51 protein-coding genes and 1 pseudogene (2 of these 52 running past the window's edge) are annotated in these 57671 nt (G+C 60.2%); 25 read left to right on the top strand and 27 right to left on the bottom strand.

The genetic code is table 11. From position 1 onward, the window contains the following. The 3 genes from RHIBUN_RS0109275 to RHIBUN_RS0109265 form a co-directional block, all read left to right on the top strand. Positions 1-621 carry the 3' portion of a pyrophosphate--fructose-6-phosphate 1-phosphotransferase gene (locus tag RHIBUN_RS0109275; protein ID WP_025659366.1) on the top strand. 591 nt of this gene lie to the left of the window's left edge, so only the last 621 of its 1212 coding nucleotides appear in the window; its start codon lies beyond the left edge, outside the window; its stop codon occupies positions 619-621. Positions 622-678: 57 nt separating this feature from the next. Continuing rightward, positions 679-1314, top strand: coding sequence for a LysE family translocator (locus tag RHIBUN_RS0109270; protein WP_025659365.1), 636 nt, complete (start codon positions 679-681; stop codon positions 1312-1314). 113 nt (positions 1315-1427) lie between these two features. Then, positions 1428-2363 (top strand): lytic transglycosylase domain-containing protein, encoded by a 936-nt coding sequence (locus RHIBUN_RS0109265; protein ID WP_025659364.1) that lies wholly within the window; start codon positions 1428-1430, stop codon positions 2361-2363. Here the strand turns inward: RHIBUN_RS0109265 and RHIBUN_RS0109260 are convergent. Further along, positions 2357-3742 carry a serine hydrolase gene (locus RHIBUN_RS0109260; protein WP_025659363.1) on the bottom strand — a complete coding sequence of 462 codons (1386 nt, stop codon included), beginning with the start codon at positions 3740-3742 and terminating at the stop codon, positions 2357-2359. The two genes, RHIBUN_RS0109265 and RHIBUN_RS0109260, sit on opposite strands and share 7 nt — an antisense overlap. Before the next feature lie 172 nt (positions 3743-3914). Here RHIBUN_RS0109260 and RHIBUN_RS0109255 point away from each other — a divergent pair, with 172 nt between their 5' ends. From RHIBUN_RS0109255 to RHIBUN_RS0109240, 4 genes are all read left to right on the top strand, one after another. Next, positions 3915-5159, top strand: coding sequence for a DUF3419 family protein (locus RHIBUN_RS0109255; RefSeq protein ID WP_025659362.1), 1245 nt, complete (start codon positions 3915-3917; stop codon positions 5157-5159). Between the two features lie 50 nt (positions 5160-5209). Continuing rightward, a complete protein-coding gene (locus tag RHIBUN_RS0109250) occupies positions 5210-5827 on the top strand; it encodes a class I SAM-dependent methyltransferase (RefSeq protein ID WP_156932685.1) in 618 nt (205 codons plus the stop codon). 130 nt (positions 5828-5957) lie between these two features. After that, positions 5958-6755, top strand: coding sequence for a GH25 family lysozyme (locus tag RHIBUN_RS0109245; RefSeq protein WP_025659360.1), 798 nt, complete (start codon positions 5958-5960; stop codon positions 6753-6755). Between the two features lie 83 nt (positions 6756-6838). Continuing rightward, the gene (locus tag RHIBUN_RS0109240) at positions 6839-8071 is read left to right on the top strand and encodes a lytic murein transglycosylase (protein WP_025659359.1); all 1233 of its coding nucleotides are present in this window, start codon (positions 6839-6841) and stop codon (positions 8069-8071) included. A gap of 511 nt (positions 8072-8582) precedes the next feature. Here the strand turns inward: RHIBUN_RS0109240 and metF are convergent. The 4 genes from metF to RHIBUN_RS0109220 all read right to left on the bottom strand — a co-directional run bounded on the left by metF (position 8583) and on the right by RHIBUN_RS0109220 (position 13278). Next, complete coding sequence (gene metF / locus RHIBUN_RS0109235) at positions 8583-9482, bottom strand: methylenetetrahydrofolate reductase [NAD(P)H] (protein ID WP_025659358.1); 900 nt, start codon at positions 9480-9482, stop codon at positions 8583-8585. A gap of 4 nt (positions 9483-9486) precedes the next feature. Continuing rightward, positions 9487-10509, bottom strand: a complete 1023-nt coding sequence (locus RHIBUN_RS0109230) for a metalloregulator ArsR/SmtB family transcription factor (protein ID WP_025659357.1) — start codon at positions 10507-10509, stop codon at positions 9487-9489. A 166-nt stretch (positions 10510-10675) separates the two neighbouring features. Then, a complete protein-coding gene (gene ettA / locus RHIBUN_RS0109225; RefSeq protein WP_025659356.1) occupies positions 10676-12325 on the bottom strand; it encodes an energy-dependent translational throttle protein EttA in 1650 nt (549 codons plus the stop codon). A gap of 218 nt (positions 12326-12543) precedes the next feature. Beyond that, positions 12544-13278, bottom strand: a complete 735-nt coding sequence (locus RHIBUN_RS0109220) for a ribonuclease (RefSeq protein WP_025659355.1) — start codon at positions 13276-13278, stop codon at positions 12544-12546. Between the two features lie 158 nt (positions 13279-13436). Here RHIBUN_RS0109220 and RHIBUN_RS0109215 point away from each other — a divergent pair, with 158 nt between their 5' ends. From RHIBUN_RS0109215 to RHIBUN_RS0109200, 4 genes are read left to right on the top strand one after another with little or no spacing between them, the layout of a single operon-like run. Further along, a complete protein-coding gene (locus RHIBUN_RS0109215; protein WP_025659354.1) occupies positions 13437-14366 on the top strand; it encodes an alpha/beta hydrolase in 930 nt (309 codons plus the stop codon). Positions 14367-14382: 16 nt separating this feature from the next. Then, positions 14383-15339: a DMT family transporter gene (locus tag RHIBUN_RS0109210; RefSeq protein WP_025659353.1), complete on the top strand. Its 957-nt coding sequence runs from the start codon at positions 14383-14385 to the stop codon at positions 15337-15339. Positions 15340-15357: 18 nt separating this feature from the next. After that, on the top strand, positions 15358-16560 hold the full coding sequence (locus RHIBUN_RS0109205) for a CaiB/BaiF CoA-transferase family protein (RefSeq protein ID WP_025659352.1): 1203 nt from the start codon (positions 15358-15360) through the stop codon (positions 16558-16560). Continuing rightward, on the top strand, positions 16557-18215 hold the full coding sequence (locus RHIBUN_RS0109200; RefSeq protein WP_025659351.1) for a thiamine pyrophosphate-binding protein: 1659 nt from the start codon (positions 16557-16559) through the stop codon (positions 18213-18215). The genes RHIBUN_RS0109205 and RHIBUN_RS0109200 overlap by 4 nt, the downstream gene beginning before the upstream one ends. A 41-nt stretch (positions 18216-18256) precedes the next feature. Here RHIBUN_RS0109200 and RHIBUN_RS0109195 read toward each other — a convergent pair whose 3' ends face one another. The 3 genes from RHIBUN_RS0109195 to RHIBUN_RS0109185 form a co-directional block, all read right to left on the bottom strand. Further along, the gene (locus RHIBUN_RS0109195; protein ID WP_025659350.1) at positions 18257-18601 is read right to left on the bottom strand and encodes a RidA family protein; all 345 of its coding nucleotides are present in this window, start codon (positions 18599-18601) and stop codon (positions 18257-18259) included. A 72-nt stretch (positions 18602-18673) separates the two neighbouring features. After that, positions 18674-19012 carry a TIGR01244 family sulfur transferase gene (locus tag RHIBUN_RS0109190; protein ID WP_018858292.1) on the bottom strand — a complete coding sequence of 113 codons (339 nt, stop codon included), beginning with the start codon at positions 19010-19012 and terminating at the stop codon, positions 18674-18676. Positions 19013-19081: 69 nt separating this feature from the next. Continuing rightward, positions 19082-19921 carry a DUF4432 family protein gene (locus RHIBUN_RS0109185; protein ID WP_025659349.1) on the bottom strand — a complete coding sequence of 280 codons (840 nt, stop codon included), beginning with the start codon at positions 19919-19921 and terminating at the stop codon, positions 19082-19084. 232 nt (positions 19922-20153) lie between these two features. Here RHIBUN_RS0109185 and RHIBUN_RS0109180 point away from each other — a divergent pair, with 232 nt between their 5' ends. Then, positions 20154-21506, top strand: a complete 1353-nt coding sequence (locus RHIBUN_RS0109180; protein WP_025659348.1) for a L,D-transpeptidase — start codon at positions 20154-20156, stop codon at positions 21504-21506. 72 nt (positions 21507-21578) lie between these two features. On the opposite strand, the gene RHIBUN_RS0109175 is transcribed toward RHIBUN_RS0109180, so the two are convergent. The 6 genes from RHIBUN_RS0109175 to RHIBUN_RS0109150 all read right to left on the bottom strand — a co-directional run bounded on the left by RHIBUN_RS0109175 (position 21579) and on the right by RHIBUN_RS0109150 (position 29123). Continuing rightward, positions 21579-22292 (bottom strand): ParA family protein, encoded by a 714-nt coding sequence (locus tag RHIBUN_RS0109175; RefSeq protein ID WP_018858289.1) that lies wholly within the window; start codon positions 22290-22292, stop codon positions 21579-21581. Between the two features lie 230 nt (positions 22293-22522). Then, positions 22523-23674, bottom strand: coding sequence for an iron-containing alcohol dehydrogenase (locus RHIBUN_RS0109170; protein ID WP_025659347.1), 1152 nt, complete (start codon positions 23672-23674; stop codon positions 22523-22525). Continuing rightward, on the bottom strand, positions 23671-25056 hold the full coding sequence (locus tag RHIBUN_RS0109165; protein WP_025659346.1) for an aldehyde dehydrogenase family protein: 1386 nt from the start codon (positions 25054-25056) through the stop codon (positions 23671-23673). The genes RHIBUN_RS0109170 and RHIBUN_RS0109165 overlap by 4 nt, the downstream gene beginning before the upstream one ends. Before the next feature lie 104 nt (positions 25057-25160). After that, positions 25161-26528, bottom strand: a complete 1368-nt coding sequence (locus tag RHIBUN_RS0109160; protein ID WP_025659345.1) for a glutamine synthetase family protein — start codon at positions 26526-26528, stop codon at positions 25161-25163. Between the two features lie 148 nt (positions 26529-26676). Further along, positions 26677-28224 carry an amino acid permease gene (locus RHIBUN_RS0109155; RefSeq protein ID WP_025659344.1) on the bottom strand — a complete coding sequence of 516 codons (1548 nt, stop codon included), beginning with the start codon at positions 28222-28224 and terminating at the stop codon, positions 26677-26679. A gap of 125 nt (positions 28225-28349) precedes the next feature. After that, a complete protein-coding gene (locus RHIBUN_RS0109150) occupies positions 28350-29123 on the bottom strand; it encodes an N-formylglutamate amidohydrolase (RefSeq protein ID WP_025659343.1) in 774 nt (257 codons plus the stop codon). A 175-nt stretch (positions 29124-29298) separates the two neighbouring features. Here RHIBUN_RS0109150 and RHIBUN_RS0109145 point away from each other — a divergent pair, with 175 nt between their 5' ends. The 7 genes from RHIBUN_RS0109145 to RHIBUN_RS0109115 all read left to right on the top strand — a co-directional run bounded on the left by RHIBUN_RS0109145 (position 29299) and on the right by RHIBUN_RS0109115 (position 36127). Beyond that, positions 29299-30171, top strand: coding sequence for a MurR/RpiR family transcriptional regulator (locus RHIBUN_RS0109145; RefSeq protein ID WP_025659342.1), 873 nt, complete (start codon positions 29299-29301; stop codon positions 30169-30171). A 181-nt stretch (positions 30172-30352) separates the two neighbouring features. Next, positions 30353-31456: an ABC transporter substrate-binding protein gene (locus RHIBUN_RS0109140; protein WP_025659341.1), complete on the top strand. Its 1104-nt coding sequence runs from the start codon at positions 30353-30355 to the stop codon at positions 31454-31456. Positions 31457-31531: 75 nt separating this feature from the next. Next, positions 31532-32425, top strand: coding sequence for an ABC transporter permease subunit (locus tag RHIBUN_RS0109135; RefSeq protein ID WP_025659340.1), 894 nt, complete (start codon positions 31532-31534; stop codon positions 32423-32425). Continuing rightward, complete coding sequence (locus RHIBUN_RS0109130) at positions 32422-33210, top strand: ABC transporter permease (RefSeq protein ID WP_018116406.1); 789 nt, start codon at positions 32422-32424, stop codon at positions 33208-33210. The genes RHIBUN_RS0109135 and RHIBUN_RS0109130 overlap by 4 nt, the downstream gene beginning before the upstream one ends. A 14-nt stretch (positions 33211-33224) precedes the next feature. Beyond that, complete coding sequence (locus RHIBUN_RS0109125; RefSeq protein ID WP_025659339.1) at positions 33225-34286, top strand: ABC transporter ATP-binding protein; 1062 nt, start codon at positions 33225-33227, stop codon at positions 34284-34286. Between the two features lie 149 nt (positions 34287-34435). Continuing rightward, entirely contained in the window at positions 34436-35770 is a 1335-nt protein-coding gene (locus RHIBUN_RS0109120; protein WP_025659338.1) for an MFS transporter, read from the top strand. A 51-nt stretch (positions 35771-35821) separates the two neighbouring features. Then, on the top strand, positions 35822-36127 hold the full coding sequence (locus RHIBUN_RS0109115) for an NIPSNAP family protein (RefSeq protein WP_018116403.1): 306 nt from the start codon (positions 35822-35824) through the stop codon (positions 36125-36127). Between the two features lie 66 nt (positions 36128-36193). Here RHIBUN_RS0109115 and RHIBUN_RS0109110 read toward each other — a convergent pair whose 3' ends face one another. The 5 genes from RHIBUN_RS0109110 to RHIBUN_RS0109090 form a co-directional block, all read right to left on the bottom strand. After that, positions 36194-37195 (bottom strand): ATP-binding cassette domain-containing protein, encoded by a 1002-nt coding sequence (locus tag RHIBUN_RS0109110; protein ID WP_018116402.1) that lies wholly within the window; start codon positions 37193-37195, stop codon positions 36194-36196. Between the two features lie 12 nt (positions 37196-37207). Next, positions 37208-38290 carry a Gfo/Idh/MocA family oxidoreductase gene (locus RHIBUN_RS0109105; RefSeq protein WP_018116401.1) on the bottom strand — a complete coding sequence of 361 codons (1083 nt, stop codon included), beginning with the start codon at positions 38288-38290 and terminating at the stop codon, positions 37208-37210. Next, the gene (locus RHIBUN_RS0109100) at positions 38287-39129 is read right to left on the bottom strand and encodes a carbohydrate ABC transporter permease (protein WP_018857125.1); all 843 of its coding nucleotides are present in this window, start codon (positions 39127-39129) and stop codon (positions 38287-38289) included. The genes RHIBUN_RS0109105 and RHIBUN_RS0109100 overlap by 4 nt, the downstream gene beginning before the upstream one ends. 10 nt (positions 39130-39139) lie before the next feature. Continuing rightward, positions 39140-40087 carry a sugar ABC transporter permease gene (locus RHIBUN_RS0109095; protein ID WP_018116212.1) on the bottom strand — a complete coding sequence of 316 codons (948 nt, stop codon included), beginning with the start codon at positions 40085-40087 and terminating at the stop codon, positions 39140-39142. Positions 40088-40274: 187 nt separating this feature from the next. Beyond that, on the bottom strand, positions 40275-41534 hold the full coding sequence (locus RHIBUN_RS0109090; RefSeq protein WP_025659337.1) for an ABC transporter substrate-binding protein: 1260 nt from the start codon (positions 41532-41534) through the stop codon (positions 40275-40277). Between the two features lie 522 nt (positions 41535-42056). Between RHIBUN_RS0109090 and RHIBUN_RS0109085 the strand changes: the two genes are divergently transcribed. The 3 genes from RHIBUN_RS0109085 to RHIBUN_RS0109075 are packed head-to-tail and all read left to right on the top strand — an operon-like array spanning position 42057 to position 44627. Continuing rightward, entirely contained in the window at positions 42057-42941 is an 885-nt protein-coding gene (locus RHIBUN_RS0109085; protein WP_025659336.1) for an N-acetylglucosamine kinase, read from the top strand. Further along, a complete protein-coding gene (locus RHIBUN_RS0109080) occupies positions 42938-43702 on the top strand; it encodes a GntR family transcriptional regulator (RefSeq protein ID WP_018857128.1) in 765 nt (254 codons plus the stop codon). Before RHIBUN_RS0109085 ends, RHIBUN_RS0109080 begins: the two co-directional genes overlap by 4 nt. A gap of 49 nt (positions 43703-43751) precedes the next feature. Then, the gene (locus RHIBUN_RS0109075; protein ID WP_025659335.1) at positions 43752-44627 is read left to right on the top strand and encodes a protein phosphatase 2C domain-containing protein; all 876 of its coding nucleotides are present in this window, start codon (positions 43752-43754) and stop codon (positions 44625-44627) included. A gap of 89 nt (positions 44628-44716) precedes the next feature. On the opposite strand, the gene metH is transcribed toward RHIBUN_RS0109075, so the two are convergent. After that, on the bottom strand, positions 44717-48490 hold the full coding sequence (gene metH, locus RHIBUN_RS0109070; protein ID WP_025659334.1) for a methionine synthase: 3774 nt from the start codon (positions 48488-48490) through the stop codon (positions 44717-44719). A gap of 172 nt (positions 48491-48662) precedes the next feature. On the opposite strand from metH, the gene RHIBUN_RS0109065 reads away from it, so the two are divergent. Continuing rightward, positions 48663-49922 carry an AGE family epimerase/isomerase gene (locus RHIBUN_RS0109065; protein ID WP_025659333.1) on the top strand — a complete coding sequence of 420 codons (1260 nt, stop codon included), beginning with the start codon at positions 48663-48665 and terminating at the stop codon, positions 49920-49922. A gap of 140 nt (positions 49923-50062) precedes the next feature. After that, positions 50063-51310, top strand: coding sequence for a D-arabinono-1,4-lactone oxidase (locus RHIBUN_RS0109060; RefSeq protein WP_025659332.1), 1248 nt, complete (start codon positions 50063-50065; stop codon positions 51308-51310). Positions 51311-51429: 119 nt separating this feature from the next. Here RHIBUN_RS0109060 and RHIBUN_RS0109055 read toward each other — a convergent pair whose 3' ends face one another. The 7 genes and pseudogenes from RHIBUN_RS0109055 to RHIBUN_RS0109030 all read right to left on the bottom strand — a co-directional run bounded on the left by RHIBUN_RS0109055 (position 51430) and on the right by RHIBUN_RS0109030 (position 57044). After that, a complete protein-coding gene (locus RHIBUN_RS0109055) occupies positions 51430-51921 on the bottom strand; it encodes a heme-degrading domain-containing protein (RefSeq protein ID WP_025659331.1) in 492 nt (163 codons plus the stop codon). An 87-nt stretch (positions 51922-52008) separates the two neighbouring features. Further along, a pseudogene (locus RHIBUN_RS37240) lies at positions 52009-52092 on the bottom strand (flavin reductase family protein); the annotation flags it as partial. Next, positions 52074-52814, bottom strand: a complete 741-nt coding sequence (locus RHIBUN_RS0109050) for an aspartate/glutamate racemase family protein (protein WP_025659330.1) — start codon at positions 52812-52814, stop codon at positions 52074-52076. The pseudogene RHIBUN_RS37240 and the gene RHIBUN_RS0109050, both read right to left, overlap by 19 nt. A gap of 6 nt (positions 52815-52820) precedes the next feature. Then, the gene (locus RHIBUN_RS0109045) at positions 52821-53642 is read right to left on the bottom strand and encodes an ABC transporter permease (protein ID WP_025659329.1); all 822 of its coding nucleotides are present in this window, start codon (positions 53640-53642) and stop codon (positions 52821-52823) included. A gap of 1 nt (position 53643) precedes the next feature. Further along, positions 53644-54558 carry an ABC transporter permease gene (locus RHIBUN_RS0109040; protein ID WP_018116581.1) on the bottom strand — a complete coding sequence of 305 codons (915 nt, stop codon included), beginning with the start codon at positions 54556-54558 and terminating at the stop codon, positions 53644-53646. A 74-nt stretch (positions 54559-54632) separates the two neighbouring features. Continuing rightward, a complete protein-coding gene (locus tag RHIBUN_RS0109035; RefSeq protein WP_018116582.1) occupies positions 54633-55931 on the bottom strand; it encodes a PotD/PotF family extracellular solute-binding protein in 1299 nt (432 codons plus the stop codon). Positions 55932-55961: 30 nt separating this feature from the next. Beyond that, positions 55962-57044: an ABC transporter ATP-binding protein gene (locus RHIBUN_RS0109030; RefSeq protein WP_018857136.1), complete on the bottom strand. Its 1083-nt coding sequence runs from the start codon at positions 57042-57044 to the stop codon at positions 55962-55964. A 268-nt stretch (positions 57045-57312) separates the two neighbouring features. Between RHIBUN_RS0109030 and RHIBUN_RS0109025 the strand changes: the two genes are divergently transcribed. Next, positions 57313-57671, top strand: partial view of a GntR family transcriptional regulator gene (locus RHIBUN_RS0109025; protein ID WP_025659328.1) — the 5' portion only. 355 nt of this gene lie beyond the right edge of the window; the window shows 359 of its 714 coding nt (coding positions 1-359); its start codon is at positions 57313-57315; its stop codon lies off the right edge, out of view.

The raw sequence follows: 57671 nt of genomic DNA, 5'->3' as shown, positions 1-57671 counted from the left end.
CACTGCGGCTGGCTGACCGCAGCAACGGCCCGGGCCTATCTGCAGCGGACGAAGAACTATGAATATGTCGATGGGCTGATGACGAACGCCAGGATGAAAAGCATCGACGCCGTCTACCTGCCCGAACTGGCATTCGATCTCGATGCGGAAGCAGCCCGGTTGAAGGAAGTCATGGACCGCACCGGCCATGCGACCGTGTTCGTTTCGGAAGGCGCCTGCCTTGACGCTATTGTCGCCGAGCGCGAGGCGGCGGGCGAGACCATCAAGCGCGACGCCTTCGGCCACGTGAAGATCGACACGATCAATGTCGGCGGCTGGTTCCAGAAACAGTTTGCAGGCCTCATCGATGCCGAGCGGTCGCTCGTGCAGAAGTCGGGTTACTTTGCACGTTCGGCCCCCGCAAACGGCGATGACCTTCGTCTGATTCAGAGCATGACCGACCTTGCCGTCGAAAGCGCCCTGAACAAGGTCTCCGGAGTCACCGGTCACGATGAAGCGGAGAACGGCAAGCTTCGGACGATCGAGTTCCCGCGCATCAAGGGCGGCAAGGCCTTCGACACCTCCACCAAGTGGTTCGGCGAAGTCATGGACACGATCGGGCAGAAATACAGTGCGGCATGATTGACTGAGGGTTAATATGGTGTCTTTGCTTTCCCTTAGGGAATAGGAGGAGATTCCATGTCGCTCGAAGCCTGGTTCGCTTTTGCCGCTGCGTCTGCAATCATGCTGGCGATACCGGGGCCGACGATCCTTCTCGTTGTTTCCTATGCGCTCGGCCATGGACGCAAGACGGCGCTCGCGACAGTAACCGGCGTTGCGCTCGGCGACTTTACCGCGATGACTGCATCCCTTTTCGGACTGGGGGCCGTGCTTGCGGCCTCCGCGACCCTATTCACGGTGCTGAAATGGATCGGCGGCGCGTACCTGATCTGGCTCGGGATCAAGCTTTGGCGTGCACCCGTGATGTCCGAACCGATGGCGGACAATGACAACCTGCCCGAAAAGAAATCGATCAGGGTTTTCCTGCACGCCTATGTCGTCACGGCGCTCAATCCGAAGAGCATTGTGTTCTTCGTCGCCTTCGTTCCGCAGTTCCTGAATCCCGCTCTGCCGTTCTTCGGCCAGATGCTCATCATGGAAGCCACGTTCCTGGTCCTCGCAACCATCAATGCCTCGACCTATGCACTGGCAGCAAACGCGGCGCGCGGGCTTATCCGCAAGGCAAGCATCCAGCGTGCGGTTAACCGCACCGGCGGCACTCTGCTCATTGCCGCAGGCGCCGTAACAGCCGGTTATAGGCGGATAGCCGCGTAAATATTTCCAGCGGGTTGCAGCAACGCAACGAATACGTTAATTGCGGATTCCAGGCTTAAGGTTTTTGGTAACTTCTAACGCTGCCGGGGCGGCGCGTTCACGAAAGTGAGAGTATGGTAGCGATCGGTTTTTCCGGCCTGAAACGCAGTCTCATCGTTTCGACGATGCTCTGCGGCGTCATTGCCGGATGCACGAGCGTCGAATACACGTCGGTGGAAGAACTGACCGCAGTCCAGACCGTTGTTCCGACACCAAAGCCCGGCGAAGACGCCACGCTTGCAGCCGTGCCGGCAGGCGACGGAGCGGCCCAGACGGCGATGATCACTACCGCCGACCAGGCGACAACGGCCCTCGCGGCACCCGCAATGCCGGCAACCGATCCTTCTCAGTTGAGCGGTCAGGCCGGGGCGACGACGGCAACGGGTTACGCGCAGATTCCGCTCACGCCTGAAATGACCGCGATTCAGTCCGTTGTACCGATCCCGCGCCCGGGCACCCCTTCCCCGTCGACACAGCTCGCCTTTGCCGCAACGCCTCAGGCTGGAAGCGGCGCGATTGCAGCTCTTTCCGCTATCGATACGACGCCGCACCCAATGATGGATTACGGATTCGACACCTCAGGTCCGTCGGATCCACCGGCCGCACCGCCGATGTTCAGCGACAGCGACGACGATGGCGCGCCGACGGTTGAGAAAAGCGCGATCACCAAGATCATCGACAAATATTCGAAGCTCTACCAGGTGCCCGCCTCGCTGCTTCACCGCGTCGTGCATCGCGAGAGCAGATACAATTCCAAGGCCTATAACAAGCGCGGCTATTTCGGGCTGATGCAGATCAAATACAACACGGCCAAGTCCATGGGCTACGAAGGTGAGCCCGCTGGCCTCTTTGACGCCGAGACCAACATCAAATACGCCGCCAAGTATCTTCGCGGCGCTTGGCTCGTCTCTGACAGCAGCGAAGACGATGCTGTCCGCCTCTATGCCCGCGGCTATTACTACGAAGCCAAGCGCAAGGGCATGGACGACGTCGCCCAGGGCAACTACTGATCACTGCCGGGCAGCGCGGCTAGGATCTCTTTCACCAGCATCTGCGGCTTGTAGCGAAGCCAGCTTGGCGTCAGCCCGAGTCTGACGACGACAAGCTTCGCGGATGGCACGATCGCAATGCTCTGCCCATCGTGCCCCTCCATCCAGAACGTATCTTCGGGAAGACCGGCGACAGCGCTGCTGTCGCCGCCCGGCGCGGCGAGCCAGGCCTGCGCCCGGGTGTATTTGCCGCCCGAGGCCACGGTCGGCGTCCTCATCGCTGCCATGAACCGTTCCGGCAACAGCCTCTGGCCGTTCCAGACGCCGTCCTGAAGAAGGAACTGGCCGAAACGCGCCCAGTCCCGCGCTGTGGCGTAAAGATAGGAACTGCCGGCGAAGGTGCCCCGTGCGTCGACCTCCAAGACAGCACTCGACATGCCGATCGGGTCGAACAGCGCCGTCTTGGGATAGGCAAGCGCCGCCTGCATGTTGCCAATCCTGTTCATCCATATCTTTGAGATCAGCACCGACGAACCGCTTGAATAGCTGAAACGCTGGCCCGGGCTTGCCTCCAATGGCAGACTTGCTGGCAGCGCCGTCATATCCGCATCGAGATAGAGCATCCGTGTGACATCGGCGACCGTGCCGTAGCTCTCGTTGAACACCAGGCCGCTCTCCATGCCGAGCAGATCACTCAGCTTGATCGCCGAATGATCGCCCCCCTTCCACTGCGGCAGGAGGCCAGCCTCATCGAACGCGATTTTGTTGTCGAGCATCAGCCGCCCGACGATGGCTGCATTCACGGTCTTCGTCATCGACCAGCCTGTGAGCGGCATCATCGGACCGAATCCATCACCATAGCGCTCCGCGATGATGCGGCCGTTGCGAACCACGACAACCGCGCGCATTGCAGGTCCGATCAGCTCGGCATCCGAAAGCAGTGCATCGACACGGCTGTCATTGGCCTTCGCGACGGCATTTCCCTCCGGCCATGGGGCCTCATTTTGTGGCTCCGGAGTCACCGGAACCGCGGGCACGGCGCGCGCCGCGGCCTCGAAGTCACCATCCGGCACGCTGCTGCAGCCGAGTGCGCCGCGATAGATCGCATGGCCCGGCGCGAAGAGCCCGAGGATACGAGCGGTAACCCGCTTGTCCTGCCTGTCGACAGTGACGCGTACCAGTCGTAGCAACGGATTTCCCGGCGCCTGAACGTCCTCGTAAAGCACCTGTTCGGGGTCACGCCCCGCGAGGAATACGTTCGAGCAAACGATCTTGGCCGCGTAACCATCACCGACTCGCAGCAATTCAGGTGGCCGCGCATAAAGCCAAGCCGCGCTCATAGCGACGATCGCGACAAGCAAAAGAGCGAGTGGCTTCACGACACGCAGCACAAATCGCATATGCGATCCTCCTTGCCCACAAGAGAAGCAGGAAAGCCGGCAGCGCGAAAGCCCCCAATGCCCGGATGTTTTTCCATTTCCACCGACGGAAGCACGCGCCCACAGCTTGCGTCATCAAACTGTAGTGACGGCGCGCTAAACGCCCTGAACGCTAAAAGGGTGAAAGACTCATATGACGGAATTTGCACCGGATGCCGGCTTCCGCAAGAACCGGAAACTCAAGGCAGCTCTTCTCCGCCACAGTGCCTTCTCCAAGGCGGGCTTCTCGGAACGGCTCTTTGGACTGCTGTTTTCCGGCCTGGTCTATCCGCAAATATGGGAAGATCCCGACCTCGACATGCTTGCGATGGAGCTTCAGCCTCAACACCGCATCGTGACGATCGGCTCCGGCGGCTGCAACATGCTTGCCTATCTTTCCAGGAGCCCGGCGTCGATTGATGTGGTCGATCTCAATCCGCATCATATTGCCCTCAATCGCCTGAAGCTTGCCGCGTTCCGCCACCTTCCCGCACACGCCGATCTCGTTCGCTTCCTCGCCACACCGCGCGAGTTGTCGAACAGCCACGCCTTCGACCAATTCCTCGCTGCAAATCTTGACGACGCGACCCGCAACTACTGGAACGGCCGCAAGTTCGGCCGTCGGCGCGTCACGGTTTTCGACCGCAACATCTACGAAACAGGTCTCCTCGGTCGGTTCATTGGCGCAGCACACCTTCTAGCCCGCCTGCATGGCGTCGACCTGACGGAAATGACCAAGACGCGCTCCCTGCGCGAGCAGCGCCAGTTCTTCGACGAGAAGATCGCACCACTCTTCGACAAGCCGGTCGTACGCTGGATCACCGGCCGCAAGAGCTCGTTGTTCGGCCTCGGTATCCCGCCACAGCAATATGACGAACTGGCAAGCCTTGCCGCCGACCAGTCGATCGCGCCGGTCCTACGGCACCGTCTTGAGAAGCTGGCCTGCCACTTCCCCATGCAGGAAAACTATTTTGCCTGGCAGGCTTTCGCTCGCCGCTACGCAGCGAAGGGCGAAGGCCCACTCCCGACCTATCTCGAGCCCGCGAACTACGAGGCGATCCGTGGCAATGTGGACCGCGTCACCGTTCATCACGCAAGCTTCACCGAACTCCTCGCGGGCGAGCCGGCCGCATCGCGCGATCGCTACATCCTTCTCGATGCGCAGGACTGGATGACGGACCAGCAGCTCAACGACCTATGGGCAGAGATCAGCCGCACGGGTCGCGAAGGTGCCCGGGCGATCTTCCGTACGGCGGCCGAAAAGAGCATCATCGAAGGCCGTCTGTCGCCTGCAATCCGCGATCAGTGGACGTACATGGAAAAGCGCTCCGCCGAACTCACGGCGCTTGATCGCTCGGCAATCTATGGCGGCTTCCATATCTACAGGAAGAATGCGTGAGCGGGGTCGGCACGAATCCCGTCACCAAGGACGACGGCCACGCCGCCCTGATGGACGGCATGTACCGTTATCAGCGCCACATCTATGACCTGACGCGCAAGTACTACCTTCTCGGCCGTGATGAGACGATCCGCAATCTGAATGTGCCGGAAGACGGCACCCTGCTGGAGGTCGGTTGCGGAACCGGCCGAAACCTGGCGCTCGCCCATAAATATTACCCGCAGGCTCGGCTGTTCGGCCTGGACATCTCGCACGAGATGCTGATCTCCGCGCGCAAAACATTCGAGACCAAAGCAACGCTTCCGGATTTTCGCGTCGCGGACGCGACCGCCTTCACACCGCGCGAGTTCGGCGTCAGCGGCTTCGACCGCATTCTCATTTCCTACGCGCTTTCGATGATCCCCGATTGGGAATACGCCGTCGACTCGGCCATGAACGCCCTCGCCCCCGGTGGCGAGCTGCACATCGTCGATTTCGGCCAGCAGGAGCGCCTGCCGGGCTGGTTTGCGCGTCTTCTCAAGGCATGGCTGCGAAAATTTCATGTGTCGCCGCGCGCCGATTTGCGGCAGGTTCTCAAGTCTCAAGCCTCTGAAAATCAAGCGCGACTGACCTTCGAGACCATTGGTGGCGGCTATGCCTGGCGGGCCGTCATTGTGACCATACCTTGACATTTCGCTTGAAACTAACCGTTTTTTTACGTTGATATGGAAAATAGAGGGGACATTCCTCTGCTGGACGCGTCTTTAACGGGGTCGAGCTGTGGGGCAAAAAATCCATTCGTTTCGCGACGGAACATCTATGCGCCGGCTTCTGTTTTGCGTTTTGCCGTTGGCTGTCATGCTCGCCGGATGTACATCATCGGGCTATGATTTTCTCGAAACAGCGTCCGTGAAGCCGAAAACGCGCTTTAAGGACACCGATCCTCAGGACTTCGGATCAAAGCATCCGGAGCAGCAGCCGATCCACGGCATCGACGTGTCGAAGTGGCAGGGCAATATCGACTGGCAGACGGTCAAGGGTTCCGGCGTTGCTTTCGCCTTCATCAAGGCGACCGAAGGCAAGGACCGCATCGATCCGCGCTTCAACGAGTACTGGCAGCGCGCCCGCGCCGTCGGTATTCCGCACGCTCCCTATCACTTCTACTATTTCTGCTCGACGCCCGATGAACAGGCTGACTGGTTCATCCGTAACGTGCCCAAGGAATCGATGCGCCTGCCGCCGGTCCTCGACGCCGAATGGAATGCGGAATCGAAGACATGCCGCTATCGCCCCGATCCGGCGACGGTCCGCGCCCAGCTTCAGCGCTTCATGGATCGCCTCGAGGCCTATTACGGCAAGCGTCCGATCATCTACACATCGGTAGACTTCCATCGCGACAATCTCGTCGGCTACTTCCAGAATTACCACTTCTGGGTCCGCTCCACCGCCAAGCATCCCGAAGTCACCTATACCGACCGCCGTTGGGCCTTCTGGCAATACACGTCGACGGGCGTCATCCCCGGTATCAAGGGTCCAACGGACATCAATGTCTTTGCCGGATCGACCCAGAATTGGCACAACTGGGTAGCGGCGGTATCAAAGGACACAAATTCTTAGTAACGTCGCCTCGTCTTTCTTGCTTCCGTCACAATCATTTGGGAAATCGACGGAAATTCCATTTTATGACGAGGATCGAAACTATGTACGTCTCGCCCGCAAGCCGCACGGCACTTGCACTCCTTTTCGCTGCCGGTCTGGCGACCGGCGCAGCCGCGCAGACGCCGGCACCGAGTGCCCCGGCTTCGCAGACACCGGCGGTAGCATGTGACGGCGACCTCAGCGAATTCTTGGCCGGCGTAAAGGCCGACGCCATCGCAGCGGGCGCATCGGCCGAAGCTGCGGACAAGGCTCTGGAAGGCGCACAGATCGACCAGAAGGTCTTGAGCCGCGACCGCGCTCAGGGCGTATTCAAGCAGACCTTCCTGGAATTCTCGCAACGCACTGTCAGCCAGGGCCGCCTCGACATTGGCCGCCAGAAGATGAAGCAACACGCCGATGTCTTCGCCCGTGCTGAGCAGGAATTTGGTGTACCCGCAGGGGTTATCACCGCCTTCTGGGCGATGGAAACCGACTTCGGCGCCGTACAGGGCGACTTCAACACCCGCAACGCCCTCGTGACCCTGGCTCACGACTGCCGCCGTCCGGAGCTTTTCCGTCCGCAGCTGATCGCCCTCATCGAAATGGTTCAGCATGGCGACCTCGACCCGGCAACCAACACCGGTGCCTGGGCCGGCGAGATCGGCCAGGTCCAGATGCTGCCTCGTGACATAGTCGCCTATGGCATGGACGGCGACGGCGATGGTCACGTCCGCCTCAAGCAGAGCGGCCCCGACGCCATTCTGACGGCGGCCAAGTTCATCCAGCATCTCGGTTTCCAGAAGGGCCAGCCGTGGATCCAGGAAGTCACGCTTCCCGAGAACCTCCCCTGGGAGAAATCCGGTATCGGCGGCCCACTGACGGCCGGTGAGTGGTTCGCCCTTGGGGTCAAGCCGCGCGATGGCAACACGAGCTTCGGCAACCTGCATGGCGACCTGATACTGCCGCAGGGTCGTCTTGGCCCGACCTTCATTGCCTATCCGAATTTCCAGATCTATCTCGAATGGAACAAGTCGTTCATCTACACGACCTCGGCCGCCTATTTCGCGACACGCCTTGCCGGCGCTGAGACCTATCTCAAGGGCACGCCCGAACAGGGACTTTCCAACGACCAGATGAAGGAACTGCAGACCAAGCTCGGAACGCTCGGTCACGACGTCGGCAAGGTCGACGGCATCCTTGGTTCGGGCACGCGCGTCGCCATCCAGAAGGAGCAGCAGCGTCTCGGCATTCCCGCCGATGGCTGGGCAACGCCGACGCTCCTCAACTCGCTCTGATCACGTTTCCTCAAGCGAGCACTTTAAGGCCGGGTTTCGCACCCGGCCTTTTCATTTTCGCGGATTGTTCCATGGTTTCAGGCGCTTCAGGCAAAGCCTTCATCTTGCCGCAAGTGTGAAGGCCGGATCGCCGACCTTAACGGTCGGTTAAAATCTGTGAATATTTTTCCACGGCGATTTATCTTGAGATTTCAATGAATTGAACAAAGCGTCACGGCCGCAATGTGACATTTTCGCCGCAGCGCAATATAAAATCCGCTTTGCAAGCGACACAATCACGACATATTATCGCAACCGTTAACGCGAGGAGACAGACATGGGACTTACACAATCCTTGAATGTCCTTTTGGTCAGCGCGGCGTTTGCATTTGTATTGACAATGCTTTTCATCTGAACGCCGAGGCAAGCGAACAGTACCGAGACTCCTGAGTAGCGAAACAGTTCAATGAATCAGAAAAGCGCATCCCACGAGGAGATGCGCTTTTCTTTTTGTCGTCACTGACGGAGCAGCCTAAGCGGCAGCGCCAGCCTTTCTGGCGCCTTCCCGTGTGAAGCCGAGATTGGTCAGCACGGCCGAAACGAGCGGCGCCCGGTTCATCGTGTACAGGTGGAAATCGGTCAGCCCGCGGCGAGCCAGATCCTCGATCTGTTCGGCGGCAACCTCAGCGGCAACCTTGGCTCTTTCTTCCGGCTTGTCGTCGTAGCCTGCAAAGCGTTCATCGAGAAATGCAGGGATGACCGTGCCGCAGGCACCGGCGAAGCGCTTCAGCTGCGTCAGGTTCTGGATCGGCATGATGCCCGGCACAACCGGGATCTTGATGCCCGCAGCCCGCACCTTTTCCAGGTAGCGCTCGAAATTGTCGTTATCGAAGAAGAACTGCGTCAGCGCGCGGGTCGCGCCGTTATCCGCCTTCTGCTTCAGCATGTCGATGTCGGCGGCGGTATCGCAGCTTTCCGGATGCTTTTCCGGGTAGGCCGACACCGAAATCTCGAAATCGCCGATCTCACGCAGACCGGCAACCAATGCCGCCGCATTCGCATAGCCGCCGGGATGCGGCTGATAGGGCGCGCCAACGCCGCCCGGCGCATCGCCACGCAGCGCCACGAAATGCTTCACGCCAACCTTGCGGAAGCTGTCGATCACGCTATGCGTTTCGTCCTTCGTCGCGCCGACGCAGGTGAGATGCGACGCCGTGGCGAGCGGGGTTTCGGAAAGGAACCGTGAGACAGTCGCCAGTGTAGGCGCCTTGGTAGTGCCACCGGCACCATAGGTCACCGATACGAAGTCGGGATTCCAGTCCTGCAGCTCGCTGACCGTGTTCCACAGCTGACCTTCCATTTCTTCCGACTTCGGCGGAAAGAACTCGAAGGAAATGCCGATTTTGCGGCGCGCGTCGCTGTTCAAAGCCATATGATTATCTCCCGGCAAGTATGGGTTCGGCGCCTTCGCTCGCTGCGGAGGCCATGAGGCGCCGGGGGTCGCGCGCAAGCCAGACAGTGACGGTGAGCCCCTGCCCGCTTTCATGACCCGGATGAAGATCGACGACCTGCTCGACATCCAGCCCAGCCTTGCGCAGCCAGTCGGACATCGACTGATGCGAAAAGCCTAGGCGAACATGCGCATGCTCGTCGCGAAGATACTCCAGCCCATGCGGGGCAAGATCGATGATGACCAACCGCCCGCCTGGCCGCAGCATACGCGCTGCCTCGCCGATCGCGATCTCGGGCTGGTCAAAGAAATGCAGTACCTGGTGGATCGTCACCACGTCAAAATCCTGCGCCTCGAACGGCAGATTTAGGATATCGGCGTGGCGGACCGATGCCTTGATGATCCCCGAGTTGTCGAGATTTGCACGCGCCACGCTCAGCATGTCGCGGCTGGCGTCCACGCCGATCGCGCGACGATACAGGCCGGACAGGAGTTCAAGGATGCGGCCGGTTCCGGTGCCGAGGTCGAGAAGCGAGTCGATCGGCTGGCTGCCGAGCAGCCGAATGACCGCGGCATCGACCTCTTCGTCGGCGGCATGCAGACGGCGAAGTTCGTCCCACTCGGCGGCGTTGCGACTGAAATAGGCCTGTGCCCGCTCGGCCCGCTGGCGCTTGACCGCCGCCAACCTTTCGCTGTCACGCAGGATCACAGCATCGTTCTCAGAGGCATGCGCCAGCAGGCTACGAACGAACGTGGCCGCCTTGCCATCCTGCCGAAGCCGGAAATAGGCCCAGGCGCCCTCCTGGTAACGGTCGATGAGATCCGCTTCGCCAAGCAGCTTGAGGTGGCGAGAGATGCGCGGTTGGGATTGGCCAAGGATTTCTGTAAGATCAGTGACCGTCAGGTCCCCTGCTGCGAGGAGGGCCAGCAGGCGAAGACGCGTCGGCTCGCCGGCCGCCCTGAGGACGTCCACCAATGCATCCAATCCAAGTCTGATAGGCTCACCCATACTCGATCCAATCAACATATAAAGATATCTTTATGTCAAACGATTGGGCGTGGCAAGCCGCAATTCCCTCCGTTCACGAAATTAGCTGCTCGGATCGCGACATCGACGCGCGCAAAAAAGCCCCGGCGAACCGGGGCTTCCAGGTCTCCAACGCGATCTTGGGTGATTAGCGCGTCAGGCGCTTGTAAGTCACCCGATGCGGGTTGATCGAATCGACACCGAGACGGCGCATCTTGTCCTTTTCGTAGTCTTCGAAGTTGCCTTCGAACCACTCGACATGGCTGTCGCCTTCAAAGGCGAGGATGTGCGTCGCCAGACGGTCGAGGAACATGCGATCGTGGCTGATGATGACGGCGCAACCGGCGAAGTTTTCGAGCGCATCCTCGAGTGCCGCCAGTGTTTCGGTATCAAGGTCGTTGGTCGGTTCGTCGAGCAGGATGACGTTACCGCCGGCCTTCAGCATCTTGGCAAGGTGAACGCGGTTGCGCTGACCGCCGGAAAGCGTGCCGACCTTCTGCTGCTGGTCGCCGCCCTTGAAGTTGAAGGCGCCACAATAGGCACGGCTGTTCACTTCGTGCTTGCCGAGCTTGATGATGTCGTTGCCGCCGGAGATTTCCTCCCAGACGGTCTTGTTGCCGTCGAGCGCATCGCGGCTCTGGTCGACATAGCCGAGATCGACAGTCTCGCCGATCCGGATGTCGCCGCTATCGGGCTTCTCTTGGCCGGTGATCATGCGGAACAACGTCGTCTTGCCGGCGCCGTTCGGACCGATGACACCGACAATGCCGCCGGGCGGCAGCTTGAAGGTGAGGTTTTCGATGAGCATCGTATCGCCATAGCCCTTGGTGAGGTTCTCGGCTTCGATGACCACCTGGCCAAGACGCTCGCCGACCGGGATGACGATCTGCGCATCGCCGGGGCGACGGGCCTCTGCCGCCGCGACCAACTCGTCATAGGCACGGATACGCGCCTTGGACTTTGCCTGGCGGGCCTTCGGGCTGGCGGCCATCCATTCCTGCTCGCGGCTGATCGCCTTCTGGCGGGAGGCCTCTTCGCGGCCCTCCTGCTGCATGCGCTTGGCCTTCGATTGAAGATAGGCGGAGTAGTTGCCTTCGTAGGGGATACCGCGACCACGGTCGAGTTCGAGGATCCAGCCCGTGACGTTGTCGAGGAAGTAGCGATCGTGGGTGATCATCAGGACCGAGCCGGGGTATTGGCGCAGGTGCTTTTCGAGCCAGGCGATCGTCTCGGCGTCGAGGTGGTTGGTTGGTTCGTCGAGCAGCAGCAGGTCGGGCTGCGCCAACAACAGGCGGCAGAGCGCTACACGGCGCTTTTCGCCGCCGGAGAGCTTCTCGACCGAAGAGTCGCCTGGCGGGCAGCGCAGCGCGTCCATGGCCATTTCGACCTGACTTTCGAGGTCCCAGAGATTCTGGCTGTCAATGACGTCCTGGAGCTTGGCGCCCTCTTCCGCAGTCTCGTCGGAATAGTTCATCATCAACTCGTTGTAGCGATCGAGGATCGCCTTCTTCGGCGCAACGCCTTCCATGACGTTCTCAAGGACCGTCTTCGACGCATCGAGCTGCGGCTCCTGCGCGAGGTAGCCAAGGGTAGCGCCTTCGGCGAGCCACGCCTCGCCGGTATATTCCTTGTCGAGGCCTGCCATGATGCGCAGAACGGTCGACTTACCAGCACCGTTCGGGCCGAGGATACCGATCTTGGCATCCGGATAGAAAGAAAGGTGGATATTTTCCAACACCTTCTTGTTGCCGTACGCCTTGTTGAGGCCGGCCATATGGTAGATGAACTGACGTGCCATAGATAATTCGCTCCGCGCGGGAATTTGAGTTTTGCCGCTATTTAGGCGAATTGGGACCAAGGAGCAACGCGCAGCGGCCAAAAACCAGAGGCTTTTGCAGCCTTCGTAACCGAACGCGGCAGTTCGCCTTCAGCAGCCTCGTATGATCTGGGGGTATCGACGCGTCGCGGATCCCAGCGTCTAAACAGGCGAAAGCCCGCTTTCAATGAGAGGCAGTCTCAGAACCCTGCAGCGTCCACGACGCCCTCATTGCAGCCGAACGACGTCCGCCCTGCCCCCTGGATAAGGTCACGAAGGCTTGCTTGCTCGTTCGATGTCGCGCCCTCCGACAGCCCGATCGTAAGTTCGCTGATAACGCGGCCTCCGCTGGCCCGTCGGCAGCTCATCTTGACGCGATCGCCGGCACCGGGGCCGAAGCTCTTGTCGAAAGCCGCCTTGATCGCCTCCGCCGTCAGTGGCTTGCCGATATTGGTCGCGAACAGATCGCGGACTGCCGAGGCGTTCAGCTCGTTGATCAACCGAACCGACGTGCTGAAATAGTCGTCGGCGCTCATCTTCGTGCAGGTGCCGTGCTTGGTCCACTCATGCCGCTCCAGGCCGGATTGCGTACCGGGCATCGCCTTATCGAGGGCTGTCTTGGTCTCCGCCGAAAGCTCTACCTCAGGCAGCCTCCCCCACTCGCCGTCCTTGTCGGCGCTCCGCAGGGTACCAGAGACGTCGCAATAGTCCTTCCGCATCGGCCAGAGGCCGTGCAGCGAAAAATTGGTCGCATCAAACCTCTCCCCGGTCTGGCTGCGGCATTCCGGCTTGCGCTGGTTGGTTTCACAGAACGCGGGTTGCCAGCTGGCCGCCAGAATGAAGCGCGTCCTTCCGCCGCCGTCCTGGGCTCCCGCAACGCCGGCGGCTGCAATTGCAATTGAGACCACAGCCATGCGCAGAAATGGATTGCTCATCTTCGTCCCCACAAAGAACAATTCATGAACAAGAAATCACGCCGCGTTTGTTTTCACAACCCTCAATCCGTAGGGTACGAAAAATCCCTTGGCATAAATATCTGGGCGTGTTGCTTTTCACGGCCGATCTGGTCTTCTCCCGGAAACGGGAGGATATGATGTTCGCAGAAACGCAACGCCTTGAAACGGCGGACGCTTCACTCGCCTTTCATCATGAGCCGGCGCAATCAGAGGCACGCGGAATTGTCCTTGTGTCTCATGGGCTGGCCGAGCATTCCAGACGTTACTCCCGTTTTGCGGCAGCCATGGCAGCCCGCGGCTACCATGTGTTCGCCTTCGATCACCGTGGGCACGGCGAAACGACTGGCCCGGATGCGCCAATCGGGCGTTTTTCCCGCCGCAACGGCATGCGACAGGTTATCGACGATGTCGGCTCTGTCCGCGAGCTTGCCGTAAAACAATATCCCGGCCTCCCCGTCATCCTCTTCGGGCACTCAATGGGCGGGCTCATCGCGCTCAACGCGGCGATCACCCATCCGGAGAAATATGACGCCATTGCCGCCTGGAATTCGAATTTCAACCCGGGCCTATCGGGACGGGCCGCCCAGGCGATCCTCTTGGCAGAACGAGCCCTTAAGGGCTCCGATGTTCCAAGCGGCATCCTACCGAAGCTCACCTTCGGCACCTGGGGGAAGTCCATTGCCAACCGTCGAACCGAGTTCGACTGGCTAAGCCGCGATCCTGTTGAGGTCGACAAATACATTGCTGACCCTCTGTGTGGCTTCGATGCTTCCGTGTCGCTCTGGCTCGATATTTTCGAGATGACGTTTCGCGCACCACAAGAGGCGCAACTGGACCGGCTGCCGAAGCACACGCCGATCCACCTTGTCGGTGGCGGACAGGATCCGGCAACAGATAACGGAGAAGCGGTGATCTGGCTGTCAAAGCATTTGAAAGCTCACGGCTTCTCCCGTATCAGGACACAGATATATCAGGACATGCGCCACGAAACGCTGAATGAAATTGGAGCGGACGCGGCCATCGCCGCATTCGCCGACTGGTGCGACGAAGCGATCGCAAGATCCTGAACTGAAGGGTTTCGCGATGAGCAATGGTATTTCGTCCCGTTCCGCCTCCGCTTCGGAGGTTTCGACCGGCATTCTCCTGATGTTCCTGTCGGTGCTGGTGTCCCCGATCATCGACATCTTCTCCAAGCTCGCGATCGCTACGATTCCTGCAGCGGAAATCACCGCCGCCCGCTTTGTCGTGCAGGCTCTCTGCATGTTGCCGATCGTTGTCTGGCGCGGAAGCTGGAAGACGTTCTCCTGGCGAGCCAATATCTTTCACGCCATCCGAGGCGCCATCATTACCATTTCCATGGTCTCCTTTGTTACGACGCTGAAGTACATGCCGGTTGCTGACGCCATCGCGATTTTCTTCGTCGAGCCGATCATATTGACGATCCTGAGCAGCATCTTCCTCAAGGAGACGATCGGCTGGCGCCGCTACATCGCCTGCGGAGTCGGCTTTTTCGGCGCGATGCTGATTATCCAGCCGAGCTTTCAAGAGGTCGGCTACGTCGCGCTTCTGCCCGTCGTCAGCGCTTTCTGCATCGCCATCTTCGCCTTGATGACCCGCGTGCTTTCGCACCGAGAAGATCCGTGGGCGATGCAGCTTCAGATGGGCATCTGGGGTCTGCTGTTCTGCGCGATCCTGCTTGCCTTCGGCAGCGGCACAGGCTCCGACATCTTTGACGCAGTGATGCCGGATGGCCGGGGCTACTTCTATCTGGTCGGCGTCGGCGTCACGGCAGCCATTGCCGGCATCTTCGGCGTCTATGCCTATCGTGCAGCACCTGCCTCCATTTTGGCACCGCTGCAGTATTTCGAGATCGTGTCGGCGACCTTTTTCGCCTGGCTTGTATTCGATGACTTTCCGGATGCGCTCAAGTGGGTCGGTATCCTGATCATTATCGCATCGGGCTTGTACATCATCTGGCGCGAGCGCCGCTTTGCATCGAAGCCCGTATCCGATACACCTCAATCGGCCCTGGCGCCCTGATCTGATCGTGGGAGGAACATGACAGACAATCAGCTCCAAAAACCGCCGCTATCAGGCATACGCGTCATCGAGCTTGCGCGAGTGCTTGCCGGGCCATGGGCGGGCCAGATGCTGGCCGATCTCGGTGCCGACGTGATTAAGGTCGAAAACCCCGATGGAGGCGACGACACGCGGCATTGGGGGCCCCCCTTTGTCGAAGGTGCCGACGGCGAAAACCTTTCCGCGGCCTATTACCACGGTGCCAACCGCGGCAAGCGTTCGATCACTGCCGATCTGAAGCGCCAGGAGGATCAGGCCCTCGTCCGCCGCCTTATCGCCACGGCCGACGTCGTCATCGAGAACTTCAAGCTCGGCGGCCTTGTGAAATACGGTCTCGATTATGAGAGCCTGAAAAAGATCAATCCGAAGCTTGTCTACTGCTCGATCACCGGCTTCGGCCAGAACGGTCCCTATGCCAGCCTGGCAGGTTACGACTATATCGTTCAGGGCATGTCCGGCTTTATGTCGATCACCGGCGAGCCGGACGGACAGCCGATGAAAGCGGGCGTCGCGATCGCCGACGTCTTTACCGGCATTTATGCCGTCGCAGCCATCGAGGCCGCCCTCATCCACGCGCAGAAGACCGGCGAAGGGCAGCTGGTCGATATGGCGCTGCTCGACGTACAATCCGCCGTGCTAGCCAACCAGAACATGAATTATCTCGTTTCTGGCCGAGCCCCGACCCGGCTCGGGAACGCCCATCCGAATATCTCGCCCTATGAAGTCGTCCCCGCCGCCGATGGCTATCTGATCCTCGCAGTGGGCAATGACGGCCAGTTCCGCCGCCTCTGCGCGATCCTCGGCCTCCAGGGCATTGCCGACGATGCGCGCTATTCCACGAACAAGGCGCGCGTCGCGAACCGCGACGAGGTACGCAAGCTGGTTTCCACCGAAACGCTGAAATGGCAGAAAGCCGACCTGTTGAAAGCTTGTGCGGCGGACGCGGTTCCGGCCGGTGCGATCAATACAATCGAAGAAATGTTTGAGGATCCGCAAATCCAGGCGCGTGGGTTGCGGGTAGATCTCGCCGACGCAAAGGGTACCGTCATTCCTGGTGTGAGGACGCCGGTCGTGCTGTCGCAAACGCCTTTGCGCTACGAGCGGCCGAGCCCGAGGCTGGGAGAGCATCAGGAGGAAGTTCTGGCGGAACTCGCCGAACTGGAGGGGAAAAGAGCATCATGAAGAAGACCGGCGGGGAACTGATCGTCGAGGCCCTGAAAGCAAATGGGGTGAAACGCCTCTCCTGCGTACCCGGCGAGAGTTTCCTTGCCGTTCTCGATGCGCTTTATGACAGCGACATCGACGTGGTGGTCTGCCGACAGGAAGGCGGCGCAGCCATGATGGCTGATGCCTGGGGTAGGCTCACCGGCGAGCCCGGCATCTGCATGGTCACCCGCGGCCCAGGCTCCACCAATGCCACGGCGGGTTTGCACATTGCCAGGCAGGATTCCATCCCGATGATCCTCTTCATCGGGCAGGTCCAGCGCGATGCCCGCGAGCGGGAGGCTTTCCAGGAGGTTGAGTATCGCCGCGCCCTCACCGAATTCAGCAAGTGGGTCGGCGAGATCGACGACGCGGCTCGCATTCCGGAGTTCGTCACCCGCGCCTTTGCGATCGCAACATCCGGCCGTCCCGGCCCCGTTGTGTTGTCACTACCTGAGGACATGCTGCGTGACGAGGTGGAGGCGCCCCGCGCAAAACGCTATTCGCGCGTCGAAGCCCATCCCGGCCGCGGCCAGATTGACGACTTCTATCTTCGTCTGCTGAAGGCGGAGCGACCGATGGTCATCGTCGGCGGCACGCGCTGGGATGCGGATGCGGTCGCCGACCTGAAAGCCTTCTCGGAACGCTTCGCGCTCCCGGTCGGATGCTCCTTCCGCCGGCAGATGCTGTTTGATCATCTACAACCGAATTATGCCGGTGATGTTGGTATCGGCGTCAACCCCGCGCTGGCGAAGGAAATCAAGGAGAGCGACCTGCTGATCCTGCTCGGCGGCCGGATGTCGGAAATGCCCTCCTCCGGCTATACGCTGATCGACATCCCCTACCCACAGCAATCGCTAGTCCACATTCATCCCGATCCTTCAGAGCTCGGCCGCGTCTATCGCCCCGACCTCGCAATCTGCGCGAGCCCGAGTGACTTCGTGGCGGATCTTGCTGATCTCGAGGCGCCAAGCGAACTCAGATGGGCAGAGCGCACCGAACGGATGCACCAAGCCTACATCGCCTGGTCGACACCGCCGCAGAGCGGTCCGGGACCGGTCCACATGGGACCGATCATGGAGTGGATCGAAGAAAACACACGCCCCGATGCGATCTTCACCAACGGCGCTGGAAACTATGCCACCTGGCTCCACCGTTTCCATCGCTTCCGCCAGTTCAACACCCAGGCAGCCCCGACATCAGGCTCCATGGGCTACGGCCTGCCGGCCGCTGTCGCTGCCAAGCAGCTCTTTCCCGAACGCGAGGTCATCTGCTTCGCCGGAGACGGCTGCTTCCTGATGCACGGCCAGGAGTTTGCGACTGCCGTGCGCTACGGCCTGCCGATCATCGCGATCGTCATCAACAACGGCATCTACGGCACCATCCGCATGCATCAGGAGCGGGAATATCCCGGCCGCGTCAGCGGCACCGACCTGACCAACCCGGACTTTGCTTCGCTTGCGCGCGCTTACGGCGGCCACGGGGAAACCGTCGAGACGACGGAAAGCTTCGCCGGCGCCTTCGAACGCGCACGGGCAAGCGGCAAGCCCTCGATCATCGAGGTGAGGCTTGATCCGGAAGCCATTACGCCGACACGTACCCTTTCGGAAATCGCCCAAACAAAAAGCCGGTGAGTAAAACCCACCGGCCTTCGGGATTACAACACCGTCGTGACTTAGTCGAGGGCGGCGGTAACCGTGAACTCGACCTTGTACTTCGGTGCAGCAAGCTTGGCTTCGCTGGTAGCGCGAGCCGGCGTGTTGACCGGATCGACCCAGGCTTCCCAGGCAGCGTTCATTTCGGCAAAGTAGGACATGTCGGAGAGATAGATCAGCGTCTGCAGGATCTTCGACTTGTTCGAACCGGCCGCAGCGAGCAGACGATCAACTTCAGCCAGTGCCGACTTGCACTGTTCGGTGACGCTTTCGCCTTCGCCGACCTGACCTGCGAGGTAGACCGTGTTGCCGTGGACGACCGCGCCGCTCATGCGGGCGCCAACGTCGATGCGCTTAATGCTCATGATTGTCTCCTATTGATGAAATGAAAGACGCCGCTGGAAAGAAGCGGCGTCGGACTCGGGTCACGGATTGTATTATGCGCGGATGTGCTGCGTCTTCTGATAGATCGCAGTCGAACGGGCACCGGAGCGGCAATAGCCGAGCATCGGACGCGGGAATTCATCAAGGGCATCGACCATCCCGGCAATCGCCTCTTCGTTGACGCCCATCGGGCCGACCGGCACGTGTGCGATATCGAGGCCGAGTTCCTTTGCGCGCGCTTCGACCAGGGCATAAGGCGTCTGATCCGGGCTTTCGCCGTCCGGGCGATTGCAAACGATCGATTTGAAGCCCATGGCCTTGATCTGATCGAGATCCTCGACCGAAATCTGTCCGGAAACCGAATATTCGTCGTCGATTTGGCGAATGTCCATCGCTAATCCTCCTGAAATCATGGGCTGAATGACTACGCCGCCCCATGCCAAGCGTCAACCGCAGATCACTCACACGAAGGCAAAGCTGAGCGCATAATTTCGGCTCTCGCCGGGCTTCAGCATGATGAACTCACCCGCTGCTTCCAGCTCGGAGCGAGATACCCAGCGATGCGACACCGGCTCGATGCCGAGGACGTCGGCAGGTGCCTTCTGATTGCGCCAGACCTGCAGGTGCGGCAACGTCTCGGCAAGGATCCGCACTCGGAGGACCTTGCCGCCGATCGCGGCAATCGGGCCAAGGCGCACCTCGGCAAAACCGCTGTCCGTTGGAGGCGCTTCAACGCAGAAGATACCACCCGGCTCTTCGCCGAAATTCCAGGGAAAGCCGTCACCCTCGAGCATCTTGCCTTCGAGACGCGTGCCGGCATCGAACCACTTGCCGCCAATATTCATATGGTACATCAGAAAAGTCGGCACGACCTTGTCGCTGGTGTTGACGACCTTGTCTTTAAGACTGACCTCGCCTGTCTGACCGTTGACGAACCAATGGCGTTCAATTCGAGCAGGCAAGCCTTCGACCGTTACGATATCGATATCCGCCCGGCACTCGGCATTCCCATTCTCGAATTTCGTCCAGAGGACCCTGGCTGCATGACCAGGGCCCGATCCATGCAAAGGATAGACCTTGCCGTCTGCGCGACCCGGAATCGGCTCGCGGTGACGGATATGGTCCGGTCCGCAGGTAAAGAGAAAGCCTTCGACAGAATGCGAGATGCGCGTGTCGCCGTCATCGGGAACCGCCTTCTTGGGAGCGATGTCGACGCCGTTGACGATACAGCCGCCGATATCCATCTGCGACGTCTCGTCCAGCATCAGCTTCGGCCCTGTTGCGGCGGCAAACTCGATCATTGTCCAACTTCCTCCCGGTTCTGGCGACTGATGCAGCGATATGTCTCGCAGCGGCATTCGTCAATCACGACTGCTATGCCGCTCCAGGGAACCGGCAGTTCACCCCAAAGGTTTATGAGCAAAGGAGAAATCACCAAATATTTATCTTTTGTTCAGTACGATTTCATAAATTCCACACTAGCGTCAAAATTCGCAGGTGTGTGTCGGCCAAGTCACTGAAGGATATGAAGACGTGAATCGCTTTGTAAGATCGGGATTGTCTGCCGCAGCTGCCGTGCTCGCCATCGCTGTCGCGCCTTCTGCCGATGCGCAGCAGTTTTACAACGGACGCCAGGGCGACATTGTCTTCGTGGCGCCGAACGGCGATATCCTCGACTACGTACCATCCGGCGCCGCCTACGCGCGCGACCGTAGGGGCAACCGCGTACTGGTCGATCCCTATGGCAATGTGATTGCGACCGAAATGCGCGCCCGCGGTTACTACCCGCGCCCGCCCGTGCGTGATGCCTACAATAACGACGCCTACTACGGCGACGATCCCTACGGCGATTCGCGCTATTCCGAACGCGGCGCCGTCACCGGCTCGATCCCGCGTGACGCTGCGATCGACAGACAGCCCCTGGACGAGCAGCCTTACCCGCAAGGCGGCGAAAACTACGCTTCCATCGAGCCGGACCAGCAAATGCCGGAGATGGCGCAGCCGAAGCCGCCTCAGGAGCCGGTGATCACGCTCAAGAACAAGTCGAAGTCCGAGATCGTCGCCCTTCAGGTCTTCCTCGACCGCGCCGGCGTGTCCCCAGGTGCGATCGATGGCCACATGGGCGCGAACGTGACTAAAGCGATCTATGCCTACCAGCAGATGACGGGCGAGACTCTCGACCCGAACAATACGGACGCCATCCTCGAGCAGCTTCGCATGACCGGCGGCCTGCCGCTGGTGAGTTACACGATCACGCCTGCGGATGCCGCCGGCCCCTATGTCGCGGAGATCCCCGAGGACTACGCGCACAAGGCCGCCATGTCGTCGCTCGGCTACACCTCGACGACGGAAATGCTCGCCGAGCGCTTCCACATGGACGAAGGCTTCCTGAAGGAAATCAATCCGGGCGTCGATTTCACGGTCCCCGGAACGGTCATCAAGGTCGTCAATCCTGGCGAAGTGAAAGCTGGATCGGTCGCACGCATCATTGCCGACAAGGGCCGCAAGCAGGTCTTCGCATATGACAACGCCGGCAATCTGATTGCTGCCTACCCGGCCTCGATTGGCTCGACCGATACGCCCTCCCCTTCGGGTACGGTCACCGTCGAGCGCGTAGCTTTCAATCCGGGCTACACCTACAATCCGAAGATCAATTTCCAGCAGGGCGCCAACGACAAGATCCTGAACATTCCGCCGGGTCCGAACGGCCCGGTCGGCACGGTCTGGATGGCGCTCTCCAAGCCGACTTACGGTATCCATGGAACGCCAGAGCCATCGAAGATCGGTCGGACCCAGAGCCATGGCTGTATCCGTCTGACAAACTGGGACGCCACCGAACTGGCGAAGATGGTCAAGCCGGGCGTTACAGTCGAATTCACCGACTGATCCATCCTGCCGTTCCACCAACAAAAAATGCGCCGCAAAGGGCGCATTTTTTGTTTAGCAGACAGTTTTCCGCTAGGCGGCTGAGCGGATCAACGGGCCAGTGCTGCGCGCCGGCTCCGGGAGCTTTGCCGGGACCTTGCCCATGATCTCTTCAGCGAAACAGCGAGCATTCTCACGCGCTTTGTCGAGGTTGCTCACCCGGGCAGGATCGAGGGAATGCAGCGTGCCACCACAGTCAAAGATGTCCCGGAAGGCAGACCGCTCGATGATTGCGGTATCCAGCACCGGCACTTGGCGCTCGCTCAGCAGCGACTTGACGATGGAGAGTGCGCGTGTCGTCACCATCGAGTTGACACGCGTCAACACGACCGAGTGCCCAATGCGGATGCCGGCCTTCTCGTCAAGATATTGCAGCAGTTCGAGAACCTGCGCGCCGCCGCGAGCGTCCATGGCGCATCCCTGGATCGGGACCAGCACGTGATCGGAGAGGCCGATTGCCGTGGCAAGCAGCGGATTACGCGCACCGGGCAGATCGACGATGAAGTAGTCCGTATTGTGCTTGTTTTCCGATATGTGCAGCGGCAACGACGCCGACGTCACGAAATCAATGACCGAGATGTTGGCCACATGCCCGGATACTTCATGCCATCTCGTGATCCAGTGCTGCGGATCTGCGTCAAGGATTGTCACCCGATAGCCCTTCTGGGCAAGCTCCGTGGCGAGAAGAAGCACGGCTGTGGTCTTGCCGGCGCCGCCCTTGGTGTTTGCGAAAGTGATGACTGGCATGGACGGTCCTCGAAGGGAAAAGTGAGCCTCTCTATGGCCCTGTCGCGCACTTTCCGAAACATCGTGCGGTTAACGCATCCTTTACAATGATGGTTAACAACTCCTAAACACGGCGCCTGAAATTGCGGCTGACATTTCTTGCATCTCCTCGAAATCACGACGCCACGAATAATAAAAGCCCGGAAAGCCTAGGCTTTCCGGGCCAGTTCGGTCCGCCGTCTTGTCTAAGTTCAGAAGCAGTCCTTGAAGAGCGCCTTCGTGTTTTCGAGCGTCATCTTGACCGGATTGCCGCCGGCGCTCGGATCTTCGATCGCCATCGCGGAAAGTTCATCGATTCGATCGGGCTTGATCCCCATCGCAGACAGGCTGTCGGGAACGCCAAGCTCGGCGCGAAGCTGCAGCACGTAGTTGTAGAATCCGTCGAAACCGCCGGAGATACCGAGATAGGCCGCCGCACGCGCGATCTTGTCTTCGATCGCCGAACGGTTAAAGCGAAGCACGGCCGGCATGACGACGGCATTCGTCATGCCGTGGTGGGTGTTGTAGACCGCGCCGATCGGGTGCGACAGCGCATGAATGGCGCCGAGGCCCTTCTGGAAAGCAACAGCGCCCATGGCGGCCGCCGACATCATGTTCGCGCGGGCTTCGAGGTCGGTGCCTTCCTTGTAGGCGCGTGGCAGGAATTCCTTGACGAGGCGCATGCCCTCCAGCGCGATGCCGGCAGACATCGGGTGGTAGAAGGGCGAGGAATAGGCTTCCAGGCAATGCGCGAAGGCATCCATGCCGGTGCCGGCCGTGATGATCTTCGGCATGCCGACCGTCAGTTCCGGATCTGCGATGACGACGCCCGGCAGGAACTTCGGGTGGAAGATGATCTTCTTCACATGGGTTTCGGAATTGGTGATGACGCTGGCGCGACCAACTTCCGAGCCCGTGCCCGCCGTCGTCGGCACGGCAACGATCGGCGCGATGCCTTCGACGCCGGCGCGTGTCCACCAGTCACCGATGTCCTCGAAGTCCCAGACGGGGCGCGTCTGGCCGGCCATGAAGGCCACGCACTTGCCGAGATCAAGGCCGGAACCGCCGCCGAAGGCAACCACGCCGTCGTGGCCGCCATCCTTGAACGCCTTGACGCCGGCGTCGAGGTTCTTGTCGTTCGGGTTCGGATCGACATCGGCAAAGATTGCGCGACCGAGACCGGCGTCCTCCAGAATGTCGAGCGCCGTCTTGGTGATCGCCATGGACGCGAGGCCGCGATCGGTAATCAGCAGCGGCTTCTTCATGCCAAGGCTCTTGCAGGCGTCCGCCAGTTCCTTGATGCGCCCCCGACCTAACTTGAAGGCGGTCGGATAGCTCCAGTTGGCTGTGATGTTGCTGCTCATGCTGTGACTTTCTTCAGATGGTAGGATTTCGGACGTGTCAGATTGTGGAAGCCGATGATCGACAACGAGCCGCCACGGCCGGTTTCCTTGACACCGGTCCAGCAGAGCGCCGGATCGAGATAGTCTGCGCGGTTCATGAACACGGTGCCGGTTTCGATCTCGCGACCAAGCCGCCCTGCCCGCTCCGGATCCTTCGTCCAGAGCGAAGCCGTCAGGCCGTACTGGCTATCGTTCATCAGGGCCACTGCCTCGTCGTCGCTCTTCACCTTCATGATGCCGACAGCCGGACCGAAGGTTTCTTCGCGCATGAAGGCCATGGAGTGGTCGACGTTGACCAGGATCTGCGGAGCGAGATAAGCGCCGCCATCGTCCTGCGGGAACAGCTTGGGATCGACCAACGCCTTGGCACCCTTGGAGACGGCATCGGCGATCTGCTCGCGCACGACCTTGGCGAAACGCTTGTTCGCCATCGGCCCAAGCGACGTTTCCGGATCCAGCGGATTGCCGAGCTTGTAGTTCGATACCCAGGCGACCGACTTCTCGACGAAGCTGTCATAGAGCGACTCGTGCACATAGATGCGCTCGATTCCGCAGCAGCACTGGCCGGAATTGTAGGTCGCGCCGTCCATCAGCGTATCGACCGCCGCATCGAGATCGGCGTCTTCCATGACGTAGCCTGGATCCTTGCCGCCGAGCTCCAGGCCAAGCCCGGTAAACGTACCCGCCGCAGCGCGCTCCATCGAGCGACCGCCTTCGACCGAACCGGTGAAGTTGACGAAATTGAAGCTACCAGCAGCAATCAGGGCCGACGTCGTCTCGTGATCGAGGAACACGTTCTGGAAGACATCCTCGGGAACGCCGGCCTCGACGAAGGCCTGCACCAGCCGCTCGCCGACCAGGAGCGTCTGCGAGGCATGTTTCAGAACAACCGCATTGCCCGCCATGAGCGCCGGGGCGATCGTGTTGATCGCCGTCATGTAGGGGTAGTTCCAGGGCGCCACGACGAAGACGACGCCATGCGCCTCGCGCTCGATCCGGCGCTCGAACTTGTCACTCTCTTCGACGACAAGCGGCGCCAACGCATCGGCAGCGATCGAGGCGACATAGTTGGAGCGCTCGTTGAAGCCCTTGTATTCGCCGCCATAACGGATCGGGCGGCCCATCTGCCAGGCAAGCTCGGGCACGACGACGTCGGACATTTCATTGAGCCGTGCGACGCCCTTCAGCACCAGCTGAACACGGTCTTCCAGCGGGCGCTTTGCCCAGGCCTTCTGCGCCTTGCGCGCACGCGCAACGGCCTCTTTCGCCGCCTCCAGCGAAAGCGCCGGGCGCTCGGCGTAAACCGATCCGTCGACCGGTGAAATGCATTGGATCATTCCCATGATCTTCATCCTATGTTTTCGCGTACCGAAACCTGCGGACGTCCCAAACAATCTCCCGAGATATGGAAATCGTGTGACAGGACGCCGTCCGGCTTGGCTACGCTTTATGCTCTTTCGAAACCGCGCGCCACTTCCCAATCGGTGACGCGACGATCGTACTCTTCCTGCTCCCACTCGGCTGCGCGAGTATAGTGGTCGATGACATCATCGCCGAAGGCATTGCGCAGCATCTTCGATTTCGTCATGGCAACGGTTGCCGTGCGCAACGTGCGCGGGATCTCGCGGACGCGGCGAGCGCCATAGGCGTCGCCGACAAATGGAGCCTCGAGCTCCATCTTGTTCTCGATGCCATCGATGCCCGCCGCAAGCAGTGCCGCGAAGGCGAGATAGGGATTGAGGTCAGACCCACCAACACGGCACTCGATGCGGATCGCCTTGGTGTCATCACCGCAGAGACGATAACCGGCCGTGCGGTTGTCCTTGCTCCAGATCGCTTTTGTCGGCGCGAACGTGCCGGCCATGAAGCGCTTGTAGGAGTTGATGTAAGGTGCCAGGAAATACGTGATCTCGCTCGCGTGCGAGAGCAGGCCGGCGATGTAGTTTTCCATTAGCGGCGACATGCCGTACTTGCCCTTCTCGTCATGGAAAAGAGGCGTCTTGCCGTCCACGCTCCAGAGCGACTGATGGATATGCGACGAGCTACCGGCGGCATTATAGTGCCACTTGGCGAGGAAAGTGATTGCCTTGCCCTTCGACCAGGCGATCTCCTTGCAGCCGTTCTTGATGATGGCATGGCGGTCCGCCATCGTCAGCGCATCGGCGTACCGGACATTGATTTCCTCCTGCCCGGCGGATGCTTCACCCTTCGAGTTCTCGACCGGAATGCCGGCCCCCTGAAGCCCCGTGCGGATTGCCCGCATGACCTCTTCTTCCTTGCTCGTCTGGAAGATGTGGTAGTCCTCGTTATAAGCGCTGGCGAGCTTCAGGTTGCGATAACCGGCCGCGTGCGCAGAGTCGTAGGTCTGGTCAAATAGGAAAAATTCGAGCTCCGAGGCCATAAAGGCCTTCATGCCCATGTCTTCCAGGCGCTTGACCTGCTTCTTCAGGATCGCGCGCGGCGAATGCGGCACCTCTTCGTGCGTATGGTGGTCGAGCAGATCGCACAGCACGAGCGCCGTGCCTTCAAGCCATGGAATGCGCCGCAGCGTCGAAAGGTCGGGCTTCATCGTGTAGTCGCCATAACCCTTTTCCCAACTCGTCGCCTTGTAACCGGAGACCGTTTCCATCTCCATGTCGGTGGCGACGAGATAGTTGCAGCTGTGCGTTTCCTTCCATGCGCTCTCGAGGAAGTATTCGGCCTGGAAACGCTTGCCCATCAAGCGGCCCTGCATGTCCACCTGGCATGCCAGAACCGTGTCGATGCGCCCGTCGGCAACATCCTGCTTGAGATCGTCGAGAGTATAGATGCTCATATTGAATCCGCCTGAACCTTGAACTGAAAAAATCGGGACAACGAAAGCGCATGCCGTGAAACGGGCGTGCCGCATCTGATGCATTTTCGTTGAGCCGTGAAACGGGGCCGCCATTGCGGCCCCGCGGTTTGAGAGGGAAGTCGAAGCCTCAGCGTTCGCCGACCGCCTTTTCGGCAGCCGCAATCTCCGCCTGACGGCGCGCAACTTCCTCACCGATCGGCGGGCCCTTGAAGCGGCGGTTTTCAAAGCCGAACCATATAATCGCAGTCAGCACGAGGAAGCCGACGGTGATGTAGAGAGCCCAATCATTCGGCGGCTGGATGCCGAGGACGAAGATCAACACCATCGCCAGGATCGAGAGGATCGCGAACAGCTTGAACATGCCTTCGCCGAGGTTCCACGGACCCATCTTGTCCCACTTCGACGTACCCCAGGCGAGGAGGCCGAGCGTGATCGGGATCGCGAAAGAGAAGAACAGGAAGATGACCGTGCACGACACGACGATCGTGTAAACCGGCGTTTCGCCGATCGAAACGAGCGACGAGCCCCAGACGAACAGGACCGCGAGGATCGAGCCAGTCCAGATGGCCGCGACCGGCGTGCGGAACTTCGGGCTGACCTTGGCGAGCGCCTTGGAGGCAGGCAGACCGCCGTCGCGCGAGAAGGCGAAGATCATGCGCGAAACCGAAGTGACAGTCGCAAGGCCGCACAGCCACTGGCTGACGAAGATGGCAAAGTAGAGCACATCCTTGACGATGATATTGACTTGGCTGTCCATCGCCCAGAAGAACACGTTCCAGCCCTGCTTGGCCGCCTCTTCCATGTTCGGCAGCATCAGCACGAAAGCGCAAAGCATGATGTAGCCGAAAAGCGCAGACCACAGAACGGAGGAGACCATGCCGCGCGGAACGGAATGAGCAGCCTTGACCGTCTCTTCCGACGTATGGGCCGAAGCGTCATAGCCGGTGATCGTGTAAATCGGCAGCAGAAGGCCGAGCAGGAATACCCAAGCGCCCGAAGTCTCCGGCCACACGTTGCCACCGGCTTCTCCGGAATAGTTGGCAAAGGTGAAAAGGCGGCTGAACTCGTAGGACGGAGCCGCCAACAGGCACACCACTGCGAGCGCGATCGCCGTCGCGAAAATGAGATAACCGGAAAAGTCCGTGAGCTTCGCCGTCAGGCCGATACCCATGTGGTTCACGAGCGCCTGTGCGCCGGTGATGACGACCAGGAAAACGATACGAACAGTCGTCGTGTCCGTCAGGCCGAAGTAGCTCGTCCCAAGGGAGCCCATGAAGAAATAGTAGGTGCCGACGTTGATCGCGCCGAGAACGGTGACGAGGCCGAGCAGGTTGAACCAGGCGGTCAGCCAGCCGGTGAAGCGGTTGCCGAGGATCGAACCCCAGTGGTAGAGGCCACCCGCGGTCGGATAGGCCGAGCTGATCTGCGCCATCGCGACGGCGAACACCAGCGAAACGAAGCAACCAACCGGCCAGCCGATGCCGATGGCCGCGCCGCCGGCGCCGGAAGTCGCTTGCGCCAGCGAGTTGATACCGCCGGAAAGAATGCAGATAATAGAGAACGAGACGGCAAAATTCGAGAACGCGCTCAGCCTCCGCTCCAACTCCTGGGCATAGCCCATGGAGTGCAGGATATGCGTGTCCTGCTTCTTGTCGTGATCCGTGTAGTCGGACATGACTTCCCCCTGTTAGCGATCAGCCGCGGGATTGCGAGTGATCATCCAGTGCCAAAGTGCCCGTGACGTTTTCGCCTACGGGCGGATCGCAGTTAGACTGCTCCCTGGGGTCTTTTTCTTCGTTGTCAGGCGTCCAGGCTTTGCCGGAGAAGCCCCGTCAGATAGCCGGCCATGACCCCTTGGCCGTCTTCGTCTGAGATGAGGTCGTTGCGGACCTCGATCATTACATTGCGGAGCCCGTTCGACAGCCCGTGCAGGATGAGCGTGTGGGTCACGCCATCAACGGGGCCGTAGGGCTCGTTACGTTCGATTTTATAGAGAGGCGAGCCGGTCGATGCGGCGTTCAACACGCTGTCGGCAAAGCGGCTGTCTTCGTCATGCAATATACCAATTTCCACGGCACGTGTCTTGCCGTGGTAAACAGGAGTGAAGCTGTGGACCGTCGCAATCACCGTCTCCTGCCCCCTCGCCCTGCGATCGCGAATCAGTGCGCGAATGGCGTCGTGAAAAGGAATATACAATGCTTCGGTGCGCGCGAGGCGTTCTTCCGCGCTGAGATCGGCATTGCCCGGAATTTCATAGACTTCACTCTTCTCGGGCATGGCGCCGGCTGACTCCGGCGGCCTGTTGCAATCGTAAATCAATCGCGAAAATCGCTGGTAGACGAGCGTGGCGTCGAGCGCCTCGGAAATCCCGCGGGCGACTGCCAATGCGCCAGGGTCCCATGCGATATGGCTTTCTAGAGCCTCACGGGAGAGACCGAGGGTACCGTATCGCTCGGGCATCAAACGCGACGCATGCTCGCAGATCACCAGCAGCGGGCTCTCGCCATTCGGCCGCTCAACGGAAACGCAGTCGCCATCCGCTTCACTTAGGACCTTGAACTGAGCAGGCACCACAGGCGCATCCCGATCATTAATAAAGAATGTATAAGAAAAGAATTCTTCAGGTTTTGGCGACTGTCAAGCGCGACTGAAAATTTCTTTTCATGACAGCAGTTGACATGGATTGTGACAGCGTTGTTAACTTTCAGTGGGAAAGTGGCACAAGACCAATCCCGGGGAGCAAGAACGCGTGAGCGCTGCGTCGAAGACAGTTTCGGACGTAATCCATTCGCATTTTGGCATGCTTACGCGGGCCGAAAAGCAATTGGCCGAGAGCCTGCTGGACAACTACCCAGTCTCAGGATTGGGGAGTATCACGACGATTGCGGAGAACGCCGGCGTATCGACGCCAACGGTCGTACGCATGGTGCAGAAGCTCGGCTTCAAGGGCTATCCCGACTTCCAGGCGCACCTCCACCAGGAGGTCGAAGCGACAATCTCGAACCCCATCGCCAAGCACGATCGATGGGCCTCCAACGCGCCGGGCACGCATATTCTCAATCGCTTTGCCGACGCGATCATTGGCAATCTGCGCCAGACGCTGAGCGCGCTCGACACGGCGACGTTCGACAGCGTCGCCTCGCTCCTCTCGGATCGCAAACGCGGCCTCTATTTCGTGGGCGGGCGCATCACCGGCGCGCTGGCCGAATACTTCTTTACACATATGCAAGTCATTCGTCCGAACACTGCTTTGCTCTCATCAAACTCGAGCAGCTGGCCGCAATACGTACTCAATATGAATCGCGGCGACCTCCTGGTCATCTTCGATATCCGTCGCTACGAGCAGGAAATGGTCAGCCTCGCGACCGCTGCCCGAAAGAGCGGCGCGGAGATCGTCGTCTTTACTGATCAGTGGGGATCGCCCGCCGCCAAGCTCGCGCGTCACACGTTCCGTGTGCAGATCGAGGCGCCATCGGCCTGGGATTCGTCCGTCGTCACTCTCTTCATCGTCGAAGCCCTGATCGAGGCCGTTCAAAGCTCGACCTGGGATGAGACGAAAGAACGCATGAAAACCCTGGAGGGCCTGTTCGAACAGACCAGGCTATTCCGCAAACTCAGTTAGGAGGGAAACTACGACAGTGAGATGACGTTCGGCGCTTGAGCGAATAATGTGTCGTAAATGAAACATCGCCGCCAACTGCCTGCTATACAAAGAAAAAAGAAGGTCATGAAACTGTCACGAAAGCTTCACGTAACGTAAGTAACAGCATCGTCGGACACTGAAAACCCGAAGGAGAACAACAGTGATCTCTAATATTTCGAAAATGCTTTCGCTTTCTACTGCAATTGTTGTTGCTTCGACTGCAATCGCAGCTGCCGAACCAAGCGCTGAACTTATCGCTGCCGCCAAGAAGGAAGGCACGCTGACGACCATCGCGCTTCCGCACGACTGGTGCGGCTACGGCGACGTCATCGCCGGCTTCAAGGCCAAGTACGGCCTCGAAGTCAACGAACTGAACCCCGACGCGGGCTCGGGCGACGAGATCGAAGCCATCAAGGCCAACAAGGGCAACACCGGACCGCAGGCTCCTGACGTTATCGACGTCGGTCTTTCCTTCGGCCCCTCCGCAAAGGCCGATGGCCTGATCCAGCCCTACAAGGTGTCGACCTGGGATTCCATTCCTGACAGCGCCAAGGATGCCGATGGCTTCTGGTACGGCGACTACTACGGCGTTCTCTCCTTCGTCGTGAACACCGACATCGTCAAGGACGTTCCGAAGGACTGGGCCGACCTGAAGAAGTCCGACTACGCCAACAGCATCGCGCTCGCTGGCGACCCGCGCGCTTCTAACCAGGCTGTCCAGGCCGTCTACGCAGCCGGCATCGCAGCTGGTGAAAAGGACGCGACCAAGGCTGGCGAAGCTGGTCTCGCGTATTTCGCCGAGCTCAACAAGGCTGGAAACCTCGTTCCTGTGATCGGCAAGTCCGCTTCGCTCGCTCAGGGCTCGACCCCCATCGTCGTTGCCTGGGACTACAATGGTCTCTCCTGGCGCGATACCCTCAAGGGCAACCCTCCGGCTGAAGTCGTCGTTCCGGCTTCGGGCGTTGTCGCTGGCGTCTACGTTCAGGCGATCTCGGCCTTCGCTCCACACCCGAACGCTGCAAAGCTCTGGATGGAATACCTCTACTCCGACGAAGGTCAGCTCGGCTGGCTGAAGGGCTATTGCCACCCGATCCGCTTCAACGATCTGGCGAAGAACAAGAAGGTCCCCCAGGAGCTCCTCGACAAGCTGCCGCCGGCCGCTGCTTACGAAAAGGCCGTATTCCCCACCCTCGACGAGCAGGCTGCCGGCAAGGCCGCCATCACGACGAAGTGGGACAGCGTCGTTGGCGCCAACGTCAAGTAATATCTGACGCAAGACCTCTCCGCCTCCGTGGGCGGAGAGGTCTCATTTTTCATTGCCCCGATAAGGCCGTCGTCTATGAGCACTGTTTCAACATCCGTGGCTACGGCCACGCCCATGATAAACCGCGACAGGATCGTAGACTGGCTCGGCATCGCGCCCTTCATGATCTTTGCCGCGATGTTCCTGATCATACCGACGCTTTATCTGGTCGCAGGCGCATTCCTGACCCCGGAAGGCGAACTCACCCTCAAGAACATTTCCGACCTGTTCACGCCGTCGATCCTTAGCGCCTACTGGGTCAGTATAAAGGTGTCGGTGGTTTCAGCCCTCGGTGGCGCGGTGATCGGCTCCCTTCTCGCCTGGGCTGTCGTGCTCGGCGGACTCCCGACCTGGGTTCGTTCGGGCCTCCTGACCTTTTCCGGTGTTGCCTCGAATTTCGCGGGCGTACCGCTCGCCTTCGCTTTTCTCGCCACGCTCGGACGCACCGGTCTCGTGACCGTCTTGATGCGTGACTGGCTGGGCTTCAATCTCTATTCCACCGGTTTCAACCTCTTGAGCTTCTTCGGGCTCACGCTCACCTACATGTACTTCCAGATCCCGCTGATGGTGCTGATCCTGACGCCGGCGCTCGACGGGATGAAGAAGGAGTGGAAGGAAGCCGCGCTCATTCTCGGCGCCACCAACGGCCAATACTGGCGCATGGTCGCTTTCCCGATCCTCTGGCCGAGCCTCATGGGCACGACGCTGCTTCTCTTTGCGAACGCCTTCGGCGCTATCGCCACCGCCTACGCCTTGACGGGTAGCTCGCTCAACATCGTGCCGATCCTGCTCTACGCGCAGATCCGCGGCGACGTGCTTCATAACGCCAACCTCGGCTATGCGCTGGCACTCGGCATGATCGTCATCACCGGCCTGTCCAACCTCCTTTACATCCTGCTGCGCATGCGCGCTGAACGGTGGCAAAAATGAAGACTTCACGCCTTGGAGCCTGGATATCGATCGGATTTGGCGCGATCTATTTCGTCCTGCCGCTCATCGCCACCGTCGAATTTTCGCTGCGCATGCGGCGCGGCGCCTACAGTTTTGACGCCTATGCCTCGGTTTTCTCCGAGGCGCAGTTCCGCGAGACCTTCGGTTATTCGATGCTGATGGCGCTTCTGACGATCGTCTTCGGCATGCTGCTCGTCGTGCCTACGGCGTATTGGGTGCGCCTGCGCCTGCCGCAGATCCGTCCGATTGTCGAGTTCATCACGCTGCTGCCGCTCGTCATCCCGGCAATTGTGATCGTCTTCGGTTATCTCAGAATGTACAACTCGTCCTCGATCCTGCCGCTGACTGGATCGACCACGGGCACGAACATCCTGCTCGTCCTTTCATACATAACGCTGTCCCTGCCCTACATGTACCGCGCCGTCGACACCGCAATGCGTGCCATCGATGTCCGCACCTTGACGGAAGCTGCGGAAAGCCTTGGCGCCGGCTGGGCGACGATCTTGTTCAAGTGCATTTTCCCGAACGTCATGAGCGGTGTACTCTCGGGCGCTTTCATCACGCTCGCGATCGTCATGGGCGAATTCACCATGGCGGCGCTCCTCAATCGCCCAGCCTTCGGGCCTTACCTGCAGCTGGTTGGCGCCAACCGCGCCTACGAGCCGTCGGCCCTGGCGGTCATCGCCTTCTCGATTACCTGGCTCAGCATGGGCCTGTTGCAACTTGTCTCCCGCTTCCACAAAGCCGCTCCGGCTAAGTCGTAAGGTATCTGGTTTTCATGGCCTTTCTCGAACTCGCAAACCTCAAGAAATCCTTCGGCAACACGCAGGTCGTGCATGACTTCAACATGCAGATCGAGAAGGGTGAATTCATCTCTTTCCTTGGCCCGTCGGGCTGCGGCAAGACGACTGTCCTGCGCATGATCGCGGGCTTCGAAACGCCCTCCGCCGGCCGCATCGCCATCGGCGGCAAGGAGCAAAACAATCTGAAGCCGAACAAGCGCAACATCGGCATGGTCTTCCAGGCCTACGCGCTGTTTCCCAACATGACCGTGCACGACAATGTTGCCTTCGGCCTTAAGGTCGCCGGCACGCAGCCTTCGGAGATTGACGCTCGCGTCAAGGAAATGCTCGGGCTGATCAAGCTCGACCACCTCGCGGATCGCTATCCCTATCAGCTCTCCGGCGGCCAGCAGCAGCGCGTGGCGCTTGCCCGCGCGCTGGCAGTCCGGCCGCAGGTCCTGTTGCTCGACGAGCCGCTGTCTGCCCTCGACGCCAAGATCCGCGTGTCGCTGCGCGAGGAAATCCGCGCCATCCAGCAGAAACTTGGCATTACCACCGTCTTCGTGACGCACGACCAGGAAGAAGCCCTCTCGATCTCCGACCGCATCGTCGTCATGAACGCCGGTCGCGCCGACCAAATCGGAACGCCGTTCGAAATCTACAACACGCCGGCTACGCGCTTCGTCGCTTCCTTCGTCGGCACGCTCAACATGATCGAGGCGAAGGTTGTCGACCCCTCGGCCAACCGTATCCAGATCGGTGACCAGGGCGTGACGCTGAAGCAGTCCGTCGCCGCCTTCAAGGCGGGTGATACGGTCTCGCTGGCCCTGCGTCCGGAGGCAGGATCGCTGGCCGAGAGCGCGCCATGCGACACGAAGCTGACCGGTCAGGTCGTATCCGCCCACTTCCTTGGTTCTGTCATCCGCACGCGCATGAACGTCGGCGGCAATGTCATTTCCTTCGACATGTTCAACAGCCCGGGCGTAATCCCGCCAGCGGCTGGCGAGACCGTCACGCTTCGCTTCATGGCAGCCGACCTCCTTGTCATCCGCGATTGATCGCGGCAGCGCCACACTCACGTTTGCGGCTTTGCCACACTTTCCTCCGCATTTCCGGCGCCCCACTCTACGGCGCCGGAAATTGCTTGAAAGTGCGACCTCGATGCGCAACGACGGCTGAAGCATTTTTATTCAGCAAAGTCAGCATCATGTCCCCTACCACAACAGCCGTACCGCCCCGCCGCCTCACCTCGCAGGATTTCCGCACCCTTGGCCTCTCGGCCCTCGGCGGTGCGCTTGAGTTCTACGACTTCATCATCTTCGTCTTCTTCGCGGCGGTGATCGGCAAGCTGTTCTTTCCGACCGATATGCCGGAGTGGCTGGTGACCATCCAGACCTTCGGGATCTTTGCCGCCGGCTATCTGGTTCGCCCGCTCGGTGGCATCGTCCTCGCCCATTTCGGCGACCTCTTTGGCCGCAAGCGCGTTTTTGCTTTCTCGATCCTGCTGATGGCGCTCTCAACGCTCGGCATGGCGGCGATGCCGACCTATGCTACCATCGGCGTTGCCGCTCCAATCCTCCTTGTGCTCATGCGCATTCTGCAAGGCGCGGCGATCGGCGGTGAAGTTCCCGGCGCCTGGACCTTCGTGGCCGAACACGTCCCCTTCCGCCGCGTCGGCTTTGCCTGCGGCTTCCTCTGCTCCGGCCTGACCCTCGGCATCCTGCTCGGATCCTTCATCGCGACGATCATCAACTCCGTCTTCACGCAAGATGATGTCGCCGCCTATGCATGGCGCATCCCGTTCTTCCTCGGCGGCATCTTCGGCCTCGTTGCCGTCTACCTCCGCCGCTGGCTGCAGGAGACGCCCGTCTTCGCAGAAATGAAACAGGCCCGCTCGCTTGCGCCGGAACTGCCGCTGAAGGCCGTGCTGCGCGACTACCCGCGTGGCGTCATCATCTCCATGCTGCTGACTTGGATCCTGTCGGCCGGCATCGTCGTGACGACACTGATGACGGCAACCTTCCTGCAGAAGCTCTATGGCTACACCGCGCAGCAGTCGCTTGCCGCCACCAGTTTCGGCACGCTGTTCCTGATCTTCGGAACTGCCGCCGCCGGCGCGATCGTCGATCGCGTTGGCTCAGGCCGCTTCTTCGTTGTCTCAAGTATCTTCTTTGGTGCTGCGACCTTCGCGTTCTACAGTTATGCCGCCGTTTCGCTGACCGTTCTTTTCGTGCTCTATGCGATCATGGGGCTATCGGTCGGTATGGTTGGAGCTGTGCCCTACGTAATGGTCCGCGCCTTCCCGGCCCGCGTTCGCTTTAGCGGCCTCTCCTTCTCCTACAACGTCTCTTACGCGATTTTCGGCGGCCTGACGCCTCTTGCAGTCGCATCGCTGCTGCCAATCAATCCGATGGCTCATGCCTACTACCTGCTCTTCATCGCCGCCCTCGCCTTCGTGCTAGGGCTCTATCTGATCGCCAAGGGAGACAGCGTCGAGGCAGACGTCGGCATCGAGGAACTCACCGAGCGCCTCGCCGCCTAGCTGTCGGAGGCGTGTGGCCGCCGTCCGGCTTTGCTTCAAAGGAATGCTTCAATGATTACCTGCTATCTGCGTTACACGATCGACCCACACAAGGTGGCCGAATTCGAGGAGTATGCGCGCCTCTGGATTCCGATCGTCAATCGAATGGGAGGCACGCATCACGGCTATTTCCTGCCGTCCGAGGGCGCGAACAACATTGCCATTGCGCTGTTTTCGTTTCCGAGCCTCGCGGCCTACGAAGACTATCGCACGCGCATGGCAAGCGAACCCGAATGCCAGGCCGCGTTCGATCTCGACAAACGAAATCGCAGCATCATCAGCTACGAGCGCAGTTTCATGCGCCCTGTCCTTGGCTGATCGATAGAAATGGAAAGCCCCGCTCTATGGCGGGACATGGCGGGGCTTTCAGTTTGAAGTCGGGCTCTAGCGGATTGCCTTGTCATTGGCATCGAACCGATGCATGTGGCCCGTGTCCGGCGTCGCATAGACGATCTCATCCGGCTCGTACTTGTGCTCCCCGAAGAGCCGCGCCGTGATCAAGCCGCACTGCTCGGATTCGAGATAGATGATCGTGTCCGCGCCGAGATGTTCGACGTGGACGACCTTCGCCCGCCATGTGCCCTGCTCGCGCGAAAGGGTCAGATGCTCCGGGCGCACGCCGACGGTCTTTGCGCCCGCGTCTCCAACCTTGTCACCCGGAATGAAGTTCATCATCGGCGAACCGATGAAGCCCGCAACGAAGGTGTTTTCGGGACGGTTGTAGAGCTCCATTGGCGAGCCGACCTGCTCGATCGCACCGGCGTTCAACACCACGATCTTGTCGGCGAGCGTCATCGCCTCGACCTGGTCGTGGGTGACATAGATCATCGTTGCCTTGAGGCTGCGGTGCAGACGCGCGATCTCAAGACGCGTCTGAACGCGCAAGGCTGCGTCGAGGTTCGACAACGGCTCATCGAAGAGGAAGAGCGCCGGCTCGCGCACGATCGCGCGGCCAATAGCAACGCGCTGGCGCTGACCACCGGAAAGCTCCGCCGGGCGCCGCGCCAGATAAGGCTCAAGCGACAGCATCGAGGACGCCTTGGTCACCCGCTTGTCGATCTCATTTTTCGGCGTGCCGGCCTGCTTCAAGCCGAGGCCCATGTTGTCCTTGACCGTCAGGTGCGGGTAGAGCGCATAGGATTGGAACACCATCGCGATGCCACGCTTGGCGGGAGGCGTCAGCGTCTCTTCCTTGCCATTGATGAAAACGGCGCCCGAGGTGACATCCTCCAATCCCGCAATGCTGCGCAGGAGGGTTGACTTGCCGCAGCCCGAAGGTCCGACAAAAATGACGAACTCGCCGTCCTTGACCTCTAGGTCGATGCCCTTCAGCACCTCATGCGTGCCGTAGGTCTTGCGGATGGATTTGAGTTGAAGCGATCCCACTAGTCGTAATCCTTACAGTTTGACCGGCTCTTGGAGCTTGACGGCTTGGCCGGTACGCACGCTTTCGTCGGCGGCGAGGCAGATGCGCAGCGAAGCGACGGCGTCTGCCATGTGGCGGTTAAGGTCGATATCCTCGCGAATGGCCTTCAGCATGAAGGCCTGCTCGCGGTCGCAGAGTTCCTGATGGCCTGGTTCTCCCGCCATCGTTATGTCCTGGTCCGGCCGTATGAACTTGCCGTCGGTTCCTGTCTCCGCCGTGTGCAGGCGAATGACCGAAGTCTTGGTGTGAGCGTCGATATCGTCGGACTTGGCGTTCGGATCCATCACGATCGAGACCGATCCCTTCGGCGACATGATGTCCTTCACGAAAAACGCCGTCTCGGAGATCATCGGGCCCCAGCCGGCCTCGTACCAGCCGACTGAACCATCCTCGAAAAGCACCTGGAGCTGGCCGTAATTATACATATCGGGCGCGATTTCGTCCGATAGACGCAGTCCCATGCCGCGCACTTCCACCGGTTTAGCGTCCGTGATCTGGCACATGACGTCGACATAATGCACACCGCAATCGACGATCGGAGAGGTCGTCTGCATCAACGACTTATGTGTTTCCCAGGTCGGACCGCTGGACTGCTGATTGAGATTCATGCGGAACACATACGGCCCACCGAGCTTGCGCGCCTCTTCGATCAGCCGCATCCAGGATGGATGGTGGCGAAGGATATAGCCGATCACCAATTTCCGGCCGGCCTTCTTCGCCGCCACCACGACGCGCTCCGCATCCGCAACGGTTGTTGCGAGCGGCTTCTCGACGAAAACGTCGCAACCAGCCTCGAAGGCAGCGACCGCATAGTCCGCATGCGTGTCCGAATAGGTGCAGACCGCACAGAGATCCGGCGTCAATTCGGCAAGGGCTGCCTTGAAATCCGAATAGATCTTGTAGCCCCGTAGTTCCTCCGGCAGATCAGGCGTCGAGCGATTGACCAGCCCGACAATCTCGAAACCGGGATTGTTGTGATAGGCCAGCGCATGGCTGCGTCCCATGTTGCCGAGGCCGGCGACGAGAACGCGGATTGGCTTGTCGGACGAACTCACTTGACCGCTCCCGAAGTGATGCCGCGGATGAGCTGCCGCGAGAAGATGACGTAGAGAACGAGGATCGGCAGGATCGCCAGCGAAAGCGCGGCAAGCACGGCGTTCCAATTGGTCACGAATTGCCCAATGAAAATCTGCGACCCGAGGGTGACGGTCTTCGTCGCCTCAGCGGGCGCCAGGATCAGCGGGAACCAGAGATCGTTCCAGATCGGGATCATCGTGAAGACAGCAACCGTAGCCATTGCCGGGCGCACCAACGGGATGACGAGCCGGAAGAAGATCGCATATTCCGACAACCCATCGATGCGGCCGGCATTCTTGAGGTCGTCGGAGACGGTCCGCATGAATTCCGACAGGATGAAGATCGCCAGCGGAATGCCCTGCGCAGTGTAGACGAGGATCAGCGCCGTCAGCGTGTTCACGAGACCGGCGGCCACCATGCCCTGCAGGATCGCGACCGTACCAAGGCGGATCGGGATCATGATGCCGATCGCCATATAGAGGCCGGTCAACGTGTTGCCGCGGAAACGGTATTCGGAGAGCGCGAAGGCGGCCATCGCGCCGAAGAGCAGCACCAGCGCGATCGAAACGATGGTGACGATGAAGCTGTTCTGGAAGTAAGTGGCGAAATCACCCTGCCCCAGCACTGTTCGATACCCGACAAGACTGAAGGTCGAGGGCGTCGGCACCTGCAGCGGCGAGCGGAAGATCGCGTTACGGTCTTTGAACGAGTTGATGATCGTCAGGAACACTGGAAAGATGGCAACCAGCGTATAGCCGATGAGCGCCAGGTGGACGAAGCTGGTGCGGATGGGGGATGTGCGTGCTCTGTTGGACATGGCACACTCCTCAGAACTGGTACCGGCGCATGCGCCGCTGGATGGCAAAAAGGTAGAACGACACGCCGGCGAGGATGATCAGGAACATCACCGTCGCGATCGTGGCGCCCATCGAGCGGTCGCCAAGCTGAAGCTGGAAACCGAAGAAGGTGCGGTAGAGGAGCGTACCCAGGATGTCGGTCGACATATCAGGCCCGGCAAGTGCGCCCTGCACGGTGTAGATCAGGTCGAAGGCGTTGAAGTTGCCGACAAAAGTCAGGATCGAGATGATGCCTATGGCGGGCAGGATGAGCGGTAGCTTGATCTTCCAGAACTGAGCCCAGCCGGTGATGCCGTCGCATTCGGCAGCTTCGATCACCTCTTCCGGGATACTGAGCAGCGCAGCGTAAATCAGCATCATCGGAATGCCGATGTACTGCCAATTCGAGATCAGCGACACGGCAATCAGCGCCGACCCGGACTGCCCTAGCCACGGCGCGAACAGGCTCTTCATGCCGACAAGGCTCATCAGCCACGGGGCAACGCCCCAGATCGGCGAAAGGATGAGCTTCCAGATGAAGCCGACGATCACGAAGGAAAGCAGCGTCGGCAGGAAGATTGCGGTGCGGTAGAACGCGACGAACCGCAGCCGTGGCGTCGACAGAAGCGCCGCCAGCGCGATGCCGATCGGGTTCTGCACGCACATGTGAATGACGAAGAATATGAAGTTGTTGACCAGCGCGTTCCAGAAGTCGTGTGCCCAGCGCGCATCGCCAAACAACACCTTGTAGTTCGCGAGCCCGACGAAGACAGGCGCACCGTCGACAGTGTTGTAGAACGAAAGCCTCAGCGTTTCGATCAGCGGCAGGATCATGATCGCCGAATAAACGACAAATGCCGGGAAGAGAAAGACGCCGACGTGCCAGCGCACAGGGCGCTTTATGGGAACAACATCGACAGCGGATTCGGCTACGCTCATGGCTTTTGCCTGTTCTTCTTAGCTGCACCTATGGCGCAGCGCGTCTGACACAACGGGCAGAACGCCCTTTCCCTCTAGTCATCTCCCCGCCCTTCGGCTTTCGAAGACGGCGGGGAGAAAAAGAGCGGATACGAAATTGGCTTTGAGCCGGGATGAGGGACGGCTAACGCCGCCCCTCACATCTCAATCACTTGGCAGGCTTGAACCAGCTGTCGAGGCCGTCCTGCAGCTTCTTGGCGGCATCGGCTGGCGTCACGGTGCCGTTGACGACGTTCGCCGAAGCAACCCAGGTTTCGTTTTCGAGGTTCGGCGTACCACGCGACAGAATCTGGTACGTCGAGCGGATCGTCGACTTGAACGGGCCGCGCCAGGAAACGAATTCCTGGGCCAGCGGATCAGCCATCTTCACCGGCGTCGAGTTCAGGCTGAAGAAGCCCGGCAACGAGTTGGCGTAGATTTCGGCGAATTCCGGCGAGGCGACCCAGGTGAGGAACTTCTTGGCTTCCTCGGCATGGGTGCTCTTGGCGTTCAGGCCGACAGCGATATCCGGATGGTCGGAGATGTAGCCCTGGTCGCCAGCTTTCGGAACCGGCGGCGGGAAAGCGCCCATCTTGAACTGGGCCTGGCTGTTGAACAGCGAGATTTCCCAGGAACCGGCCGGGTAGATGGCGGCGCGGCCGAGCGTAAAGAGGTTCTGGCTGTCCGAATAGGTCTGGGCTTCGAAACCGTCACCGAGATAGGGCTTCCACTTGGCGATTTGTTCGAAAGGCTGGACCCATTCCGGATCGGTCAGCTTCTGCTTGCCTGAGATCAGCGCCAGACGACCGTCTTCGCCCTTCCAGTAGTTCGGACCGATGTTCTGGTAGCCCATGGTTGCGGCTTCCCAGAGATCCTTCGTGCCCATGGCGAGCGGAATGTAGGTGCCGTCCGCCTTGATCTTGTCGAGGGCGGCGAAGAATTCCTCTTCGGTCTTCGGAACGGAGATGCCGAGCTTGTCGAAGGCATCCTTGTTGTAAATGAAGCCATGGATGACCGAGGCCATCGGCACACAGAAGGTGGACTTGCCGTCATCGGTTGTCCAGGCGGCCTTGGCGACGGGCGAGAAGTTCTCCATGCCCGGCAGGCTCGTCAGATCGGCGAGCTGCTTCTTATCAAAGATTCCGAGCGAAGGGTCGAACGGCCGGCAGGTGATGATATCACCGGCGGAGCCGGCATCGAGCTTGGCGTTCAGCGAAGCGTTGTACTCGGTCGGCGCGGTCGGCGAGAAGACGATCTTGATGCCGGGGTTCTTGGCTTCGAACGCCGGGATAATCTTTTCCTGCCAGATCTGCAGGTCGTCGTTACGCCAGCTCTCGACCGTCAGCGTAACGTCGGCGGCATGAGCAAAGCCCACTGATGTCAGCAGGCTGGACGCCAGCAGGAAGCCTCTAAGTGCGGTGTTCTTCATTTCCCTCTCCTGTTTTATGCGCCGGTGAGGCGCTGTTCCTGACCTGAAACCAGCGTTCGCGTGAATGAGGTGACACGCAACGCCACTCGAGAGCCGTCAGCAGCTGCCGGCCCGAAAGCTCAAAATCGGCGCGACAGATAACACCTGTCGACCAGACGGCGCACCCGAACAAGAAACCGATCCGGCGCAGCCATGAAAGGGAAAGCTGACGGCAAATGAACGGATCGAGAGCGACGGCGTCGCTACGGCCGGATCTGCATTTCATCGAGTGATCCGGCTTATCTCTATCCTGCCGTTTATCGCTGCTCGATGCGCTGTTCCCTTGAGTTGAATTAAGGCCAAAAAAATACCAATTGTCCAGCCGATTTTAACACTCGAACGACAGAAAAGTCGTCAAAAAAATTTTATTCATAAAAATCATATAGATAAAAAGATGATTTTTCGCCACGCTTTTGACTTGGTAAATGGTATTTTTTTGGTATTGTAGTGAAAACAAGCGGAATGGGCGGATTTGGTGGTTCAATGACAGAACTTGCGATCGGCATTGACGGCGGAGGCTCCAGCTGCCGCGCCGCAGTCACGGATGCGACAGGGCGCATTCTGGGCCGTGGCACGGCCGGCCCGTCGAACATCCTGTCCGACCTCGAAAACTCGCTGCTCAACATCGTAGCGTCAGCCGAAAACGCGTTGAACGACGCCGGCCTTTCCTCTGAAACCGTTTCCAGCGTCTCTGCCGTCGTCGGCGTCGCCGGCGCGAATGTGGGCGACTATGCCGAACGCATCGAGCGTGCCCTGCCTTTTGCCCGGCGCCGTGTCGTAACAGATGCGACGACGGCACTCCAAGGAGCGCTCGGCGATTCCGACGGTGTGATTGGAGCGTTCGGAACGGGCTCGGTCTACAATGCGCGCCGCAACGGAAAGCTCTACGGCATTGGCGGCTGGGGATTCGTCATCGGCGACCAGGCTAGTGGCGCTCGCCTCGGCCGGGACCTGCTGGAGCAGTCTTTGCTGGCCCATGACGGGGTGCGCCCCTCCTCCCCGGTCACCCAGACCGTCATGGCTGAATATGGCGACGATCCTGAGCGCGTCGTCGAGTTCGCCCACGTCTCCCGCCCGAATGACTTCGCCCGCTACGCGCCCGTTGTGTTCGAGGCCGCTGCCAAGGGCGACTCGGTCGCGACGGCGATCGTGCAGAACGCAGCAGCCTCGATCGGCGAGAGCCTGGATGCGTTGCTCTGGCCGGAATGCGAGGTGATCTGCCTGTTGGGCGGACTGGCAAAGGCCTATCGTCCATGGCTTGCTGAACGTCACGCTGTCCTGCTGCGTGAGCCGAAGGGCGACGTCCTGCAGGGCGCCATTGATCTCGCAGTGAAGTTTCTCCACGAGGAAGGAAGAGGCGCGGCATGACCGACGATTTTGCAAGCCTCCTTTCCCCCGAACGTCTTCAAGCCGGCGGCACAGGCCCGCTTTATGTAAAGCTGCGCCGCACGCTGGAAGATGCCATTCGCACTGGCACGCTCAGTCATGGCGATGCCCTGCCGCCTGAGCGCGACATCGCGGAACTGGCGACCGTCAGCCGGGTGACCGTGCGCAAAGCGATCGATGAGCTTGTCGCGGACGGGTTGCTCATCCGCCGCCACGGTTCCGGCACCTTCGTGACAAAGCCGGTATCGAAGGTCGAACAGCGCCTCTCGCAGCTCACCTCCTTTACGGAGGATATGGCCCGTCGCGGCATGACCTCCCGCTCCGAATGGCTGCACAAGGGCATCCACACGCCCTCTCCCGACGAAATGATGATTCTCGGTCTCGCGACCGATGTCAGGGTCTCACGCCTCAGCCGATTGCGCATCGCCGACGACCAGCCGCTGGCCATCGAAAATGCCAGTGTTTCCGGCGAGTTCCTGCCCGATCCTTTCGTGGTGACAACGTCGCTCTATGAGGAGCTCGAGCGTCGCCAGGTCCGGCCCGTCCGCGCGGTGCAGAGAATTTCGGCGACCAACATGAAAGAGGTCGATGCTCATCTTCTCGGCGTTCCCGTCGGCGCCGCAGGGCTGTCGATCGAGCGTATTTCATACCTTGGTTCGGGACGCGCGGTCGAATTCACCCGCTCGCTCTACCGCGGGGATGCCTATGATTTTGTCGCCGAACTGACGATCGGTCCGTCGTGATTCCTTGTCGCATTGAATGGACGGCAATGCCCGTCTATTGATGGCACCCATGACAAGTCGCATCACGATCCTCGACACCATCTCCGATCCCGGCAATCCCGCAAAGCCGAACGACGACAGCTTCGGCCATAACGACGCCTGCGCTTTCGTAATCGACGGTGCGACGGGCCTCGGCGATCGCCAATATATGGATGAGGAAGGTAGCGACGCCGCCTGGATCGCCCAGCACTTCGCCCGTGGCTTTCAGGATCGGATTACCCGTGACAGCAGCGTCTCGGAGATTGCTCGCAGCCTGTCTCTGGCAGCCCGCACGGAGTTCTTAGCCCACAACGAGAGCGTCCCACGCTACGCGTGGCCGCTGACCGCCTTTGCCATGTTGCACCACACGCGCGACGGTTTCCACTTCGTCGGCCTTGGCGACTCCTGCCTCTTTCTGTTGCAGGAAGACGGCTCGGCAGCGATGCACATGGCGATTCCCGGTGCCTATGAGTATGAACAGAACCAGGCGCGAAAGCACATTGCACGCACGGGCGGCATTACCAAGGAAGGTGGCGCGCTCGGCAATTCCGAAACGCTCGCCCTATTGCGCCAGCACCGAGAGCGCCAGAACACGCCGGCAAGCGGCGTCTGGACCCTCGGCCTCGTGCCGGAGGCGGCCGATCATCTGGTTTCAGAGCGGCTGGATATCAGGCGCAAAGCGCACGCCATCGTCTGCAGCGACGGTTTTTCAGACCTCGCGGTCCTTTACGCGACCTATGATTCTACAAGCTTGGTGCGCACTGCACTCGCCAAGGGTCTGCGACCGATGCTCGACGAACTTCGGCGCTTCGAACGCGCGATTGATCCCGAAGGGCTCCGCTATCCACGCTACAAGCAGAGCGACGACACCACGGCGTTGCTTGTCGAGTTGACACCCAGCGCCTGAGGCGATTTTCGATTCAGATTCAGCGCATTGCGACCAAGAGCTGAATCAATCCATCTGGTCCTTGAATCAAATACTGAAGACGCCGCCGATCAGGCAGCGTCCTCGATTTCCTCGTCACGCTTGCGCGGTACGTAGTTGAGGACCGGTCCAAGCCAACGTTCGACCTCGGCTACGTCCATGCCCTTCCGGGCTGCGTAGTCCTCGACCTGGTCCCGCTCCACCTTGGCGACGCCGAAGTAGTAGGATTCGGGATGGCCGATGTAGATGCCGGAGACAGACGAACCCGGCCACATCGCATAACTCTCGGTGAGCTGCACGCCGGCAGCCTTTTCGGCATCGAGCAGAGCAAACAGCGTCTTCTTTTCGGTGTGATCGGGCTGCGCCGGATAGCCCGGCGCCGGACGGATACCGGCATATTCCTCGCTGATCAGCTGCTCGTTGGAGAAATGCTCATCCTTGGCATAACCCCAATATTCGCGACGAACCTGCTCGTGCATGCATTCCGCAAAGGCCTCCGCGAAGCGATCGGCCAGCGCCTTCAGGAGGATCGACGAATAGTCGTCGTTCGCACGTTCGAAGCGTTCCGCGATAGCGATCTCTTCGATACCGGCTGAAACGACGAAGCCGCCGACATAGTCGTGAATGCCGCTGTCGGCTTGCGCCACGAAGTCCGACAATGCGACGTTCGGCCGGCCATCGCGCTTCGAAAGCTGCTGGCGCAGCGTAAAGAAGGTGGCAAGCTCCTCCTTGCGGCTATCGTCCTTGAACAGCCGGATATCGTCGCCGACCGCGTTCGCCGGCCAGAAGCCGATGACGGCGCGCGGGTTGAACCACTTCTCGTCGATGATCTTCTTCAGCATGGCCTGCGCGTCGGCCCACAGCGCGCGAGCCGCCTCGCCCTGCTTTTCGTCTTCGAGAATTGCCGGGAACCGCCCACGCAGCTCCCAGGTCTGGAAGAACGGCGTCCAGTCGATGTACTTGGCGATCTCGGCAAGATCGTAGCCGTCGAATACCTTGGTGCCGAGGAAGCTCGGCTTTGTCGGCTTGTAGGCCGCCCAGTCGACCGCAGCGGCATTTTCACGGGCACGTGCCAGCGGCAGGCGCACCTTCTCCGCCTCGCTGCGGGCGTGCGCTGCAGCGACCTTCGCATATTCGGCGCGGATGTCGGCCACATAACCGTCGCGACCTTCAGGTGACAACAGCGAGGAAACGACGCCGACCGCGCGGCTGGCATCCGTCACATAGACGGTCTGGCCCTTGTTGTAGCCCGGGTGGATCTTGACCGCCGTGTGGACACGGCTGGTCGTCGCGCCACCGATCAAGAGCGGCAGGTCCAGTCCCTGACGTTCCATTTCAGCGGCGACATGCACCATTTCGTCGAGCGACGGGGTAATCAGGCCGGAGAGGCCGATGACATCCACCTGCTCGGCGACGGCAGTCTCGAGGATCTTCGTTGCCGGCACCATGACACCGAGATCGATGATCTCGTAATTGTTGCAGGCGAGAACGACACCGACGATGTTCTTGCCGATATCGTGGACGTCGCCCTTCACGGTCGCCATCAGGATCTTGCCGGCAGCCTTGCGCTCGTCGCCGCCGTTCAGTCGCTTCTCCTCTTCCATGTAGGGAAGGAGTACCGCGACCGCCTGTTTCATCACGCGCGCCGACTTGACGACCTGCGGCAGGAACATCTTGCCGGAGCCGAAGAGATCGCCGACCACGTTCATGCCGGCCATCAGCGGGCCCTCGATGACATGCAACGGCCGCTCCGCTTGCTGACGGGCTTCCTCGGTGTCGGCTTCGATATATTCGGTGATACCGTTGACCAGCGCATGCTCCAGCCGCTTTGCGACCGGCCATTCGCGCCAGGTGAGATCCTGCACCTTCGCTTCCCGGGTGCCGGCACCACGATAACGCTCTGCCACTTCAAGCAGCCGCTCGGTCGCGTCGGCGCGGCGGTTCAGCACGACGTCTTCGCAGGCTTCGCGCAGCTCCGGGTCGATATTGTCATAGACCGCCAGCTGACCGGCATTGACGATGCCCATGTCCATCCCCGCCTGGATGGCGTGGTAAAGGAACACGGCGTGCATCGCCTCGCGCACCGGCTCGTTGCCACGGAACGAGAAGGACAGGTTCGAGACGCCGCCCGAAATATGCACCAGCGGCATCGTCTTACGGATCGTCCGCGTCGCCTCGATGAAGTCGACGCCATAGTTGTTATGCTCCTCGATGCCGGTCGCGACAGCAAAGACGTTCGGATCGAAGATGATGTCCTCAGACGGGAAGCCCGCCTTTTCAGTCAGGATCTTGTAGGCGCGCGTGCAGATCTCGACCTTGCGCTCGTAGCTGTCTGCCTGCCCCGTCTCATCGAAGGCCATGACCACGACGGCCGCGCCATAAGCGTGCAGCAGCTTCGCCTGCGCCAGGAAGTTCTCTTCGCCTTCCTTGAGCGAGATCGAGTTGACGATCGGCTTACCCTGGACACGCTTCAGGCCGGACTCGATGATCGAGAACTTCGAGGAGTCGATCATCACAGGCACGCGAGCGATATCCGGTTCGGCGGCGATCAGGTTCAGAAACTCGATCATCGCCTTTTCGGAATCGATCAAGCCCTCGTCCATGTTGATGTCGATGATCTGCGCGCCGTTTTCAACTTGGTCGCGTGCCACATCGAGCGCTGCCGTGTAGTCGGCATTGGTGATCAGCTTGCGGAACTTGGCGGAACCCGTGACGTTGGTGCGCTCACCGACGTTGACGAAGGGAATGTCCTTGGTCAGCTCGAACGGTTCGAGACCCGACAGCGACATGAAGGGGCGATGCTCGGGAATCGGGCGCGGCTTGTACTTCGCCACCACCTCAGCGATCGCCTTGATATGTTCAGGCGTCGAGCCGCAGCAGCCGCCAACGATGTTGACGAGGCCTTCGCGTGCAAACTCGTCGATCTGCGCCGCCATCAGTTCCGGCGTCTCGTCATACTGGCCGAACTCGTTCGGCAGGCCAGCATTCGGATAGGCGCAGATGAAGGTATCGGCAACGCCCGACAGCTCCTGCAAGTGCGGACGCATGGCGTTGGCGCCGAGTGCGCAATTCAGGCCGATCGTAAACGGGTTGGCGTGCCGCACCGAGTTCCAGAACGCCGACGGCGTCTGGCCGGACAGGGTACGGCCAGAAAGATCGGTGATCGTGCCCGAGATCATGACCGGCAGGCGGATGCCCTTCGCCTCGAAGCGCTCCTCGCAGGCAAAGATCGCGGCCTTCGCATTCAAGGTGTCGAAGATCGTCTCGATGAGGATGATATCGGCGCCACCATCGATCAGGCCGTCGATCTGCTCGCCATAAGCGATGCGCAGGTCGTCGAAGCTGACGGCGCGGAAGCCCGGATTGTTGACGTCGGGCGAAATCGACGCGGTGCGGTTCGTCGGGCCGATGGCACCGGCGACGAAACGACGACGGCCGTCCTCGCGCTCAGCACGGATCGCGGCGCGGCGCACGATCTCGGCGCCCTCCTTGTTAAGCGCATAGACTTCGCCTTCCATCGCATAGTCGGCCTGTGCGATGCGGGTCGACGAAAAGGTGTTGGTCTCCAGAATATCGGCGCCGGCCTTTGCGTATTTGTAATGGATCTCTTCGATCGCATCCGGCTGCGTCAGGATCAGCAGGTCGTTGTTGCCCTTCTGATGGCAGGCACAACCGATGAAGCGATCACCACGAAAATGGTCTTCGTCGAAGCCAAGCCCCTGGATCTGCGTGCCCATGGCGCCGTCAAGAACGAGGATACGCTCACTGGCAGCTTTCTTGAGCGCCGCAAACACTTCGCTACCGTCGCGCTTTGTCCCTTCGGGACTAAACAGAGTATCAAACACGGGCGGACTCCTTGACGTCGTTACAGGCCAATTGGTCAAATCACATAAAGATATCTTTATGTCAATATATGCCCATCATGTGGCGCCTTTGCGGCGCTGGGCAGATGACAGACTCGGGCGACCCCTATATAGGCGGTTACGAAGGCTTTGTGCACGAAATTGGAGGAGTATCATGGTACTAGCAATCGGCGACGCCGCGCTTGGAAACTGGACCACCCGCGCCTACCACCGCAATTGGCTTCTCGCACAGGCAAACGGCCTTTTCGATTTCTTCCAGCACAACTCCGTCAACCCGAAAGGCGGCTTCTTCGATCTCGACGATGCCGGCAAACCGCTCAATGCCGCCGGTCAGGTCCGTCCGATCCACATAGCCTCACGCGCCGTTCATTGCTTTGCGATCGGCACGCTGCTCGGCCGTCCCGGCGCCTCCGACGTCGTGGATCATGGCATGCAGTACATCTGGAACCATCACCGTGACACCAAGAACGGCGGTTACTTCTGGTCGCTCGATGACAAGGGCCCCGTCGATTCAAACAAGCAGGGTTATGGCCACGCCTTCGTCCTGCTCGCAGCGTCCTCCGCCAAGACGGTCGGCCATCCGCTTGCCGACGGCATGCTTGCCGATATTGCCGAGGTCCTGAATACCAAGTTCTGGGAAGCCAAGCACGGCGCCATTGCCGAAGAGTTCACCGCCGACTGGCAGGCTCTCGACGGCGGCAACTACCGTGGCCAGAACTCCAACATGCATTTGACCGAAGCGCTGATGGCGGCCTTCGAGGCAACCGGCGACCGCGACTATCTCGCCAAGGCTGAAAGCATTGCTGATCTCGTCATTCGTCGAGCCGCCGGCTCCGTCGGTTGGCGCGTTGCCGAGCACTTCACCACCGATTGGGGCCTCGACAAGGATTACTATCATCCGAACGAAATGTTCCGCCCGGCAGGCACTACTCCTGGTCATTGGCTGGAGTGGGCGCGCCTCCTTCTCCAACTCTGGGTGCTTGGCGGCAAGAAGCAGGAGTGGATGCCAGATGCGGCGAAGAGCCTGTTCTCGCAGTCGATCGCCCTCGGTTGGGACGACGACAAGGGCGGCTTCTTCTATACACTCGACTGGGAAGACAAGCCGGCCAAGCGCAACAAGCTGTGGTGGCCGGCCTGCGAGGGCGCTGCCGCCGCGCACTTCCTCAATGAGCACCTGCCAAGCGACTACCACGAGGAATATTACCGCAGGATCTGGAACGTGATCGAACGCGCCTTCATCGACCACAAGAATGGCGGTTGGCACGAGGAGCTGACGGAAAATCTGGTACCCTCACACAGCCTGTTCCCCGGCAAGGGCGACATCTACCACGCCCTGCAGGCCTGCCTGATCCCCCTCTTTCCCGCAACGGGAAGCCTAACCAAGGTCATTCCCGAGGCGGGCGGCAAGATCTGATATAGAGCGAGCGCCGCTTCAGTGGCGCTCGATCATCAAGTGGCGTCGCGTCGACGCCATAACTTGAGCGGAGACCCGGCACAGCGGCGCAAAGTACGTCGTTGGAATGGCTGTGCGATAGAGAAGCGCGAGGTTTTGTTATGACGCGGGTTCCAAAGGCTAACTGGGCGGGAAGCTTTCACTATGGCTTTCGAGACTGCCTCTATCCGTCTTCGGTGGAAGCGGTCCGCGAAGTCGTGATGCGAGCGCCAAAGATAAAGACGGTGGGGTCAAGCCACTCATTCAATGCGATCGCCGATGGCGAAGTTGCCCTGTCGCTTGCCGATGTGCCAATCGACCCCGTCATCGAAGGCGATGGGAGACAGGTTTCCGTTGGCGGTCATTGCACCTATGGCGAGCTTGCGTTTTTGCTCCATGGCCATGGTCTTGCCGTACACAATCTAGCCTCCCTACCCCACATCTCCATTGCTGGCGCGATTGCCACGGCAACGCATGGCTCAGGCGACCGGAACGGCAATCTGGCGACAGCGGTCTCGGGATTGGAAATCGTCTCAGGCGACGGCCGCCTCGTGAAGGTGACCCGCGGCGATGCCGATTTCGCGGGCATGGTGGTGCATTTGGGCGCGCTTGGCGTCGTAACGCGCGTGACGCTTGACGTTCAGCCGGAGTTTCAGGTCGCACAGTGCGTCTACGAAGGATTGGCCTGGGACAAGCTTTTGGCCAACCTCGATGAGATAATGGCCTTGGGCTACAGCGTCAGCGTGTTCACGCAATGGGGTCAACAAGCAGGATCGATTTGGGTCAAGAGAACTGCGTCCGCCGAGGACTGGCCGGCCGACATCCACGGCGCAACACGCGCGATGGTCAACAGGCACCCCATAAGCGAATTGGACGCGCAAAACTCCACGGATCAGTTGGGGCAATATGGCCGCTGGTCCGACAGGCTCCCGCACTTCAAGATGGGCTTCACGCCCAGCAATGGCGAAGAGATACAGTCCGAGTTCCACCTTCCACGCAAACACGGCGCGGCAGCGATCGAAGCGCTGCTGTCGATCCGCGATAAATTTGCCCACTTGGTGCAAGCGGGCGAACTCCGGACTGTCGCGGCGGACGAGCTATGGCTCAGTCCTCAGTATCACCGCGATACGCTGTCGTTCCACTTTACCTGGGTTCGGGATCAGGAGGCCGTGAATGCGGCCGTGGGGCATATCGAGCAGGCACTCTCGCCCTTCGCAGCCCTGCCGCATTGGGGCAAGGTCTTTACGGAGCGCAACATCGGCGCCAAATATGAAAAGCTTGCCGAGTTTGTCCGTCTTCGCGACAGGATGGATCCGGAACGGAGGTTCTCTAACCCGTGGTTGGAAGACGTTGTCTTCGGCTCGAACTGAGCGGCTGCCGTTGATGGGGGCTTCGCATACCTCGATTGGGTCCAACTGAAGCCGTCCTCCCCATCCGATCGCTCGCAGCGTAAACCTGGCGTGCCAAGACACGCCAGGTGAAACAGCAATCACGCCAGGCGAAGGGCGTCGATGTCTTTCGCCAGCATCAATGCCAGCGCCTCGACCGCAAGATTGTGGTCGTCTCGCTGCGGCAAGCCGGATACGGTGACCGCGCCAATGCAGCCGGTGCCCTTCACATTGATCGGAAAGCTGCCGCCATGCGGCGCATAGTCGGCATCCGAAAGACCATTGTCGGCAACCGTCTTGCCCTTCTCCTTAAGATCGAGACCGATCGCGTAGCTGCTCTTGAAGTAGCGCAGCACCAGATTGCGCTTGCGCCGCACCCACTGGACGTTGTCGGGCGTGACACCGGGCAGTGCCGCATAGAAGACGGGCATCGAATGCAGCGTAATGTCGATCGCGATCCCGAGGCCGCGCTCGGTTCCAAGTTCCTGCAGGAGCCTGCCGAGCTGCCATGCTGTCGTGAGATCGAAGGTGTCGAAACTCAGCACCTTCTCCTGTTCTGCAATCCGCTTAAGGTCGTCGTCCGGCATGGTCACGTGTGCTTCCTCTCCTGCAATGCTTTTGTTTGAACAAATGCAAGCGGAGGTGAAAAGTAAAGCGGAATCGTGGCGCTGCCCGGAAGCTTACAATTGGGGCGTCAGCATTTCGAAACGGTCACGGATCGTCGAACAGGTATCGCCGTCACAGGTCAGCCTGCTGCCCGCATCGGCGCAAAAACACTCATCGCGCCTGTAAAGGGCTTGGCCAGCGGCGACGCGTAGGAGCCGCGCTTGCTGGTCGACAGCCCAAGTGACACCAGCGCTTCCGCCTGCTTCACCGCCGCGGCTACGCCGTCGACAACGGGCACGCCGTAGATATCCTGCAGCTCGCGAGCCAGATCAGTCATCCCGGAGCAACCAAGCACGATCGCTTCGGCGCCATCCTCAGCAAGAGCACGCTCGATCTCGGCCCGGAGCTTGCCGATAGCACCCGAGGCGGGATCTTCGAGCTGAAGAACCGGAATATCGGAGGCGCGCACCTTCGCGCGGCCTCCCATGCCGTAGCGCCGCACGAGGTTGTCGATCAGGACGCGCGAACGCTCCAGCGTCGTCACGACGGTAAATCGCTGCGCCAGGAAGCCTGCGGTGGCGACCGCAGATTCGCAGAGCCCAAGCACCGGCACGTCGGCAAAGCTGCGCGCCGCATCTAGTCCCGTGTCGTCGAAGCAGGCGATGATGGCGGCATCGTATTCGCCAGCCCGCTCCTTGAGTTCGCTGAGAAGTCCCGGGATTGCGAGCGCTCCGTCATAATGTCCTTCGATCGATACCGGCCCCATGCGTGAGGTGGCGGCAATGATGGCGGTGCCGGACGCCGCGACCGCGCAGGCAGCAAAGGCGGCCTTGTCGGTCATGGTTTCAGTCGTATTGGGATTGACCAGAAGAATGCGCATTAGGGGTTAGCTTACCTTTGCCTGGCGCCGACGCAGCATGAGCATGATGCCGAGCGCGACGAGGATGATGGTGAAGGAAAACAACGTCGTGACCGTGCCGAGCGCATAGAGCACCGGCGTGGTGACGTTGGTGGTCATGCCGTAGATTTCGAGCGGCAACGTGTTGTAACTTCCTGACGTCATCAGCGTGCGGGCGAACTCGTCGTAAGAGAGCGTGAACCCGAACAGGCCGACACCGATCAGGCTGGGGGCAATCATCGGCAACACGACATGACGAAAGGTCTGCCACGAATTCGCGCCAAGATCGCGCGCAGCTTCTTCGTAGGCTGGCGAAAACCGGTTGAAGACGGCAAACATGATCAGCACGCCAAAGGGCAGCGTCCATGTCAGGTGCGCGCCGAAGGCGGACGAGTACCAGGCAGGCTTAAGGCCGCCCTGCTGGAAGACCACGCCGATCCCGAGCGAAATGATGATCGACGGAACCACCAGGCTCGCGACCGTTGCGTAGAAAAGCACGGTCGCGCCCCGGAAGCGGCGGCGGAACGCCAGGCCGGCCAACAGCGAGACGACTACGGTGACCACCATCACCATCAGCCCGAGCGTGAACGAGCGGCGGAAGGATGCGCCGAAATCCCCGACTGCCTGCTTCTCGAAGAGATTGTAGAACCAGTGAACGGAAACGCCATTCAGCGGGAATGTTAGGCCCCCGTCTGGCCCCTGGAAGGACAGGATCAGGACCGCCGAGAGTGGTCCGTAGAGGAACAGCACGAAGACAAAGAAGAAGGCAGCGAGCACGTAGAATTCAAAGGTGCGCTTCTCGTGGTTCATCTCAAAGCTCCTTCCGAATATCGACGACGCGCAGGATGGCGGCGACCATCATCAGGACAACGATCAGAAGCACGACGGCATTCGCGGCAGCGGCCGGATACTGCAGCAGCGACATCTGGTTCTTCATCATCAGCGCGACCGAAGCGCTCTGGCCACCGGACATGACCTGCACGGTCGAAAAGTCGGCCATGACGAGGGTGACGACGAAGATCGAACCGATCGCGATACCGGGCTTTGCCAGCGGCAACACGACATTCCAGAGGATCTGCCAGCCCGTGGCCCCGGCGTCTCGCGCCGCCTCGAACAGCGACCGGTCGATGCGCATCAGCGTGTTGAAGATCGGCGTCACCATGAAGAGTGTGTAGAGATGCACCATGGCGAGAACCACGGCGAAATCGGAATAGAGCAGCCATTCGATCGGCTGCGGCACGATGCCCATCTGCACCAGCGCGGAGTTGACCAGACCGTTGCGGCCGAGCACCGGGATCCACGAGATCATGCGGATGATGTTGGAGGTCATGAACGGCACTGTGCAGACCAGAAACAGGATCATCTGCGTCGACGTGCGCCGGATATGAAAGGCGAGGAAATAGGCGACCCAGAAGCCGATGAAGAGTGTCAGGCTCCAGACGATCACCGTGAATTTCAATGTGTTGAGATAGGTCTTCCAGGTGACCCATGAACCGAGCGTGTCGGTGTAGTTCATGGTCAGGAAATCAGGGTAGAGACCGGCGAAGTCGTAGTCCCAGAAACTAACGACGGCGATCATGGCGATCGGCAGGATGAAGAAGAAACCGAGAATGAGGATTAGCGGCGTCGCCTGCAGATAAGAGGCTGCCCATGTCGGCCATCCGATCCGTCGGCGGCTTGTCTGTTCCGATTGGTGCTCGGCCTGCGAAGACGCGATCGTCGCCATGTTTCCGGTCTCTCCGTTATAGACGCCCTCCCCCCCAAAGGAACTGGGGAGAGGGCCTGGCAGAAGCGGTTGCCTTAGGCAGCGATGAACTCGTTCCAGCGGCGAACCATGTAGCGGTCTTCGTCCATGACGGAGTTCCAGCACGCCACATGACCCATGCGCTCTTCAAACGAACCACCGTCGCGAACGGCGCCGGCCTTCTCCATGACCTTGCCCTCAGGCGAGAGGATATCGCCCTGGGCGGCCTTGCCTTCGATCCAGTAGCCCCACTCGTCAGCCGTCATGAAGTTCTTGGCGGTGTCCATGCAGGCCGAGTAGTAGCCCTGGCGGTTGAGGTAGCCGCCGACCCAGCCCGACGTGTACCAGTTGATGTATTCATAGGCCGCGTCGAGCTGCGCGCCCTTGAGGTGCGAGGCAAGGCCGAGACCGCCGCCCCACGAGCGGTAGCCTTCCTTGAGCGGCTGATACTTGCAGGCGATGCCCTTGGAGCGGACGGCCGCGACAGCCGGCGACCACATGGACTGGATGACGACTTCGCCGGAGGCCATCAGGTTGACCGACTCGTCGAAGCTCTTCCAGAAGGCGCGGAACTGGCCGTCCTGCTTGGCCTTGATAAGGAACTCGATCGTCTTGTCGATCTCTTCCTTGGTCATGTTGCCCTTGTCGGCGTATTTGATGTTGCCGAGCGCTTCCATGATCATCGCGGCATCCATGATGCCGATCGACGGAATGTTGAGGATCGATGTCTTGCCCTTGAACTTTGGGTCCATGATATCGGCCCAAGTGGTGATATCGCGACCGACGAGATCCGGACGAATGCCGAGCGTATCGGCATTGTAGATCGTCGGCATCATGGTGAAGAGCTCGGTTTCGCCCTTGGCGAAGGTCTTGGCGTCCGCGCTCTCGACATAGCCGACCGTGTGCGGCGCCGTGCCCTGCGCGATGACGCTGTCCGGCTTCAGCTTGCCGTTCTTGAACAACGGAACGACCTTGTCGTAGTACTTCAGCTTCTTCACATCCATCGGCTGGATGACGCCGGTCGGGTAAACCTTCTTCAGGATCCAGTACTCGATGTCGGCGATGTCATAGCTGTCAGGCTGCGTCACGGCGCGCTGGGCGGCGGCGTCGGAATCGGTCGCCGTCATCTCCAGCGTGATGCCGAGGTCCTTCTTGCACTGCTCGGCAATGGCGTTAATGTTGGAAACACCGGTGCCGAACTGGCGTAGCGTGATGTTGGACTGCGCCCAGATCGTCGGGAAGCCGGTGATGAGGCCCGAGCCTGCAGCAGCGCCGAGCGCGGCGGCGCCAGTTTTCAGCAGGCTGCGGCGGGAAATCCCGACCTCAGTCTTCGTCGTCTTCTTTTCAGTTGTCATGTCAGTTCCCCTTCTTTTTGCTGGTGAGGTTCATGCACGGCCGAGGAGGACCGCGTCCTCCAGAGCCCATCTCAGAGACACCGCATCGCCGACCGATACGGGTTTGGCGAAATAATCGCCGTCACTCGCGATAACAGTGAAGTCGTCACTGCCCGCGCCGGCCACCGTGAGCTTCACCGAGGCGCCGCGATATTCGATATTGGAGACGACACCGTTGAAGCCGAGCGTCTTGTCGGAAGCCTTTTCGAGGCGCACACGATCCGTGCGGACGCCGATATCGACGCTCTCGCCGGCATGCTTGCCGTTGCCGCGCACCGAGAAGGTCTGCCCTTCCGGAACCTCGAGCGTAGTGACACCGCCATTTGAAGACACAACGCGGCCGGAAAGAACATTGTGATCGCCCATGAAGCGAGCGACGAAGGCGGTGGCCGGCTCCTCGAAGACCTTGCGCGGCGTTGCCGCCTGCTCGATCTTGCCGTCGTTCATGATGACGATGATATCGGCGAGCGCCATCGCCTCTTCCTGGCTGTGCGTCACGTGCACAAAGGTGATGCCGAGACTCTTCTGCAGCTTCTTCAGCTCCGCACGCATGCGGATCTTCAGGAAGGGATCGAGGGCTGAGAGCGGTTCATCGAGCAGCAGCGCTTCGGGATCTGTGATCAGCGCGCGCGCCAGCGCCACACGCTGTTGCTGGCCGCCAGAGAGCTGTGCCGGTCGCCTCGTCGCATAGGCGTCCATCTGCATCAGCTTCAACATGTCAAGCGCCTTGGCGCGCCGGTCCTCCTTCTCGACGCCCTTCATTTTCAGGCTGAAGGCGACGTTGTCGATGAGATCAAGATGCGGGAAGAGCGCATAGGACTGGAACATCATTGCGGTACCGCGCTTGGCCGGCGGAAAATCGGTGACGACGGTATTCCCGAGCCTGATATCGCCTGAGGAAATGCTTTCGTGCCCGGCGATCATGCGCAGCGTCGAGGTCTTGCCGCAGCCGGAAGGCCCGAGAAAGCAGCAGTAGGAGCCGGCCGGAATCTTCAGGCTGATGGAATGGACCGCCGTCGTGGCGCCATACACCTTGGAAACGGATACGATATCGATCTCTGCGGCTTTCGACATTGGTCTTCCCCTGTTTGAGAAAGACAATGCATCTGCCGTGCCAGTTTCTTTTGCGGCGCACAAAACGTCCGGAAATCAAAGACTTCCGATCGATGCAACGCCATATATCAAAATTCAGGCAGCGGCGTCACATGCACACAAAATAGGCCATCGTCTGCAATTCGTGCAAAATATCGTATACAATTTAGCCTTCACTTTGCGCGCAAATTCCGTTTAACTTTTACGGGAAACGCAGATATCATTTCCCGATCAAAAGGTATTTGTGTTCATGAAGCCCACCGCAACGGCCCTGCAGACTGCAGAGGATCCAGCCGATACAGGCACACAAAAAATCCGCGACGCGATCCGCGATGCGATCGTCGAGCGGCGTCTGTCACCGGGAACGAAGCTGTCTGAAAGCGATGTCGGCAACTTGTTCAATGTCAGTCGCACGCTTGCGCGCGCCGCCTTGCAGGCTCTTTCCTATGAAGGTCTGGTCAGCGTCGAAAAGAATCGTGGCGCCTTCGTCGCCTACCCCTCGCCCGATGAGGCGCGCCAGATCTTTGCCGCCCGCCGTCTCGTGGAGCCAGGGATCTTGCGGGAGGCCGCGGCCAGAATCACGCCTTCGCAAATCCAGCATCTGAGGCA

The sequence above is a fragment of the Rhizobium sp. IBUN genome (genome assembly GCF_000510625.1).
Classification (GTDB): Bacteria; Pseudomonadota; Alphaproteobacteria; order Rhizobiales; family Rhizobiaceae; genus Rhizobium; species Rhizobium altiplani.
Note: the sequence above shows the minus strand (reverse complement) of the source record. Positions and strands in the feature narration are given on the sequence as shown.

Bases quoted from the DNA above. Each gene is read 5' to 3' on its own strand.
- RHIBUN_RS0109270 (WP_025659365.1), top strand. From the start codon at position 679: ATGTCGCTCGAAGCCTGGTTCGCTTTTGCCGCTGCGTCTGCAATCATG.
- RHIBUN_RS0109265 (WP_025659364.1), top strand. From the start codon at position 1,428: ATGGTAGCGATCGGTTTTTCCGGCCTGAAACGCAGTCTCATCGTTTCG.
- RHIBUN_RS0109260 (WP_025659363.1), bottom strand. From the start codon at position 3,742: ATGCGATTTGTGCTGCGTGTCGTGAAGCCACTCGCTCTTTTGCTTGTC.
- RHIBUN_RS0109255 (WP_025659362.1), top strand. From the start codon at position 3,915: ATGACGGAATTTGCACCGGATGCCGGCTTCCGCAAGAACCGGAAACTC.
- RHIBUN_RS0109250 (WP_156932685.1), top strand. From the start codon at position 5,210: ATGGACGGCATGTACCGTTATCAGCGCCACATCTATGACCTGACGCGC.
- RHIBUN_RS0109245 (WP_025659360.1), top strand. From the start codon at position 5,958: ATGCGCCGGCTTCTGTTTTGCGTTTTGCCGTTGGCTGTCATGCTCGCC.
- RHIBUN_RS0109240 (WP_025659359.1), top strand. From the start codon at position 6,839: ATGTACGTCTCGCCCGCAAGCCGCACGGCACTTGCACTCCTTTTCGCT.
- metF (WP_025659358.1), bottom strand. From the start codon at position 9,482: ATGGCTTTGAACAGCGACGCGCGCCGCAAAATCGGCATTTCCTTCGAG.
- RHIBUN_RS0109230 (WP_025659357.1), bottom strand. From the start codon at position 10,509: ATGGGTGAGCCTATCAGACTTGGATTGGATGCATTGGTGGACGTCCTC.
- ettA (WP_025659356.1), bottom strand. From the start codon at position 12,325: ATGGCACGTCAGTTCATCTACCATATGGCCGGCCTCAACAAGGCGTAC.
- RHIBUN_RS0109220 (WP_025659355.1), bottom strand. From the start codon at position 13,278: ATGAGCAATCCATTTCTGCGCATGGCTGTGGTCTCAATTGCAATTGCA.
- RHIBUN_RS0109215 (WP_025659354.1), top strand. From the start codon at position 13,437: ATGTTCGCAGAAACGCAACGCCTTGAAACGGCGGACGCTTCACTCGCC.
- RHIBUN_RS0109210 (WP_025659353.1), top strand. From the start codon at position 14,383: ATGAGCAATGGTATTTCGTCCCGTTCCGCCTCCGCTTCGGAGGTTTCG.
- RHIBUN_RS0109205 (WP_025659352.1), top strand. From the start codon at position 15,358: ATGACAGACAATCAGCTCCAAAAACCGCCGCTATCAGGCATACGCGTC.
- RHIBUN_RS0109200 (WP_025659351.1), top strand. From the start codon at position 16,557: ATGAAGAAGACCGGCGGGGAACTGATCGTCGAGGCCCTGAAAGCAAAT.
- RHIBUN_RS0109195 (WP_025659350.1), bottom strand. From the start codon at position 18,601: ATGAGCATTAAGCGCATCGACGTTGGCGCCCGCATGAGCGGCGCGGTC.
- RHIBUN_RS0109190 (WP_018858292.1), bottom strand. From the start codon at position 19,012: ATGGACATTCGCCAAATCGACGACGAATATTCGGTTTCCGGACAGATT.
- RHIBUN_RS0109185 (WP_025659349.1), bottom strand. From the start codon at position 19,921: ATGATCGAGTTTGCCGCCGCAACAGGGCCGAAGCTGATGCTGGACGAG.
- RHIBUN_RS0109175 (WP_018858289.1), bottom strand. From the start codon at position 22,292: ATGCCAGTCATCACTTTCGCAAACACCAAGGGCGGCGCCGGCAAGACC.
- RHIBUN_RS0109170 (WP_025659347.1), bottom strand. From the start codon at position 23,674: ATGAGCAGCAACATCACAGCCAACTGGAGCTATCCGACCGCCTTCAAG.
- RHIBUN_RS0109165 (WP_025659346.1), bottom strand. From the start codon at position 25,056: ATGGGAATGATCCAATGCATTTCACCGGTCGACGGATCGGTTTACGCC.
- RHIBUN_RS0109160 (WP_025659345.1), bottom strand. From the start codon at position 26,528: ATGAGCATCTATACTCTCGACGATCTCAAGCAGGATGTTGCCGACGGG.
- RHIBUN_RS0109155 (WP_025659344.1), bottom strand. From the start codon at position 28,224: ATGTCCGACTACACGGATCACGACAAGAAGCAGGACACGCATATCCTG.
- RHIBUN_RS0109135 (WP_025659340.1), top strand. From the start codon at position 31,532: ATGAGCACTGTTTCAACATCCGTGGCTACGGCCACGCCCATGATAAAC.
- RHIBUN_RS0109130 (WP_018116406.1), top strand. From the start codon at position 32,422: ATGAAGACTTCACGCCTTGGAGCCTGGATATCGATCGGATTTGGCGCG.
- RHIBUN_RS0109125 (WP_025659339.1), top strand. From the start codon at position 33,225: ATGGCCTTTCTCGAACTCGCAAACCTCAAGAAATCCTTCGGCAACACG.
- RHIBUN_RS0109120 (WP_025659338.1), top strand. From the start codon at position 34,436: ATGTCCCCTACCACAACAGCCGTACCGCCCCGCCGCCTCACCTCGCAG.
- RHIBUN_RS0109115 (WP_018116403.1), top strand. From the start codon at position 35,822: ATGATTACCTGCTATCTGCGTTACACGATCGACCCACACAAGGTGGCC.
- RHIBUN_RS0109100 (WP_018857125.1), bottom strand. From the start codon at position 39,129: ATGTCCAACAGAGCACGCACATCCCCCATCCGCACCAGCTTCGTCCAC.
- RHIBUN_RS0109095 (WP_018116212.1), bottom strand. From the start codon at position 40,087: ATGAGCGTAGCCGAATCCGCTGTCGATGTTGTTCCCATAAAGCGCCCT.
- RHIBUN_RS0109090 (WP_025659337.1), bottom strand. From the start codon at position 41,534: ATGAAGAACACCGCACTTAGAGGCTTCCTGCTGGCGTCCAGCCTGCTG.
- RHIBUN_RS0109085 (WP_025659336.1), top strand. From the start codon at position 42,057: ATGACAGAACTTGCGATCGGCATTGACGGCGGAGGCTCCAGCTGCCGC.
- RHIBUN_RS0109080 (WP_018857128.1), top strand. From the start codon at position 42,938: ATGACCGACGATTTTGCAAGCCTCCTTTCCCCCGAACGTCTTCAAGCC.
- RHIBUN_RS0109075 (WP_025659335.1), top strand. From the start codon at position 43,752: ATGACAAGTCGCATCACGATCCTCGACACCATCTCCGATCCCGGCAAT.
- RHIBUN_RS0109065 (WP_025659333.1), top strand. From the start codon at position 48,663: ATGGTACTAGCAATCGGCGACGCCGCGCTTGGAAACTGGACCACCCGC.
- RHIBUN_RS0109060 (WP_025659332.1), top strand. From the start codon at position 50,063: ATGACGCGGGTTCCAAAGGCTAACTGGGCGGGAAGCTTTCACTATGGC.
- RHIBUN_RS0109050 (WP_025659330.1), bottom strand. From the start codon at position 52,814: ATGCGCATTCTTCTGGTCAATCCCAATACGACTGAAACCATGACCGAC.
- RHIBUN_RS0109045 (WP_025659329.1), bottom strand. From the start codon at position 53,642: ATGAACCACGAGAAGCGCACCTTTGAATTCTACGTGCTCGCTGCCTTC.
- RHIBUN_RS0109040 (WP_018116581.1), bottom strand. From the start codon at position 54,558: ATGGCGACGATCGCGTCTTCGCAGGCCGAGCACCAATCGGAACAGACA.
- RHIBUN_RS0109035 (WP_018116582.1), bottom strand. From the start codon at position 55,931: ATGACAACTGAAAAGAAGACGACGAAGACTGAGGTCGGGATTTCCCGC.
- RHIBUN_RS0109030 (WP_018857136.1), bottom strand. From the start codon at position 57,044: ATGTCGAAAGCCGCAGAGATCGATATCGTATCCGTTTCCAAGGTGTAT.